The following is a 57,671-nucleotide window of genomic DNA, read 5'->3' as shown; positions in this document are numbered from 1 at the left end:
TCTCCTCCGTGGCCGCCAGGTCGCCCGAGCCCTCGACGAGCAGGGCGAAGCGGGAGATGCCGGTCCGTTCGCGGGTGGCCGCCAGCCGGTCGGCGCACAGCCCGGCGGTGCCCACCGGGTGCAGTCCGCAGAGCAGTTCGGTGTACTCCTGCGGGTCGCGCATGCGGCGGGTCCGGCCGTCGACGGTGACATGGGCGCCGAGCCCCTGCCGCAGCCAGCCCGGCATCGTCTTCACCAGTGTCTCCACGGCGTCGCCGGTGCGGTCCGCGATCTGGCAGACGCCGGCCGAGACGTGCGCGGCGCCCGCGATCTCGTCGCCGTCGCGCCCGGCGGCACGGGCGTGCCGTTCCCACATGCCGATCATGTCGGCCTTCTCGTCGTCCCCCACGTGCATCCCGAGCAGCATCGGCATGCCCCGCTCGGCCGCCAGCCGCACGGTGCCCGGCGAGGTGCACGCGACCACGACCTCCGGTGCCGCGGGGTCCTCCAGCGCCTCCGAGGGGCGCGGCACGACCGGCACCTCGCGGAAGGCGTACCGCTCGCCGGCCGCGGACACCGCCGTCCCCTCCAGCCAGCGGGCCAGCAGATCGAGTGATTCCGGGAACCCCTTCTCGTACGCGGCGAGGCCCCCGCCGAACACCTCCAGGTCGACCCACGGGCCGCCGCGCCCCACGCCCAGGGTGAAGCGCCCGCCGCTGGTGACGTGCAGCAGCGCGGCCTGCTCGCCGAGCGCCACCGGGTGCACGGTCGGCAGCACGCTCACCGCGGTGCCGACGCGGATGCGGCGGGTGCGGCCGAGCAGCAGCGCGGCCAGGGTGATGGCGGACGGGCACGTGCCGTACGGGACGAAGTGGTGCTCGGCGAGCCAGACGGTGTCGAGCCCGGCCTCCTCGGCGACCTCCGCGGAGCGGACCGCCCGGTGCAGGGCCTCCCCCTGTCCCTGGCCCGGGAACTGGGCGGCCAGCACAAAACTTCCTACGCGCATCGAACTTTCCTGCTTCCTCGGCTCCGACAGGGAGCTCCCCCACCCGGCATAACCGGCCGACACGTGCCGAGGACACGGCCTCTCGGAGGATTTGCGGATTGTCTGGAGAATGCGGCGCGGTGGAGGGGGACTTGTGATGGTTGGCGGCCTACGCGTACCCCTGTCCGCGCCGCGTACGCTGGACGCGGACCGTGCTCCCTGTATAGCCCCGTGAGGTGTCCCGTGTCTCCGCGTCGCAACCGCCCCAAGGTCGCCGGCTCCTCCGGCCAGGGCGCCGAGGAGGACCGCTCGGGCCGCTACGGCGGCTGGCAGTCGACGGAGAGCTGGCAGGGGGAGGAGTGGAGCGTGCGGCACGTCGCGGGGGCGAGCGCCGAGGGCAAGACGTACCGCTGCCCCGGCTGCGACCAGATGATCCCCTCCGGCCTGCCGCACGTGGTGGCCTGGCCGGAGTTCTCCGGGGTCGACGAGCGCCGGCACTGGCACAAGGCCTGCTGGAACGCGAAGGACCGCCGCACCACGAGGGTGCAGCGGTCCCGCAACGCGCCGCGCTTCTGATCCGGAGGGCGGCCGCTACACGTCCCGCTTCTCCAGCAGGGCCTGGGCGCCGGCGTACACGACCGCGGTCACCACGACCATGATCCACAGCGGGTCCCAGCCGCTCGGGCCGGTGTCGGTGAGCGAGTTGTCGTACAGCACGCTGAGCTGGTTCGGCACCGAGTACTCGATCAGCGCCTGACGCAGGTCCTCCAGCTGCCGCGCGCCCATGAACAGGGCGACGACGAGCGGTGCGAGGACCACGCCGATCATGGTCGTGATGGCGCCCGCCGAGTGCCGCACCAGGGAGCCCACCAGCAGGGACAGCAGCCCGAGCAGCGCGACGAACAGGCCGACGCCGACGGTCGCCTTCAGCCACTCCGCGGCGTCGGGACTGCGCACGCCGTCGCCCTTGAGCATCGAGACCTGCGCGACGGCGACGAACGTGGCGGCGCCGGCGGAGACCACGAAGGCCAGGCCGAAGAACACGATCGACTTCGCGGCGAGGATGCGGCCGCGGCTCGGGCAGGCCGTCATCGTCGTGCGCACCATGCCGGTGCCGTACTCGGAGGCGGTGGTCAGCACGCCCAGCGTGACGATGCACATCGTGCCGAGCAGGATGCCGAAGAAGCCCAGCGACAGCGCGTTCTGGCCGGACAGGTCGGCACCCGTCAGCAGCGAGCCGGTCAGCAGCCCGATGCCGACGACCAGCAGCAGGAAGACGCCGAGCGTCCACATCGTGGAGCGCACCGACCGGATCTTGGTCCACTCGGAGGCCAGCGCGTGCCCGAGGTGCGTCTGCACCACGGGGATCGGCGAGGTGTACGTGGGGTACGCGGCGCCCGGCGCCCCGTGCCCGGCGGGCGCGGTCTGCGGCAGCGGAGTGGGAGGCGTGGTCATCGGGCGTCCTCGGACTCGGTCGGGGCGACGGGGGCGGCAGGGGCGGTTGGTGCGGCCGGGGCCTGCGGCAGGGCGGCGGGCGCGGCGGGGGCGGGAGCCTGGGGTGCCGCGTACGGGTTGCCCGCGGCGGGCGCGGGCGGCGCCGTGTACGGCCCTGTGGGCGCCGCGTACGGGTTCGCCGGGACCTGGCCGGGCTGCGGCGGCGCGAACCCCGGAGCGCCCGGCTGGGGCGGCGGCGGGGCGTACCAGTCGGGCTGGCCCTGGCCGGGGACGGGCATCGGCGGCTGTCCGGGCATCGGCTGGTGGGCGCCGGGCGGCAGTTGCCGCATGAGCCCCTGCTTGAGGTCGGTCGTGGACCTGAAGTCGACGGCACCCTGCGTCATCCGCATGTACGCCTCCTCCAACGAGGCCTGGTGCGGCGACAGTTCCCACAGCCGGACGTCGCTCTCGTGGGCCACGTCGCTGATCCGCGGCAGCGCCAGCCCGGTCACCCGCAGTGCCCCGTCCGGCTCGGGCAGCACCTGGCCGCCCGCCTCGGTGAGCGCGGACGTCAGCTTCTCGCGCAGGTGGGGTTCGGTGTCCGGCGTCCTGACCCGGGCGAATCCCGCCGAGTTGGCGGCGATGAAGGCACCGACCCCCATGTCGGCGAGGAGCTGTCCGCGGCCGATCACGATGAGGTGGTCGGCGGTCACCGCCATCTCGCTCATCAGGTGCGAGGAGACGAAGACCGTGCGGCCCTCGGCGGCCAGCGCCTTCATCAGGTTGCGCACCCACAGGATGCCCTCGGGGTCGAGCCCGTTGACCGGCTCGTCGAACAGCAGCACCTTCGGGTCGCCCAGCAGGGCGGCCGCGATGCCGAGGCGCTGGCCCATGCCGAGCGAGAACCCCTTGGACCGCCGGCGCGCCACGTCCTGGAGGCCGACGACGCCCAGGACCTCGTCCACCCGGCGGGCCGGGATGCCGGAGAGCTGGGCCAGCGACAGCAGGTGGCTGCGGGCCTGCCGGCCGCCGTGCACCGCCTTCGCGTCGAGCAGCGCCCCGACCTGCCGCGCCGCGTTGGGCAGTTGGCGGAAGGGGCGGCCGCCGATGGTGACGTGCCCGGCGGTGGGGTTGTCCAGGCCGAGGATCATCCGCATCGTCGTGGACTTGCCCGAGCCGTTCGGCCCGAGGAAGCCGGTGACCAGTCCCGGACGCACCTGGAAGGTGAGGTTGTGCACGGCTGTCTTGTCGCCGTATCGCTTGGTCAGGCCAACTGCCTCGATCATGCTCCGCACCCATCGCAAGGTTCAGGACAGCGGGGCGCGCGCCCCCCGTAAGGGTTAGGAGGATAACCGGGTGTGGACGGTTCCCGGCCGGGAAGGCGGGAGAACTCCGCAGGTCCCGTATGCCGCTATGCGTCCCGCTTTCTGAGCAGCAGGTACCCGCCGAGCACGGCCGCCGCCACCCACAGCACCATGATCCCGAGGCCGCCCCAGGGCCCGTAGGGGGTGTCGTCGTCGAGCGGGGTGACCACCTGCATGATGCGGCTGCCCGCCTGGTCGGGCAGGAACTGGCCGATCCGCTTCGTCGCCGAGACGTTGCCGAGGATGTTGGAGATCAGGAAGAAGAACGGCATGAGGATGCCGAGGGACAGCATCGGCGAGCGCAGCATGGTCGCCACGCCCATGGAGAACACCGCGATGAGCGTCATGTAGAGGCCGCCGCCGAAGACCGCGCGCAGCACCCCCGGGTCGCCGATCGAGGCGCGGTGCGAGCCGAGCAGGGCCTGGCCCAGGAAGAACGTGGCGAAGCTGGTCGCGAGCCCCACCACGAGCGCGAGCAGCGCGGCCACCGCGATCTTGCTGAACAGGAAGGTGCCCCGGCGCGGTACCGCCGCGAGCGAGGTGCGGATCATGCCGGTGCTGTACTCGTTCGACACCACGAGCACCCCGAACACGATCATCGCGAGCTGCCCGAGGGTCATGCCGGCGAAACTGACGAACGTCGGGTCGAAGGAGAGCTGGTCCCGCGCGCTCATGTTGTCGAACTCGTTCTTCGACAGCGCCGAGATCAGCGCGCCGAGGGCGAGCGTGACGACCACGGCGAGGGACAGCGTCCACACCGTGGAGGCCACGGACCGGATCTTCGTCCACTCGGAGCGGACGACCTGGGAGACCGCCATGGCTCAGTCGCCCCGCTTCCGGTTGCCGCGCCTCTTCGGGTCGTTCCAGTCGCTGCCCCACTGCGGCACCTGCGGACGCGGGGGAGCGGCGCCCGGGACGGGTGGCGGCGGGGCCGCCGGGACGCCCGCGACACCGGTTCCGGTGCGGGCGGCGTCGTCCGGACGGAAGCCCTCGGGCACCGGCGGGGCGGGGGTGTCGGTGTGCGCGTGGTACTCCACGGACTCCGCGGTCAGCTGCATGAACGCCTCTTCCAGGGACGCCTGTTGCGGACTCAGCTCGTGCAGCACGACCTGGTTCGCCGCGGCCAGTTCACCGATGTCCTCGGGTGAGCCGCGGTCGATCTCCAGGGCGCCGCCGCCCGTCTCCACCACCGTCACACCGGCCCGGTGCAGCAGGTCGAGCAGCCGCTCGCGCTGCGGGGAGCGGACCCGGACGAAGGAGCGGGAGTTCTGCCGGATGAAGTCGGCCATCGAGGTGTCGGCGAGCAGCCGGCCCTGGCCGATGACGACGAGATGGTCCGCGGTGAGCGCCATCTCGCTCATCAGGTGCGAGGAGACGAACACCGTGCGCCCCTGCCCCGCGAGCGTCTTCATGAGGTTGCGGATCCAGTGGATGCCCTCGGGGTCGAGTCCGTTGACCGGCTCGTCGAACATCAGGATCTGCGGATCGCCCAGCAGGGCGCCCGCGATGCCGAGGCGCTGGCCCATGCCGAGCGAGAACCCCTTGGCCTTCTTGCGGGCCACCGCCGTCAGACCGACCACGTCCAGCACCTCGTGCACCCGGGAGCCGGGGATGCCGTTGCTCTGCGCGAGGCACAGCAGGTGGTTGTAGGCGCTGCGCCCGCCGTGCATCGCCTTGGCGTCCAGCAGCGCCCCGATGTACTTCAGGGGCTCGACGAGCTGGTCGTAGCGCTTGCCGTCGATGCGCACGGCACCGGCGGACGGCCGGTCGAGGCCGAGCATCATCCGCATCGTCGTGGACTTGCCGGCGCCGTTGGGGCCGAGGAAGCCGGTGACCATGCCCGGCCGGACGGTGAAGGTGAGGTCGTCGACCGCCGTCTTCTCGCCGTACCGCTTGGTCAGCCCCGAGAGCTCGATCATGCGGCCACGCTAGGACGGGCGCGCGGGGCCTGCCACCGGAGCGGCCCGGGGGCGCCGCAACGACGGAGGCCCGCATCCCTGGGGGATGCGGGCCTCCGTCACGTTCACTGGCTCAGGTCGTCACCGGAACAGGGTCACCGGGACTGCTGGGCCGGCACACCACGGGTGATCGGCTCGTCCTCGGCCGGCGTGGTCGCGGCGGCGACCGCGGCACCGGTGAGGGTGGCGAGCATTTCGCGCACGTTCGTCAGCTGGGCGTTGATCGAGTCGCGACGGTTCGTCAGGGCCGCGAGCTCACGCTCGGACTCCGAACGGATCCGGTCGGCCTTGGCGTTCGCGTCGGCCACGATGTCCTCGGCCTGGCGCTGCGCCGTCTCGACGGTCTGGCGGGCACGGCGCTCGGCGTCGGTGCGCAGCTTCTCCGCCTCCAGACGGAGCTGCTCCGCGCGGTGCTCGATCTCCGCGAGACGCTTCTCCGCCTTGGCCTGACGCGAGGCCAGGTCGCGCTCGGACTGCTCGCGGCGCTTGGCCAGGTTCGTCTCGAAGTCCGCGGCGGCCTGGGCGGCCTTGGCGCGGGTCTCCTCGAAGAGGGCGTCCGCCTCCTCGCGCTTCGACTGCGCGTCCTTCTGGGCCTCGGAACGCAGCTGCGACGCGTCGCTCTTGGCCTTCTCGACGATCCGGACGCCCTCGTCCTCCGCCTTGGCCTTGCGCTCGGACGCGAAGGACTCCGCGTCGTTGCGCACCTGCTGGGCGGCGGACTCGGCGAGCTCGCGGTGCTGCTCGGACGCCCGGCGGGCCTCCTCGCGCAGATCCTTGGCCTCCTCCTCGGCGAGGCGGAGGATCTTCTCGACGCGGGCGCCGAGTCCGGCGTAGGACGGCTCCGCGTCGTTGATCTGGGCCTGGGCGTTCTGCGTTTCGAGGTGGAGTTCCTCGATGCGCTTCTCCAGAGCGGTGATGCGGGCGAGAGCGCTGTCACGGTCGGAGACGAGCTTGGAGATACGTTCGTCCACCTGAGCGCGGTCGTACCCACGCCGCACAAGCTCGAAGCCGTAGGGGGAAGTGTCGCTCATGGGGTTCCTGTCGAATGAGACCGGTGAGGTGATAGGGGAATCCTAGGGGCCAAAGCGGCGTGTCATCGAGCGGATGCGTGTTTGATCTGGAGAATGACACCCCTTTTGAGTGGCTAAGCGGAGGGCGGCTTGCCAAAGACTTGGTCAAAGGCCCCAGAAGACACCCAAGTTGGCGCTCATCCCTAGTTTTCTCCCGATTTGCCACCCGAACGTGTCGGCCCCGCGGCAGCGCCCGCCTTGACGCCCGGATCCTTGTCGGCCGCCGGTGTCTCGAAGCCCAACGCCTCCAACACGTCCTGGACACGGGAGATCTCGGCGTTGATGTCCTGCCGGCGCCGCATCAGGACGTCCAGCTCGCGCTGACCGTCCTCGACCGTGCGGCGCGCCTCCTCGGTGGCCTCGGCCTTCAGCTTCTCGGCCTCCGCGACGAGGCTGGCCTTCTTCTGCTCGGCCTCCTTCAGGAGACCCTCGGCCTTCTTCACCGCGGCGATACGGACCTTGCCCGCCTCGGAGTTGGCGTCCGAGACCAGTTCCTTCGCCTTCGACTGCGCCTTGCCCAACTGCTCCTCGGCCGCCTTGATGAGCGCGTCGCAGCGGTCGCCCGCGGACCTCATCGTCTCGGCCGACTCGCGCCGGGCACGCGCGTGCAGTTCCTCGATCTCGCCGGTGATCCGGTCGCGCAGCTCCTCGGCCCGCTCCCTTATGGCCGTCGCGTCCGTGCGCGCCCCGACGAGGAGTTCGTCGGCGTCCGTACGGGCCTTCTCCACAAGGGAGTTGCCCTCGACGGTGGCCTCGCCCACGATGCGGTCCGCCTCCGAACGGGCCACGCCCACCATGGCGTCGGCCTGCGCCTCGGCGTCCGCCGTCGTCCGGTGGGCCTGCTGGGTCGCCTCGGTGAGGAGCTTGTCCGCCTCGGTCGTCGTCTCCGTGATGAGGGTGTCGACCTGCTCGGCCGCCTCGGAACGCCGCTTGTTGGCGTCGCGCCGCGCCTCGTCGAGGGTGCGCTCCGCCTCCTCGCGCGCCGCCGTGGTGAGCCGCTCCGCCTCCGCCTCCGCGGCGGCCTTGAGCCGGTTCGTGTCGGCGCGCACCTGCTCGGCGTGCCGACGGGCCGAACCCACGGTCTCCGACGCCTCGGCGCGCAGCCGCTCCGCCTCGTTCGTGGCCTCCCCGACGAGCGTGTCCGCCGCGGCGACGGCCTCCGCGCGCACCCGCTCCGCCTCGGCGGCCGTCTCCGACTGGAGCCGCTCCGCCTCCGAACGGGCCTCGTTGACCAGGGTGTCCGCCTGCGTCGCCGCGTCCGAGCGCAGCCGGTTGGCGTCCTCCCGGGCCTCGGCCCGCGCACGGGCCGCGTCGTGGTCCGCCTGCGCGATCGTGTCCGACGCCTGCGTACGGGCACGCTGCGCGTGGTCCGCCGCCTCCGACCGCAGCCGCTCCGCCTCCGCCGCGGCCTCGGCCACGGTGCGCTCGGCCAGCGCGCGGGCGGCCTCCGCCGCCGCGTCCGCCTCGTCCCGCACCCGGGTGGCGTCCTCGCCGGCGCGCTCGCGCTCCGCGTAGGCGTCGGCGCGGACCCGGCCGGCCTCCTCCTCGGCCTCGCGCCGGGTGCGGTCCGCCGCGTGCTCGGCGGCCGACCGCAGACCCTGGATCTCCTCCTGGGCCTGCTCGTGCAGCCCGTTGACGGACTCCCGCACCTGCTGCGCGTGCTGCTCGGCGGCCGACACCATCTCGTTCGCCCGGCGGTCCGCCTCCTCGACCAGCCGGACGGCCTCGGCCTGCGCCTCCTCGACGCGGGTGCGCGCCGAGGCCAGCAGCTCCTCGCCCTGCTCCCGGGACCGCTCGCGCTCCTGGTCGGCCTCCTGGCGCGCCGAACCGAGCAGTTCCTCGGCCTCGCGGCGGCGCCTGGTGGCCTCCTCCTGGGCGGCGGACAGTGTCTCCGACGCCTCGGCGGCCAGCCGCTCGGCCGCGGCCTGCGCCTCCGCGCGGACCCGGTCCGCGCTCTCCTGCGCCTCCGACTTCAGCCGCTCGGCCTCCGCCGACGCCTCCGACCGCAGCCGCACGGCCACCGTCTCGCCCTCGGCGCGGGACGCCGACGCGTCCGCCGCGGCCTCGTCGCGCAGCCGCTGCGCCTCCGCCGACGCCTGGTCCTGCAGCGTGCGGACGCGTTCCGCGGCCTCCGCGCGCAGCCGGTCCGCCTCGTCGGCGGCCTCGCGGCGCACCCGCTCGCCCTCGGCACGGGCGTCGGTGAGCGCCTGCTCGGCGGCGGCCAGCCGCTCCTCGCCCTCGGTGCGCAGCCGCGTCAGCTCGTCGGCGGCCTCGGCCCTGCGGGACTCGACGCCCCGCTCGGTCTCCTCGCGCAGCTCCCGGGCGGCCCGCTCGGCGTCCTCGCGGACACCGTCGGCCTGCTCGGCGGCCTCGGCGCGCAGCCGCTCGGCCTCCTCGCGGGACCGGGCCAGCGTCTCCTCGGCCTGCCGGCGCAGCGCGGTCGCCCGCTCGATGGCCTCGGTGCGGACCTTCTCGCTGTCGGCCGTCGCGGTCTGCCGCAGCTCGTCCGCGTCGGCCCGCGCCTTCGCCAGCAGCTCCTCGGCGCTGTTGGCGGCCTCCTCGATCTGCTGGACGGCCTCGCGGCGGGCCTCCGCCCGGATCTTCTCGCCCTCGGCGACCGCCTCGGAACGCAGCTGCTCGGCCTCGCCGCGCAGCCTGCGCGCCTCCTCCTGGAGCTCGACCGTCTTGGCCCGGTACTCCTTGGTGTCGTCCTTCGCCGTGCCCTTGAGCTGCTCGGCGATGTCGTGCGCCTCGGCGCGCAGCCGGTCGGCCTCGGTCTCCGCGTCCGTGCGGATCCGCTCGGCCTCCTCGGCTGCCGCCTTGGTGGTGTTCTTGGCCTCCTCGGACGCCTTGTTCAGGACGTCCTCGGCGGTACGGGCCGCCTTCGCGAGCTGGGTGGCGGACTCCTCGGCGGTGACGCTGCGGGCCTTCTCGCCGGCCTCCGCGAGGATCTTCTCCGCCTCGGCACGGGCGTCCGCGACGAGCTGCTCGGCGTCGCCGCGGGTGGTCTCGGCCTCCTTGGTGGCCTCGCTGACCAGCCGGGCGACCTGCTCCTTCGCCGTACGGGTGCGCTGCTCGTTGGCCGACTCGGCGCTGGAGATCGCCTTCGCGGCGGCGTCCTTCGCCTCGGTGACCAGCTTCTCGGCCTCGGCACGGGCCTCGCGCAGCGCCGTCTCGGCCGCCGCCATCCGCTGCTCGGCGTCCCGGCCGAGCTCCGCCGACCGGCGCCGGACGGTGTCCGACTCGTTCGCGGTGGACGAGCGCAGCTGCTCCGCGTGCTCGGTGGCCTCCTGGGCCTGCGCGGAGGCCGCGCTCAGCAGCCGCTCGGCGTCCGCACGGGCGCGGCGCAGCAACTGCTCCGCCTCCGCGCGGGCGCTCTCCGCGTCGTTCTGGAGCCGCTGGCGGGCCTCGCCGGTCAGCCGCTCGGCCTCCGCGCGGGCCGCCGCCATCGCCTGGTCGGCCTCGGCGCGCGACTCGTCGAGCAGCCGGCGTGCCTGCTGCTCGGTGCGGGCGCGCAGCTGCTCGGCCCACGCCACGTTCTCGTTGACGTGGGACTCGACGGTCTGACGGCGCTCCGCGAGCTCCTGGTCGAGCTGCTGGCGGCGCGTCACCGCCTCGGAGTGCAGTTCCGCCTGGAGGCGCGCGGTCTGCTCCGCGTGCTCCTGGAGGATGCGCTGCGTCTGCGCGCGGGCCTGGCTCAGCTCCCGTTCGGCGTCCTGCCGCAGCTGGTCGGCCTGCATCTGCGCGTTCCGCAGCATCTGCTCGGCCTGGTAGCCGATGTCGGCGCCGTCGTAGGCGGGCCGGAACATGATGGTGCGCCGCGCCTCGTGCAGCTTGGCGCGCAGCACCTCGACCTGGTAGCCGAGGTCCTCGGCGTGCTGGATCGCCTTTTCCCGCTCGGTCTTCAGCCGATCCATCTCGGCCTCGAACCGAGAGAGGTGGTCGACGTCAGCCGCCGGCTCTCGCTCCTGGCGTTCGTAGCCCCGCACTGCGCGGTCCCATCCGTCCCCTGGTCGCAAGCTTTCCCAACGAGCCCCGTCCATCCGCCGAACGGGTCCCCCGGGGATGGTGTCAGATCAGCGAAGGAACCCGGGCTGCCGCCCCGACGCTCGTCCCCCGAAACACGACCCCGGCAAGCGGTCGCCCTGGATCGGAGCGGCGACCGCCACCAACCCTACCGGCCCACATGTACGAGGGTCAGTGCTCAGGTGACTCAACAGCCGCCGAAGTGACCAGTTCTGTCAGTACTCCGTGGCAATCCTTCGGGTGCAGGAAGGTGATCCGTGACCCCATCGAACCGATGCGGGGCTCGTCGTACAGCACGCGTACGCCCTTGTCGCGGACGGCGGCGGCGTCCCCGTCGACGTCCGCGGTGCCGAAGGCGATGTGATGGACGCCCTCCCCGTTCTTCGCCAGCCACTTGCCCACGGCGGAGTCCTCCCGCACGGATTCGAGCAGTTGCAGATACGAAGACCCGCCGTCCGACGTGTCGTTGATCTTGAGCATGGCCTCACGGACCCCCTGCTCCTCGTTGACCTCGGTGTGGAACACCTCGAATCCGTACGTCGCCCGGTAGAACTCGACGGTGGCGTCGAGGTCGAAGCAGGCGATCCCGATGTGGTCGATTCGCGTCAGCATGGACTCAGTGCAGCGCTCCGGAGGTGGTTACGCAACGTGCGCGCCGTCACACCGACGGCACCGTGACGGGCCGACTACCGGTCAGTACATTCAGGTACACCCTCATCCGGGGGATCCCCGGACCCCCCGAACCGTCCACTCCTCGGCTGTGCAAGCTGGAAGGGGATCGCTCCTCATGTCTGCAAAGAACGGCACGACCTCGGTGATCGTCGCGGGTGCCCGCACCCCCATGGGGCGGCTGCTGGGCTCCCTGAAGTCCTTCTCGGGAGCCGACCTCGGCGGCTTCGCCATCAAGGCCGCCCTCGACCGCGCGGGGATCGGCGGCGACCAGGTGCAGTACGTGATCATGGGCCAGGTGCTCCAGGCCGGCGCGGGCCAGATTCCCGCCCGGCAGGCCGCCGTCAAGGCCGGCATCCCGATGAACGTCCCGGCGCTCACCGTCAACAAGGTGTGCCTGTCCGGCCTCGACGCCATCGCCCTCGCCGACCAGCTCATCCGCGCCGGCGAGTTCGACGTGGTCGTCGCGGGCGGCCAGGAGTCCATGACCAACGCGCCCCACCTGCTGCCCAAGTCCCGCGAGGGCTACAAGTACGGGGCCGTCGAGATGCTCGACGCGATGGCGTACGACGGGCTGACCGACTCCTTCGAGAACATCCCCATGGGCGCCTCCACGGAGAAGCACAACACCCGCCTCGGCATCGCCCGCCCCGAGCAGGACGAGGTCGCCGCGCTGTCCCACCAGCGCGCCGCCGCCGCCCAGAAGAACGGGATCTTCGAGGCCGAGATCACCCCGGTGGAGATCCCGCAGCGCAAGGGCGAGCCGGTCGTGTTCAGCAAGGACGAGGGCATCCGGGCCGACACCACGGCCGAGTCCCTGGGCAAGCTGCGCCCCGCCTTCGCCAAGGACGGCACGATCACCGCCGGTTCGTCGTCGCAGATCTCCGACGGCGCCGCCGCGGTCGTCGTGATGAGCCGGGCCAAGGCCGAGGAGCTGGGCCTGGAGTGGATCGCCGAGATCGGCGCCCACGGCAACGTGGCGGGCCCCGACAACTCGCTCCAGTCGCAGCCCTCCAACGCCATCCTGCACGCCCTGGGCAAGGAGGGCCTGGACGTCTCCGACCTCGACCTCGTCGAGATCAACGAGGCGTTCGCCGCGGTCGCCGTCCAGTCGATGAAGGACCTGGGCCTGTCCACGGACAAGGTGAACGTCAACGGTGGTGCCATCGCTCTCGGCCACCCCATCGGCATGTCCGGCGCCCGCCTCGTCCTGCACCTCGCGCTGGAACTGAAGCGGCGCGGCGGCGGTGTCGGCGCGGCCGCCCTGTGCGGCGGCGGCGGTCAGGGTGACGCCCTGATCGTGCGGGTAGCCAAGGGCTGAACCTTCTTCTCGACCCCTCCGGGCCCCCGCCGGGCCCGACCCGGAACGGAGCTGTGATGCGGGACGTCGCCACGCTGGTCGCCCAGGCCAGGGAGGGCAGGCCGCGGGCCGTGGCCCGCCTGATCTCCCTGGTGGAGGGGGCGTCCCCCCAGCTCCGGGAGGTGATGGCCACGCTCGCGCCGCTCACCGGCAACGCGTACGTGGTCGGCCTGACGGGCTCGCCCGGCGTCGGCAAGTCCACGTCCACGTCGGCGCTGGTGACGGCGTACCGCAAGCAGGGGCGGCGGGTCGGCGTGCTCGCCGTCGACCCGTCGTCGCCGTTCTCCGGGGGCGCGCTGCTGGGCGACCGGGTCCGGATGTCGGAGCACGCCTCCGACCCCGGCGTCTACATCCGCTCGATGGCCACCCGCGGCCACCTCGGCGGACTCGCCTGGGCGGCACCGCAGGCCATCCGCGTCCTCGACGCGGCGGGCGTCGACGTGATCCTCGTCGAGACGGTCGGCGTCGGCCAGTCCGAGGTGGAGATCGCCGCGCAGGCCGACACCTCCGTGGTGCTGCTGGCGCCCGGCATGGGCGACGGCATCCAGGCGGCCAAGGCCGGGATCCTGGAGATCGGCGACGTGTACGTCGTCAACAAGGCGGACCGCGACGGCGCGGACGCGACCGCCCGCGAACTGAACCACATGCTCGGGCTGGGCGAGTCCCGCGGCGCCGGTGACTGGCGGCCGCCGATCGTCAAGACGGTGGCCGCGCGCGGCGAGGGCGTCGACGAGGTCGTCGAGGCGCTGGAGAAGCACCGGGCGTGGATGGAGGAGCGGGGCGTGCTCGCCGAGCGGCGGCGGGCGCGGGCCGCGCGCGAGGTCGAGACGATCGCGGTGACGGCCCTGCGGGAGCGGATCGCGGACCTGCACGGGCACCGGCGGCTGAGCGCGCTGGCGGAGCGGATCGTGGCCGGGGAGCTGGACCCGTACCGGGCCGCCGACGAACTGATCGCGGAGCTGACGGAGGGCTGAGGCCCGGTCTGGCCGCGTCCCCGGACGCCTGCCGGGCCGGGAGCGGGAGCGGGCCGGCAGGCGGGCCCGGGGCCGGGGGCGGGGCGGAAAGGGCAGGCCGCGCCCGAAGGGCCCCTGCTACCGTGACCGCGTGTTCCGTCTCCTTGCGTAGGCCCCGCCCGAGCCCGTGACCCGCAGCCGGTGAAGTGCTGTGTGGGGCACGGCACTTCGGCGACCCTTCCGGCCTTCAGCGAGGAATCCCAGGAACCCCATGTCCAGCTATGCAGCGGTGCTCCGCATCCCGCATGCCTCCCGCACCTTCGCCGCCGCCCTCGTCGCGCGGCTGTCGTACGGGACCGTCTCCCTCGCCATGATCCTCGCCACCGCACGGGCCACCGGCTCGTACGCGGCGGCCGGGGTGGTCATGGCCCTCTTCGGCGCTCTGAGCGTCTTCCTCTCGCCCGCCCGCGCCGCCCTCGTGGACCGGTTCGGGCCGCGCCGCGCCCTGGTGCCCATGGCATCCGTGTACGCGGGCCTGCTCGGGGTGTTCGCGGTGGCCGCCTGGCGCCCCGGGGCGTCCGTCTGGCCGGTCGGCGCGGCGGCCGTCGCCGCGGGTGCCTGCACGCCGCCCATCGGCCCGACCATGCGTGCCGTGTGGGGCGAAGTCGCCCCGGAGCCTGGCCTGTTGCAGCGTGCGTACAGTCTCGACGGCGTCGCCGAGGAGGTGCTGTTCGTCTCCGGGCCGTTGCTGGTCGGCGCCCTCGTGCGGTGGGCGCCGCCGGCCGCCGGGGTCGTGCTAAGCGCGCTGCTGGTCCTCGTGGGGACACTGGCGTTCGTGGCGTCGCCCGTGGTGGCGGCGGTGCGTCCGGCGCCCCGGGCCGCGAAGCCCGCCGGGTCCCAACGGCGGGTCGGGCGCGCCCTGTTGCGGCCGGTCGCCGTCGCCGCCGGTGTCGGGCTGGCGCTGGGCGCGATCGATCTGCTGGTCGTGGCGTTCGCGGGGGAGCACCGGCACGGGGACGCCGTGGTCGCCTGGGTGTTCGCCGCGCTGTCGGCCGGCAGCGCGGTCGGCGGCCTGCTGAACGGGGCGGTCGACTGGCGTGTGCCTGCCGGGGTTCGGCTGCCGCTGGCGGCCTGCGGGCTCGGACTCGCGCTGTTCGGGGCCGGGTTGGCGCCCGGTCTCGGTGTGCTGACGGTGGCCGTCGCGTGCGCCGGGTTCTTCGTCGGTCCCGCGCTGACCACGGCGTATCTGATCGCGGACGAGAGCGCACCGCCCGGCCGTCGCACCCAGGCGGGCGCGTGGGTCAACACCGGTGTGAACGCCGGGAGTTCGGGAGGCGCGGCGGCCATCGGGCTGGTGATCGGGCACGCGCCGCTGGGCCTGTGCTTCGCATTCGCGGGCGCGGCGGCGGTCCTGGCGGCCGCGGTGTCGGCCTGCGGGTCGTCGCCCGCGGCACCCGCCGACCGCCCGGCCGGGGAGCCTGCGGGCGTCTGAGGGCCTGTCGCGGACGTGGAGCCGTCGGACGGGACGTGCCCCGCGCCGGGTGCCGTGTCACGTCGGGCTCCGGGGACCGCCGCCCCCGGTGGCCGTCCCGCCGGGCAGGCGGGCCACCGGGCGCCGGGACGCCGCGCCGTCGTCCGGTGGAGCGGTCACCGGACCGCAGTGTGCCGGCAGGGCCACGGCGAGGCCGGAGGGCCGCACAGCGGCCCGCGGAGCTAGGGACGGCCCCGGTGGCCGCGCAGGTGGTCGGCGACCGGCCGCAGGGCCCTGTCGAGCTCGGCCAGCGCCTCGGGGGACAGCAGGTCCATGAAGTGCCGCCGCACGGAGGCGACATGGTGCGGAGCGACCTTGTTCATGGTCTCGCGGCCGTGCTCGGTGAGGACGGCGAAGAGGCCGCGCCGGTCCGACTCGCAGTTCTCGCGGCGGACGAGGTCGGCCTTCTCCATCCTGGTGATCTGGTGCGAGAGCCGGCTCTTGGACTGGAGGGTGGCCGACGCGAGGTCGCTCATCCGCATCCGGTCGTCCTCGGACTCGGACAGGTTCACCAGGATCTCGTAGTCGTTCATGGTCAGGCCGAACGGCTGGAGGTCGCGCTCCAACTGGTACGTCAGCAGTCTGTTGACCTCCAGGTGGGTGCGCCAGGCGCACTGCTCCGCGTCGGTCAGCCAGCGGGTGGACGTTTCGGTCTCCATGCGGGAAGTCTACCCAAGAAGTTGAATTCTTAACTACTGTCCGCGGTGTGACCTGGCGCGCACGCGTTCGACGTCACCCTGCGCAGCCTACCGCTCACAAACCGAAGCGACGCTGGAGGTCCCCCAACTGCCCGGGGAGCCGCTGCCCGCCGGCCTGCTGCCCGGGTACGGGACCGCCGCCGGGCACCCCGGCCTGCTGCGGCGTCGCCCCCGTGGCCTGTTCGGCCATCAGCACCTCGGTCGACTGGAGCAGTACCGTCCCGGCGCCGACGAACTCGAACTGGTGCTCCTCGCCCGAGGCGCCGCCGATGCCCGTCAGGGCGCGCAGGCCGCCGAGCAGGCCGGTCATGTAGCCGTGGTCGTAGTGGTGGCAGGGGGAGGGGCAGTCGGCCCAGCCGACCAGGGCCTGCGGGTCGACGCGGATCGGCGGTTCCATGAAGACGACCGGCCCGTTGGACGCGGCGACGAACTTGCCGGTGCCGATCAGGGTCAGGAACCCGGGCACGATCGACTGCTTCAGCGCGAGGGACGGCTGGAAGGCGAGCAGGTTGCCGGAGCGGATCGTCAGGTTGCCGTCGTCGAGGTCGTAGGAGTTCACGTCGAACGCCCGGTCGGCGAGGAGCATCTTGCCGGAGCCGTCGGCCACGACCCAGTCGCTCGCGTGCAGCGGGGAGTGGAACGACGTCCGCACCAGCCGGTCCAGCCGGCCGTGCCCGATGCCGTTGAACTCGATCGCGCCGTAGTACGCGATCATCTTGCCCTTCTGCAGGAACCACTGGCTGCCCTTGAGGTCCACGCAGAACGTGTAGTTGTTGACGTTGTCGTCGACGGGCAGCGTCGCCGGGTCGTGGACGACGGGCCCGCCGGGTCCCCCGTGGATGCTCACAGCTTCTCCTCCGACGCCTGGACGTACACCGCACCGCTGCCGCTCAGCTCCAGCTGGAACCCCTCGCCCGAGCCGCGCCCGACCATGTCCCGCCAGCCGAGCGCCGACGACAGCTTGTTGCGGATGTCGCCGTGGTGGGCGACGTAGGCCTGCGGGTCGACGTGCACCGGGCGCTGCGGTGTGACGGGGATCTCCAGCACGCCGCCGTGGGCCATCACCGCGACCGCGCCGTGCCCCTTGAGCGTCGTCGTGAACAGCCCCTGGCCGGTGACCTGGCCGCGGACCATGCCCATCACGCCGCCCTGCGAGCCCATGAACATGGTGCCCTGCTGGAGGGTGCCCTCGAAGGCGAGGAGCCGGTCGGCCTCGACGAACAGGGTGTCGCCGGTGAGAGTGATCACCTGGATGTGGTGGCCGCCGTGCCCGAACAGCACGGTGCCGCTGCCCTCGACGCTCATCAGCGGGGTGGCCTCGCCGGCGACCCGGCGCCCGATCATCGAGCCGAACCCGCCCTGGCCGCCCTGCACGTTGGGGGTGAAGGACACCTCGCCCCGGTAGGCGAGCATCGCGCCGCGCTGGCTGAACAGACGGGCGCCCGGCAGGACGGTCGCCTCGATCATCTTCGAGTTGATCTCGCGGAAGCCCATGTCAGAGATCCCCCGCGATCGTCTTGCGCTCGCTGGGCTGCACGTACACGAGCCCCTCGCCCTCGAACCGGATCTGGAACGCCTCGCCGCCGCCCTCCCCGAGGAAGGTGCGGAAGGTGGCCCCGGACTGGAGGGACTGCCGCAGATCGCCCTGGTGCGCGATGTAGGCGCCGGGGTCGACGGTCAGCGGGTACTGGCGGCTGACGCGCAGCACCACGGCGGGCCCGTCGGACATCACCGCGGCCTGGCCGTGGCCCTCCACGGTCGTGGTGAACAGGCCGTTGCCCTGCGAGGCGCCGCGCAGCCCGGTGAACGTGGTCCCGGTGCGCAGCCCGGCGTCCGTCACGAGCAGGTTGCTCGCCTCGACGAACAGCTTGTCGCCGCGCAGCGCCACCAGGTTGATCTCGGTGGCCCGGTCGGCGAACCAGCAGGTCCCGTGCCCCTTCACCTCCATGACCGTCATCTGCTCACCGGTCAGCCGGCGGGTCACCATCCCGCGCAGGCCGTCCCCGCCGCCGCTGAGTCTCTTGAACGCCATCTGTCCGTCGTACGCGACCATCGAGCCGTTCTTCGCCTTGACGGCGTCCCCGGTCATCTCGACGGCGAGCATCTTGCTGCCCTGAAGCCGAAACATCGCCACGTGGCGAAAATAGCCGCCCGGACCCCCGGCGCACAGGGCGCGGGTCGGTTTGCCACAATGGCCGGACTGTTTGTGCGCACGTTCACAAACCCATCCGAACACCGAAGGTGTCCCGTGGACCTCAAGACCGCCACAGCCGTCCGCCGCCTCCGCCTAGTCTCGGCCCCGGAGGCGGTGTCGTTCCTCCTCCTGCTGGTCTGCTCCGTGCTGAAGCGGACGACGGACTTCAACGCGGTGCCCGTCATGGGCGCGGTTCACGGCATCCTCTTCATCCTGTACGTCCTGTTCTGGGCGGACGCCTGGAACAGGACGAAGTGGCCGCTGCGGACGGCCGCGCTCTACTTCGTCCTCTCCGTGCTGCCCACCGGCGGCTTCTTCGCGGAGCGCAAGCTGAAGCGGGCCGCGGAGAACGAGGTCATCCTGGCCCGCGCCCGCCAGGAAGGTGTGGTGAACGCATGATCGTCGCCTTCTCCGTGACGCCGCTCGGCGTCGGTGAGGACGTGGGGGAGTACGTGGCCGACGCGGTCCGCGTGGTCCGCGAGTCGGGCCTGCCCAACCGTACGGACGCGATGTTCACGTCCGTCGAGGGCGAGTGGGACGAGGTCATGGACGTCGTCAAGCGAGCCGTCGCGGCGGTGGAGGCCAGGGCACCCCGGGTCTCCCTGGTCGTCAAGGCGGACATCCGCCCCGGTGTGACGGACGGCCTGACCTCGAAGGTCGAGACGGTGGAACGCCACCTGTCCTGACCCGCGCACCCGAGAGCCCCGTCACCCCCGCCCGGCGGGAGGGACGGGGCTCTTCGTTTCCGTCCCACCGGCCGCCGCACCGGGAGTCCCGGCCGGGGAAAGCCGAAGACGGCGAGGAGGGGACGTGCCGGGGGTGTGCGCCCGGAGCGGCCGGTGCGTCCGCCCCCGTCAAGATGCAGGGCCCTGCCGAGCCGCACAGGTCCGAGGACGTACGCCCCCGGCGCGGCCCCGCCCCCCGACGCACCGTCACCCGGGCCCCCACGCACGCGCACCGCGCGCAGCGCCCGCACGCGCAGTCCCCGCACGCGGCGCCCCCCGCTCAAGCGCGGCGCCCCGCCCGCGCGCAGCGCCCCCGAGTTACACCCCGCACCCCCGAAGTCCACGCCCCCGGCCCAACCCGCACCCCCCTGCACACCCACCTGGCCCCACCCAGTTCGACACGCCCGGAGAACTCCACTTTTGTGTGGGTATCGGCCTATCGATCTTCGTCGAAGAGCCGGAGCCGTTGGATCACTCCCCACGTTCACTGGAGGGCGCTGTGCGGCCGGAGGGCTACGACTACGACACCCACAGCACGCTGGCGGGACCGCTCACCGAGCCGTCCGGCGCGGGCTACCGGGTGCAGTACACCTCGCTCCTCTCGCGCGAGCCGCACCGAATACGAGCCGTCCTCCTGATGACCCTCGCGCCCCTGCTCACCGGGGTGCTGCTGGTCTACCTGGTGTGGCCGACGCACTGGGTGGAGCGGGAGGGTGGCGACCGCTGGCTGGTCGGCCTGGACGTCACGATGCTCGTGGCGATCGGCCTCATCGAACTGTTCATGGTGGTCAACGTCGCCTCCGTGGCACACGCGACACTCGTCGCACGGGACCCGGTACCGGTCCGCGCGGAGCAGGGCACGCGCGTCGCGTTCCTGACGACGTACGTCCCGGGCAAGGAGCCGCTGTCGATGGTCCGCGCGACCCTGGAGGGCGCGAAGCGGATCACGCACGAAGGGCCCCTGGACGTCTGGCTGTTGGACGAGGGCGACGACGCACGGGCCAGGGCGCTGTGCGAGGAGCTCGGGGTGCGGCACTTCACCCGGCACGGCGTCCCGGAGTGGAACCGCCCGAAGGGTGTGCACAAGTCCCGCACCAAGCACGGCAATTACAACGCGTGGGTCGCGATGCACGGCGACGACTACGAGTTCTTCGCGTCGGTGGACACCGACCACGTGCCGCTGCCCAACTTCCTGGAACGGATGATGGGTTACTTCCGGGACCCGGACGTCGCGTTCGTCGTCGGCCCGCAGGTGTACGGCAACTACGAGAACCCGGTGACCAAGGCGGCCGAGTCGCAGCAGTTCCTGTTCCACGCGCTGATCCAGCGCGCGGGCAACCGCTACCGCGCCCCGATGTTCGTCGGCACCAACAACGTCGTGCGCATCTCGGCGCTGCGGCAGGTCGGCGGCCTGTACGACTCGATCACGGAGGACATGGCCACCGGGTTCGAGATCCACCGGCACCGCAACCCGGCGACGGGCACGCACTGGCGGTCGGTCTACACGCCCGACGTGCTGGCCGTCGGTGAGGGCCCGGCCTCCTGGACGGACTTCTTCACGCAGCAGATGCGCTGGTCGCGGGGAACGTACGAGACGCTGTTCAAGCAGTACTGGAAGGCGCCGTTCAGCATGCCGCCGGGACGGCTGTTCTCGTACACGATGATGCTCGTGTACTACCCGATGACGGCGGTCAACTGGCTGCTGGGCATCCTGAGTTGCGTGCTGTTCCTGTGGTTCGGCGCGTCCGGCACGCAGGTCGCGGCCTCCGTGTGGCTGATGCTCTACAGCGACGCGGCGGCGCTCCAGATCGGGCTGTACCTGTGGAACCGCCGGCACAACGTGTCGCCGCACGAGCCGCAGGGTTCGGGCGGACTGGCGGGGATGGGGATGTCCGCGCTGTCGGCGCCGATCTACCTGAAGTCGTTCGGCGAGGCGCTGGTGCGCCGGCCGAGCAGGTTCGTGGTGACGCCGAAGGGCGGCGACGCGAGCCCGGACCGGCTGCTGACGTTCCGCATCCATCTGTGCTGGGCCGCGCTGCTGGCGGTCTCGCTCGGGGCGTCCGCGGTGCTCGGCCACACGCACGCCGCGATGCGCACGTGGGCGGTCCTGGCGATGGCGATCTCGCTGGCACCGGCCGCCGTCTGGGCGTCCACGCTGCTCAAGGAACGCGGGGTCCGCCGCCGGCGGCACGCACCGCGCACACCCGTACTCGTCCCGGACGGCGCGGAACCCGCGCTCGTCGGCAGCGGCACCGGCGCCTCGGTGTCCGGGGCGACCGGCCCGACGACAGGAGGCAACTAGGCCATGGTCCTGCCCACTTCGCAGAAGACACGGAAGACGGTGCTCGGCGTCGGCGGAGTCGCGATCCTGGCGAGCCTCAACGCGCCCGCGGCACTGGACTTCGCCGGCGAGCAGTACCACGACTACGCGATCTCCCGCCCCGAGTACATGGCCCGGTACGGGTCCTGGGGCAGCGTCGACATCCCCGACAAGTTCCGCACCAACGCGATCCACGCGGCGCTCCTGCACACCGGCAAGGTGCTGATCGTCGCGGGGTCGGGCAACGAGATCAAGAAGTTCGACGCGGGCTCCTTCGACACGATCCTGTGGGACCCGAAGAACAACACCTTCAAGAAGATCCCCACCCCGGACGACTTCTTCTGCTCGGGGCACGCCCAACTCCCGGACGGCAGAATGCTGGTGGCGGGCGGCACCGCACGCTACGAGCGCCTCGGCGACGAGGTCGACCGGGCCGGCGGCGGCATGCGGGTCAAGAACGAGAACCCGGACAAGGCCGTCGTCCTGAAGAAGGGCACCCGGTTCCGCTCGCCGGCGGGCGTCGAGTACGTGTCGAAGTTCGACGTGACGGTGCCGAAGGCCAAGCGCGGCTTCAAGGTGACGTACAACCAGGCCGGCGTGATGCAGCCGTGGCGCACGAGGATCACCGCGAGCGAGAAGCGGGTCTTCGTGGAGGCCGTCGAGAAGGGCCCGCTGTCGGCCACCGACACGCAGGCGCAGTACGAGGTGGTCGGCCTCAAGGGCAAGGACGCCGACAACACCTACGGCCTGTCCGAGAGGATCAACCTGGAGAAGCAGGACTTCCAGGGGATCCGCGCAGCCTACGAGTTCGACCCGACGGCGGAGAAGTACATCCCCGTCGACCCGATGAAGAAGGCGCGCTGGTACCCGACGCTGGTCGGTCTCGACGACGGCCGGGTGCTCGCGGTGTCGGGCCTCGACGACGTCGGCGTGATCGACCCCGGCGACAACGAGATCTACGACCCGAAGACCAAGAAGTGGTCGATGGGGCCCAAGCGCTACTTCCCGACCTACCCCGCGCTGTTCCTGACGAAGGGCGGCAAGCTGTTCTACCCGGCGTCCAACGCGGGCTACGGCCCGGCGGACAAGGGCCGTGAGCCGGGTCTGTGGGACCTGGAGGACAACTCGTTCCAGAAGGTCCCGGGGCTGCGGGACGGCGACGAGACGGAGACGTCCGCGTCGCTGCTGCTGCCCCCCGCGCAGGACCAGAAGGTCATGATCCTGGGCGGCGGCGGGGTCGGGGAGTCGAAGCGGTCGACGCCGCGCACGGCCGTCGTCGACCTGAAGAAGGACAACCCCTCCTTCAAGGACGGCCCGGACCTGCCGCAGGGCACGCGCTACCTGAACAGCGTGATCATGCCCGACGACTCGGTGTTCACGTCGAACGGTTCGCGCGACTACCGGGGCCGCAGCGCCAGCAACGTCTTCAAGGCGCAGTTCTACGACCCGAAGGCGAACGTCTTCCGCAAGGCCGCCGCCCCGGCGGTGGGCCGCAACTACCACTCGGAGGCGCTGCTGCTGCCCGACGGCCGGGTGGCGACGTTCGGTTCGGACCCGCTCTTCGACGACCAGAAGAACACCAAGCTCGGCCACTTCGAGCAGCGCATGGAGATCTTCACGCCTCCCTCGCTGCACGCGAATGCGGACCGGCGGCCCGAACTGGACGACGGGCCACAGGCGTTGGACACCGACCGCCGGGCGACCTACACCACCGACCACCCCGAACGGGTCGTCAAGGCACGCCTGATGCGCCCGAGCGCGGTGACGCACACGACGGACGTCGAGCAGCGTTCCGTGGACCTCGCGCTGACGAAGAACCGCACGTCGGTGACGGTCGAGGTGCCGGACGACCCGGCCCTCGTGCCGCCCGGCTGGTACATGCTGTTCGTGACGGACGCCAAGGGCACACCGTCCGAGGCGAAGTGGATCCAGGTCAAGTAGGCCGCCGGTGAAGGGGGTTCGGGACCTCGGTCCCGGACCCCCTTCGTCATGCCCGGGAGTTGCGGGCCAGTTCCAGGGCGTACTCGGGCCACCACTGCCCGGCGTTCGGGCCGCCCCGGCAGGTCCCGTCCGACTCGCCGGGCCGCTTGACCCACAGGTACGCGTCGAGTCCGGCCCGGCCGGTGTCGGTGGTGGGCGGGGTGCCGAGGGCGCGGCCGGGCGGGTTGCACCAGTCGCCGGAGGCGGGACCGTTGCCGTTGCGGCTGGTGTCGACGACGAAGTGCTTGCCGCCGAGCTGCCGCGAGAGCCGCGAGCCGTACTCGCCGGCCACTTCGTCCGACTGGAAGTTGGACACGTTCAGGGCGAAGCCGTCGGCCCGGTCGATGCCCGACTGCCGCAGCGGGCCGACGAGTTGGGCCGGGTCGCGGATCCACGCGGGGTTGCCCGCGTCCAGGTAGACCTTGGTGTTCGGCTGCCGCTTCAGCCGGGTGATCGCCTCGGCGAGCAACTGCTCGCGCTCCGCGTGGTACTCGTCGGGCGTGCAGCCGTCCACGTTGTGCGCGACGGCGTCGGGCTCCAGCACCACGAGGGCCTTGCCGTCGCCGAGGGCGTCGGCGAACTTCCCGATCCAGGCCCGGTAGGCGTCCGCGTCGGCCGCGCCGCCCGCGGAGTGCTGGCCGCAGTCGCGGTGGGGGATGTCGTAGGCGACGAACAGCGCGGTGCGGCCCGCCTTCCCGGCCGACCCGACCGCCGAGCCGACCGCGGGCCCCGGGTCGGTCTCGCCGGCCGGCCACAGCGCGGCGGGCCGGTCGGCGATGCGACGCAGCAGTTCGGCGTCGGAGTTGCGGCCCTGGTGGCGCCACATCTGGATCTGCCGGGCCGCGGGGCTCTCCGGGTCGACCCAGAACGGGGCCCCGGACGCGGAGCCCGCCTGGTCGGAGGACCGGCCCGCGACGGAGGCCTCCCCGACGTCGGACGCGGACGAACAGCCCGCGGTCAGCCCGAGCACCGCGAGCGCCGCGAGGGCCTGGATCAGCCGGGACATGCTGCTCCCTTGCGTGGAGGTGGGGACGATCACTGAGGTGGCGTCAGCAATCGTTGCACGAGAGGGCGAATCGGTACGTAAAGGACATGGCCCGCCCGTTGCGGGCGCCACCCGCCGGCCCCGGCCGGGGGCCGCGGCCTCACCCGTCCCCGGAGGCCAGCGCGAACCCGAGCGGGGTGCGCTCGTAGAGCATCTGGTGGCCGTAGCGCCGCGCGGTGAGCAGTCCCGCGTCGCGCAGGGTCGTCAGGTGGGCGGAGACCGAGGAGGGCGCGAGTTCCAGGCGATGGGCGAGCGCCGTCGTCGTGGCCGGTTCCTCCAGCGCGGCCAGCACCTGCGCCCGGCCCCGCCCCAGCAGCCGTACCAGCGCCTCCGGGGTCCGCCCGGCCGGCCGTGCCCACAGGCCCGCGATGCCGCGCGCCGGGTACACGAGGGTCGGCTGCCACGGCGGTTCGAAGGAACTGACCACGTCCGGCCAGACGAAGACGCTCGGCATCAGCACCAGCCCCTGCCCGCCGAGGTGCCGTTCGTGCCGGCCCCGCGACTCCACGGTGAGCGTGCCCGCGTGCCAGCCGCAGCGCCGGTTGATCTCCGGCAGCAGGCCCCCGAGGCCGACCTCCGCCAGCCGCCGGGAGTGGAACGCCACGTCCGCCTCCAGCAGGGCCCGCAGCCGCGGCCAGTCCGGCAGGACGATGGTCCGCCACACCGCCGTCAGCAGGTCCGCGATCTCGGCGACCATCCGCTCGGGCTCCTCGTCCCACGCGCGCGCGTACGCCGAGTCGAGCGCCCCGGGGGTGTGGCCCAGCGAGCGCAGCGAGTCGGCGCGGGCCGCGCGCGGGTCGGCGGAGCGGACGACGGCCATCTCCTCCTCGAAGGAGGACACGGGGCCGGGCGACGACGGCAGGAACCAGTCGGGGGAGTGGCCCCGGCGCGGCATCAGCAGCCACAGCGGAGTCAGGTCGAGCGAGGCCGCCGCGTCCCGGATGCGCCGCAGCCAGTGCGGGTGGTACCCGTGCCGGTCGGGCCGCTTGAGCGTGCGCACCGCGTCCTGCGTCTCCCACAGCGGGGACACGGCGAAACGGCAGCGCAGGAAGTCGTCCTCCCCGAAGTGCAGCACCGACGGCACGACGCCTCCTCTCCCGCTCCGGCCCCGCCCGGTCGGCGAAGATTCGGCCTGGGCCGAAACAATACGGCCGGGCCCGCCGCCGCGTGCACCCTGCTCCCCATGCCGGACGACACGGGGACCACCCCGACCGCACCACCCGTGCCCGCACCCCTGCCCGCCCCGGACACGGCGCCCGAGCCGGGCGGCACCCCCACCGGGTACGCCCGCGTCTTCGCCGTCCCCGAGTTCCGGGCGGTGTTCGCCGCCCACGCGCTCTCCCTGCTCGGTCTCGTGGTGAGCGAGATCGCGCTGTCCGTCCTCGTCTACGACCTGACGGGCTCGCCCCTGCTGAGCGCGCTGACGTTCGCCCTCGGTCTGCTGCCCTACCTGATCGGCGGCACCCTGCTGGCCGGCCTCGCCGACCGGTTCCCGGCGCGCCGGGTGCTCGTCGTGTGCGACCTGGTCTGCGCGGGCTGCGTCGCGCTGATGGTCCCGGCGGGCGGCGGCGTCGCGGCGCTGCTCGCCCTGCGGTGCGCGGTCGCGGTGGTGGCCCCCGTGTTCTCCGGGACGCGCATGGCCACGCTCGCCGACATCCTCGGCGACGGCGACCTGTTCGTCCTGGGCCGCTCGCTGCTGCGGATCGTCTCGCAGAGCTCGCTGCTCGTCGGCTACGGCTGCGGCGGCCTGCTGCTGACGGTGCTCTCGCCCCGGCACGCGCTGCTCATCACCGTGGGCACCTTCCTGCTCTCCGCCACCCTGCTGCGCCTCGGCACCCGCCGCCGCCCCGCCCGCGCGGCGCGGGCGGACGGCACCGGTACCGCGAAGGGGGCCGGCACCACCCGCCAGGTCCTCGCCGACCGCCGGGTGCGGGTGTTGCTCCTGCTGTCGTGGGTGCCGTCGATGTTCGCCGTCGCCCCCGAGGCGCTGTCCGCCCCGTACGCCGACGGGCTCGGCGCCGGCTCGGTCGGCCTCGGCCTGCTGATGTGCGCGCTGCCCGTCGGCACCATCGCGGGCGAGGTCTTCGCGGGCTCCCGGCTGCGCCCGGCCGTGCGCGAACGCGTCGCGCTGCCCCTGGTGTGCCTGACCCTGCTGCCCTACCTCGGCTACGCGCTGCACCCGCCGCTGGCGGTGTCCCTGCTGCTCCTGGTGGTCTCGGGCACCGGGTCCGCGTACTCGCTGGGCCTGGACCAGTGGTTCGTCGACGCCGTGCCCGACCGGCTGCGCGGCCGCGCGATGACGCTGCTGAGCGCCGGCCTGATGACGATCCAGGGTCTCGGCATGGCGCTGGCGGGCCTGGTCGCCCAGTTCGCCGGGGTGCCGGCCACCGTCGCGGGGGCGGGCGCGCTGGGCGCGGCGTGCTGCGCCCTGCTCGCGCTGGAGGCCCGGCGCACCGCGGGCGGACGCGGGGGACGCCGCCCGGGACCGGGAACCGAGACGGTGGAGACCACCATATGAACGGCCGGTAAGGTCTGGTGCCGTGCCGAAGCCCCTCAGTCTCCCGTTCGACCCCATCGCCCGCGCAGACGACCTGTGGAAGCAGCGCTGGGGCGCCGTACCCTCGATGGCCGCGATCACGTCGATCATGCGGGCGCAGCAGATCCTGCTCGCCGAGGTCGACGCGGTGGTCAAGCCGTACGGACTGACCTTCGCCCGCTACGAGGCGCTGGTGCTGCTCACCTTCTCGCGGGCCGGCGAGCTGCCGATGTCCAAGATCGGCGAGCGGCTGATGGTGCACCCGACGTCGGTGACGAACACCGTCGACCGGCTCGTGCGGTCGGGTCTCGTCGCCAAGCGCCCCAACCCGAACGACGGGCGCGGCACGCTGGCCACCATCACCGACAAGGGCCGCGAGGTCGTCGAGTCCGCGAGCCGGGACCTGATGGCGATGGACTTCGGGCTGGGCGCGTACGACGCGGAGGAGTGCGGCGAGATCTTCGCGATGCTGCGCCCGCTGCGGGTCGCGGCGCACGACTTCGACGAGGACTAGGGCGCGCTCCCGGCGCCTCCCGGGGGCCCGGGTCCGGCCGCCGGGGGCCCCGCAAGATCGCCCGAAAGCGGCGGTTACGCTCGCTCCATGAAGAAAAGCGTGCTGACCCGCTACCGCGTCATGGCCTACGTCACCGGTGTCCTGCTGGTCCTGCTGTGCCTCAGCATGATCGCCAAGTACGCCCTGGACATCGACGGCGCCGGAAGCCTGACCCGGGTCGTGGCGATCGCCCACGGCTGGCTGTACGTGGTCTACCTGGTCGTGGCGTTCGACCTGGGCGCCAAGGCGAAGTGGCCGGTGGGCAAGCAGCTCTGGGTGCTGCTGGCGGGCACGATCCCGACCGCCGCGTTCTTCGTGGAGCGCCGGATCAGCGCGGAGCTGGAGTCGAAGGTCACGGACGGCACGCCCGCCGTGGCGAAGACCTCCAAGGCGTAGTCCACCCGGTCGCGGCCCGTGCGGTCACCCGTACGGGCGCACGGGCGTTCTCCGGGCGGCGTGGCTCCGCGCCCCCGCCGGGGCCCGCGCGGGCGGGGCGGGGCCTCGTGCTCCGCTCGAAAGGTGATGTCGGCCGTCGACATTTACTAGGACGTCCTAGTAACTTCGTAGGCATGGACGATGTCGATGTCGAGGACGGCCGCCGTCGGTGGCAGGCCCGGTACGACGCCGCGCGCAAGCGCGACGCCGACTTCAGCACGCTCTCCGGAGACCCGGTGGATCCCGTGTACGGGCCCCGGCCGGGCGACCGGTACGAGGGCTTCGAACGGATCGGCTGGCCGGGCGAGTACCCCTTCACCCGCGGGCTGTACCCGACGGGCTACCGAGGGCGCACCTGGACGATCCGGCAGTTCGCCGGGTTCGGGAACGCGGAGCAGACGAACGAGCGCTACCGGATGATCCTCGCGGCGGGCGGCGGCGGTCTGTCCGTCGCCTTCGACATGCCGACGCTGATGGGCCGCGACTCCGACGACCCCCGTGCGCTCGGCGAGGTCGGCCACTGCGGGGTCGCGATCGACTCGGCGGCGGACATGGAGGTGCTGTTCCGGGACATCCCGCTGGGCGAGGTGACCACCTCGATGACCATCAGCGGCCCGGCGGTGCCCGTCTTCTGCATGTACCTGGTCGCCGCGGAGCGGCAGGGCGTCGACCCGGCGGTGCTCAACGGCACGCTCCAGACGGACATCTTCAAGGAGTACATCGCCCAGAAGGAGTGGCTGTTCGAGCCCGAGCCGCACCTGCGGCTGATCGGCGACCTCATGGAGTACTGCGCGGCCGGCATCCCCGCCTACAAGCCGCTGTCGGTCTCCGGGTACCACATCCGCGAGGCCGGATCGACGGCCGCGCAGGAGCTCGCGTACACGCTCGCCGACGGCTTCGGCTACGTCGAACTCGGCCTGAGCCGCGGCCTGGACGTGGACGTCTTCGCCCCGGGTCTGAGCTTCTTCTTCGACGCGCACGTCGACTTCTTCGAGGAGATCGCCAAGTTCCGCGCCGCGCGCCGGATCTGGGCCCGCTGGCTGCGGGACGTGTACGGCGCGCGGACCGAGAAGGCGCAGTGGCTGCGCTTCCACACGCAGACCGCGGGTGTCTCGCTGACCGCCCAGCAGCCGTACAACAACGTGGTGCGCACGGCGGTCGAGGCGCTGGCCGCGGTGCTCGGCGGCACCAACTCGCTGCACACCAACGCCCTCGACGAGACCCTGGCCCTGCCGAGCGAGCAGGCGGCGGAGATCGCGCTGCGCACGCAGCAGGTGCTGATGGAGGAGACGGGTGTCGCCGGGGTCGCGGACCCGCTGGGCGGTTCCTGGTACGTCGAGCAGCTGACGGACCGGATCGAGGCGGACGCCGAGAAGATCTTCGAGCAGATCAGGGAGCGGGGGCTGCGCGCGCACCCCGACGGGCGGCACCCGGTGGGCCCGATGACCTCGGGCATCCTGCGCGGCATCGAGGACGGCTGGTTCACCGGGGAGATCGCGGAGGCGGCCTTCCGCTACCAGCGCTCCCTGGAGAAGGGCGAGAAGCGGGTGGTCGGCGTCAACGTGGCCACCGGTTCGGTCACCGGGGACCTGGAGATCCTGCGGGTCAGCCACGAGGTGGAGCGCGAGCAGGTGCGGGCCCTCGGGGAACGCCGGGCCGCCCGGGACGACGCGGCGGTGCGCGCGGCGCTGGACGACATGCTGGCGGCGGCGCGCGACGGCGCGAACATGATCGAACCGATGCTGCGGGCGGTGCGCGCGGAGGCGACGCTCGGCGAGATCTGCGGCGTCCTGCGCGACGAGTGGGGCGTGTACACGGAACCGCCGGGCTTCTGAGGCCCCCGGACCGCGCGGCGCGGAAGCGCCGGGGTCCGTCAACCACCGTGCGCCGTCCGGGAGTTACGTGCTCCCGGACGGCGCGGTCGTGCCCGTTCCGCCGCCGCCCCCGGCGGCGCCCGTGCCCAGCCCCGCCCCGGTGAGCCCCAGTAGCAGGACGCGGGTGAAGTCGCGGACCCAGGCGGTGTCCGCCGGTTCGGCGCTGACGAGGGTGCGGTGCACCACCGCGCCGGCCACCACGTCGAAGATCAGGTCGACCGCGCGCGCGGACTCCGACGGCCCGGCCGACGCCGGGAGTTCGCCGCGCTGCTGGGCGCGGGTGCGGCCGAGCAGCACCAGCCGCTTCTGGCGTTCGACGATCGAGGTGCGGATGCGTTCGCGCAGCGCGTCGTCCCGGGTGGATTCGGCCACGACCGCCATCAGTCCGTTGCGGGCCTCGGGTCGGTCCAGGATCGCGGCGAACTGGAGCACCACGCCCTCCACGTCCGCGGCGAGGCTGCCGCGGTCCGGCAGGACGAGTTCGTCGAAGAGTTCGGCGACGGCGTCGACGACGAGTTCGTTCTTGCCCGCCCAGCGCCGGTAGAGGGTCGTCTTGGCCACCCCCGCGCGGGTCGCCACGTCCCCCAACGTCAGCTTGGACCAGCCGAGTTCGACCAGGGCGGCCCTGGTCGCGGCGAGGATCGCGGTGTCCGCCGCGGCGCTGCGCGGGCGGCCCGCTCGTCCTGCGGGGGTGCGGCTGTGCATTCCCCGACCATAACGGGGTGTCCCGGGCGGCCGTGGCGGAGATCACCGGGAACGGGTCCCGCGGGACGCCCCGATGCCATTACGCTACGACTCGTAGCGAAAGCGGGTGGGCGATCCCCCGCGCGAGCGACGACCACGCACAGCAGTACCCGGCGTCCGGTGGGGACCGGACGCCAACGGTTCGAAACCGGTCCGTCTGTCGGGCCGCTTTTCCCTGCGCGCCGGGAACGGGGGAGGATGGACGCATGCAGCCACGGAACATGTCCATGAGCGGAGTCGTCGACCTCGCCGCGGTGAAGGCGGCCCAGGAGGCCAAGGCCAAGGCGGAGCAGGCTCGCGCCGAAGCGGCCCGCCACGGAGGGGGAGGTGCCGTCTCGCCGGCGGACCTCGTGATCGACGTCGACGAGGCGGGGTTCGAGCAGGAGGTCCTCCAGCGCTCGACCGAGGTCCCGGTCGTCCTCGACTTCTGGGCCGAGTGGTGCCAGCCCTGCAAGCAGCTCAGCCCGCTCCTGGAGCGGCTCGCCGTCGAGTACAACGGACGCTTCGTTCTGGCCAAGATCGACGTCGACGCCAATCAGATGCTGATGCAGCAGTTCCAGATCCAGGGCATCCCGGCGGTCTTCGCCGTGGTCGCCGGTCAGGCGCTGCCGCTCTTCCAGGGCGTCGTGCCCGAGGCCCAGGCGCGCGAGACCCTCGACCAGTTGATCCAGGTCGCCGAGCAGCGCTTCGGGCTGACCGGCCTGACCGTCGACCCGGACGCCGAGCCCGGCGCCGCCCCCGAGGCCGGCGCGGAACTGCCCGCCGGTCCCTACGACGCCCTGCTCGAAGCCGCCGTACGTGCCCTGGACGCGGGCGACTTCGGCGGCGCGGTGCAGGCGTACCGCAACGTCCTGAGCGACGACCCGGGCAACACCGAGGCCAAACTCGGCCTCGCACAGGCCGAGTTGCTCCAGCGGGTGGCGGACGCCGACCCCCAGCGGGTGCGTACGGAGGCGGCCGAGCGGCCCGGCGACGCCGCGGCCCAGATCGCCGCCGCCGACCTGGACCTGGTGGGCGGTCACGTGGAGGACGCCTTCGGCCGGCTCGTCGACACGGTGCGCCGTACGGCCGGTGACGACCGGGATGCCGTGCGCGTGCGGCTGCTGGAACTGTTCGAGGTCGTCGGACCGGACGACCCGCGGGTCGCGGCGGCCCGGCGCGCGCTGGCGCGCGCCCTGTTCTGAGCAGCGGCGGGGCCTCCGCGGGGACCGTTCCGCGGGCCCCGCGGGGGCGCTCCGGCGCGCGATGCCGGAGTGAGAGATCTGTCGACAAGACGTCAGAGCGGTCGCGCTTTGCCAAAACTTGGTAATCGCGACCGCTGTTACTGCGAGTAAGTCGAGGGCGTCCTTCTGCCCGGCCTGATCCGCCTTTCGCCCGCTTTGCGGGGGCCCTTGCTGCCACCGAGTGTGCCCGGTGGTGGCCAATGCGTCGTTCCTCGGTTATCCGGCCGTTACTAGTGAGTAACGAACCCCTTGTGCCTGCGGCGAGAATGCACCACGATCGGCGACGCTCGGTCCATTCCCCTGCCCCCGACAGCCGGTCGGGCGACGGGCTTCATGGGTCCCCACCGGGCAGGGCCGACGTCAGTGGCGACGGCCCTGGGACAGGGGGGTCTTCGCCACCCGGTGAAGCCTGTCCAAGCAGGTTGTGCGTGATGCGAGTCAGGCGCGGCCAGTGGTTGTCGCTCGGGGGTGATCGCCGGTGGTTCGGGCGCGGTACGTGCCGACGGACCCGGGCGCTCTCCTTACCGAGGACGTAGCACTTCTCCCATCCCTGCCCGGCTGAGCCGCCGTCTGGGGGCAGCCAGGGTCAGGAGATGTACGTCCGAGAAGGAGGACATATGCAGTCCCAGGTGCGTGGCGGGACCAGATGGAAGCGCTTCGCTGTGGTCATGGTGCCCAGCGTCGCCGCAACGGCAGCGATAGGCGTCGCCCTCGCGCAGGGTGCGCTCGCGGCCTCGTTCAGCGTTTCCGGTCAGTCGTTCAAGGTGACGGCCGACGAGCTCAACGGCACGGGCTTCGTCCAGTACGGGGCGATCGACTCCGGCTACACGATGTCGGGCGCCAAGACGGCGCACCCGGTCGCGGTGTCGGCGTTCAAGAGCGCGACGATCAAGAGCCTGTGCCAGTCCGTGGTCACCCCGGACATCCCGCTGCTCGGTTCCGTCAGCCTGATCCTCAAGGCGGGCGGCGGCAGCACGCCGGTCGAGGCCGAGAACCTCTACATCGACGTTCAGGACCTGAACGCCGACGCGACGTTCCACAACATCGACATCGGTGTCGCGGCCAAGGACGCCACGAAGGGTCCCGGGATCCAGTCGGGCGACTCCGCCAACCCCTACGGCTTCGCGCAGCAGGCCGACTCGGCCACGCTGGAGAACGTGAAGCAGACGGCGTGGGCGACCACCGCCGGAACGTTCAAGCTCAGTGGCCTGAACATGTCGGTGTCGACGGGCGTCAAGGAGTGCTACTAAGCACTCTCTGACGGGCGGGGGGCTCATCGGGCACCCCGCCCGTCCACTCCCCGCCCGGGGCGTCACCCGTAGAACCCATCACCACTACAGCAAAGCCTGTCCAGGGAGCTGTTTTCCATGAGCGCCGAGACTCCTGCCGCACCCGGAGAGTTCACCCACCGGAGGCTGCAGTTCCGCGCCTGGCGGGGTGCCCGGCCGTTCTGGGCCGGCCTGTTCGTCATACTCGGCGGACTCCCCATCGCCTACTTCCCGTACGCGCACCTCCAGATCGGTCACCTGACGCTCGCCATGGCGACCACCGCGGGCGCCGGATCACTGATCATCGGTGTGCTGCTCGTCGTCCTCGGCCTCAGCCTCTGGTTCCAGAAGCACGTGCGCGTCTTCGCGGGCGTCGCGGCGATCCTGCTGGCGCTGGTGTCGATCCCGGTCTCCAACCTCGGCGGCTTCTTCATCGGGTTCCTGCTCGCCATGGTCGGCGGCGCCCTGGCCGTCTCGTGGGCGCCCGGGGACGCGGACGAGCCGCCCCTGGCGACGGTGATCGAGCCGTCCGCCGAGGCCCCCTCGGGCGACCCGGCACCGGCCCCGTACGAGCCGGCCGCCGACGCCCCGGACGCCGGTCACGCACAGCACGCCGGACCCGACGCGCCGGCGAAGCACATCGAGCCGCCCGTCGAGACCGCGGACGAGGTGAGCGAGCCGAACGATCTGTCAGGAACGAGCCCCGCCAACGGGGCGAACGGGAGGCACAGTGCCGGCTGACGAGGTGGCGCGCGGGACGCACGTGGACGAGTCCCGGGCGAGAACCGGGCCCCGCCACGCGGCGCCCAGGAAGCCACTGTTCACCAGGTTCCACGTGCCGGCCGGCAAGGCGATAGCCATGGCGGCGATGCCCACCGCGGTACTGATGGGCATGGGATTCACGCCGACCCTCGCGCTCGCCGACGACCACCCGTCGTCCAAGAGCCTGTCGGTCGACGAGTACAAGGACTGCGTCACCGCGCTGGAGGACGCCTCGGCCTCGCCGTCGGCCTCCGCGAGCGACGACGCCTCCGCCTCGGCCACCCCGTCCCCGTCGGCGTCCGCGAGCGACGACGCCTCCTCGGACGGCAAGGACGCGTCGGGCTCCGGGAAGTCCTCCGGGAGCAAGGACGCCGCGGGCGGTTCCGCCTCGGACTCCGGTTCCGGTTCCGGCGCGGCCGACCCCGCGCCCTCCGCCTCCGCGACCCCCGACGCCGCCGAGGACACGCCGTCCGACGACGCCACCGCCGCTCCGTCCGCCTCCGCGTCGCCCTCCAAGAGCGCCGGCAACGTGCTGGAGAACCTCGGCGACGCGATCACCGACCTGTTCACCGGCGGCAAGGGCACCGCGACCGAGAGCGCCACCCCGACTCCCGAGCCGTCCGCCTCCGCGTCGGCCTCCGCCGACAAGGGCGCCGAGTCCTCCTCGGACAAGGGCACGGACAAGGCCGCGGACACGGCGGGCGACGCGGCGAAGGACAGCGCCGCCGCGGCCACCAAGGCGGCGGGCGACGCGGCGAAGGACACCACCGACGCGGCGACGAAGGCGGCCGGCGAGGCCACCGAGGCCGCCAAGGACGCGACGGAGTCGGCCACCCCGACGCCGAGCGCCTCCGCGAGCGCCTCCACGGACCCGGACGACTGCCCGGCGGCCACCGACGCCGACGACAGCGGGATCGACAACAAGGTCACGCTGCCCGACGACCCCTGGTACCTGAACGCGAGTTCGCTGCTGCTGACCGGCGCCGACTACCAGGGCGTGGTCTCGGTGAGGACGGCCGACGGGAGCGTCAAGAAGGTCCTCAAGTACGTCATCTCCGACGGCACCGACATCGGCGACCTGAAGCAGACGGTCCTCGACAAGCAGCAGGACAAGACGTACCACGTCGAGGGCGCCAAGGGCTCGACGTCGACCATCCGCGACGGCCAGACCGTGATGTACACCCAGAGCATCTCCGGGAACCTGTTCGGTCTGATCCCGGTGACGTTCGACGTGGACAGCCCGCCGCCGCTGAACATCCCGCTGATCTACTTCACCAACGTGAAGGTGGTGCAGGCCGGCCAGTTCGGCGGCACCCTGCACATCCCCGGGCTGAACCAGTACGTCACCGACGGCACCGCCGGCTGACGGAGCCGCCCGAGACCCGTCCGGGAGCCGCAACACGCCGAGGGGCGCCCCCTGTTCGACAGGGGGCGCCCCTCGGTGCTGTGCCGTTCGTCCGGTCAACTCCCGTACAGGGTCGGCCTGTTGGCCAACTCCCGTACGGAGGGCGCCCGGTGGGCGTCAGGCGTGCTGCTCGCCGCCCAGGTGCAGGATGCGCACCATGTTGGTGGTGCCGGTCACGCCGGGAGGCGAACCGGCGGTGATGACCACGGTGTCGCCGGTGCTGAACCGGCCGAGCTTGACCAGCTCCTGGTCCACCAGGTCGACCATCTCGTCGGTGCTGTTCACGAACGGCACGACGTGCGACTCGACGCCCCAGCTCAGCGCGAGCTGGTTGCGGGTGCCCTCGTCCGTGGTGAACGCGAGGATCGGCTGCGAGGCGCGGTAGCGGGACAGCCGGCGGGCCGTGTCACCGGACTTGGTGAAGGCGACCAGGCCCTCGCCGCCGATGAAGTCGGCGATCTCGCAGGCCGCACGGGCCACCGAACCGCCCTGCGTGCGCGGCTTCTTGCCCGCCACCAGCGGCTGGAGGCCCTTGGAGAGCAGCTCCTCCTCGGCCGCCGTGACGATCTTCGACATCGTCTTGACGGTCTCGATCGGGTAAGCGCCCACACTGGACTCGGCGGACAGCATGACCGCGTCGGCGCCGTCGAGGATCGCGTTGGCGACGTCGGAGGCCTCGGCGCGGGTGGGGCGCGAGTTGGTGATCATCGACTCCATCATCTGGGTCGCCACGATCACCGGCTTGGCGTTGCGCCGGCACAGGTCGATCAGGCGCTTCTGCACCATCGGGACCTTCTCCAGCGGGTACTCCACGGCGAGGTCGCCGCGGGCCACCATGACGCCGTCGAAGGCCATCACGACGGCCTCCATGTTCTCGACGGCCTGCGGCTTCTCGACCTTGGCGATGACGGGGACCCGGCGGCCCACCTCGTCCATCACCTTGTGCACGTCCTGCACGTCGCCCGCGTCGCGCACGAAGGACAGCGCGACCATGTCGCAGCCCATGCGCAGCGCGAACCGGAGGTCCTCGACGTCCTTGTCGGACAGGGCGGGCACGTTCACGGCCGCGCCGGGCAGGTTGATGCCCTTGTGGTCGGAGACGACGCCGCCCTCGATGACGATCGTCTTGACCCGGGGGCCCTCGACGTCCAGCACCTTGAGCTCGACGTTGCCGTCGTTGATCAGGATCTGGTCGCCGCGCGACACGTCGCCCGGCAGGCCCTTGTAGGTGGTGCCGCAGATCGACTTGTCGCCGGGCACGTCCTCGGTGGTGATGGTGAACTCGTCACCGCGCACCAGCTCGACGGGGCCCTCGGCGAAGGTCTCCAGGCGGATCTTCGGGCCCTGGAGGTCGGCGAGCACGCCGATGGCGCGGCCCGTCTCCTCGGCGGCGGCCCGGACACGGTCGTACCGCCCCTGGTGCTCGGCGTGGGAGCCGTGGCTGAAGTTGAAGCGGGCCACGCTCATGCCGGCTTCGATCAGCGACACCAGCTGCTCGTGGGAGTCGACCGCGGGGCCGAGAGTGCAGACGATTTTCGAACGGCGCATGGGGCGATCCTATCGGTTTGTTTCGCTGCGGAATATTCCGTCTGGCGGAAGGTACACATGGGCGGGACGGCGCTCAGGCGAGGTGCCGGGAGGGGCGGATCAGCCGCTCTTCCCGACCAGGGCGTAGGTCTGCGTGGCGATCTCCAACTCCTCGTCGGTGGGCACCACGGCGACCGCCACCCGCGCGTCCGCGGACGAGATCAGCCGCGCCCCGTCGCCGCGCTCCGCGTTCAGCGCGGGGTCGACCGCGAGGCCCAGCCCCTCCAGGCCGGCCACGGCCGCCTCCCGCACCGGTGCCGCGTTCTCGCCGACGCCGGCGGTGAACACGACGGCGTCCACGCGGCCGAGCACCGCGTAGTAGGCGCCGATGTACTTCTTCAGGCGGTGGATGTAGATGTCGAAAGCGAGGCGGGCCTGTTCGTCGCCGTCGTCGACCCGGCGGCGGATCTCCCGCATGTCGTTGTCGCCGCACAGCCCCACCAGACCGCTCCTCTTGTTGAGGAGAGTGTCGATCTCGTCCATGGACAGCCCGCCGACGCGCGCCAAATGGAAGATGACGGCCGGGTCCAGGTCCCCGGAACGGGTGCCCATCACCAGCCCCTCCAGCGGGGTCAGCCCCATGGACGTGTCCACGCACTTCCCGCCCCGCACGGCCGAGGCCGACGCCCCGTTGCCGAGGTGCAGGACGATCACGTTGACGTCCTCCGGTGCCCGGCCCAGCAGCTTCGCGGCGGCCCGCGAGACGAAGGCGTGCGAGGTGCCGTGGAAGCCGTACCGGCGCACCCGGTGCTCGTCGGCCGTCTTCACGTCGATCGCGTAGCGGGCCGCGGACTCCGGCATCGTGGTGTGGAACGCCGTGTCGAACACGGCGACCTGCGGCAGGTCCGGCCGCAGCGACATCGCGGTGCGGATGCCGGTCAGGTTGGCCGGGTTGTGCAGCGGGGCGACCGGGATCAGCCGTTTGATCTCCGCGAGCACCGCGTCGTCGACCACGGTCGGCTCGGTGAAGAACTGCCCGCCGTGCACCACCCGGTGCCCGATCGCGACGAGTTCGGGGGAGTCCAGCCCCAGCCCGTCCCGGTCCAGCTCCTCCGCCACGGCCTTCAGCGCGCTCTCGTGGTCGGGGATCCTGCCGGTGCGCTCGCGCGTCCCGCCGCCGAGCAGCGGCGTGTGCTTCAGCCGTGAGGTCTCCTCGCCGATCCGCTCGACCAGCCCGACGGCGAGCCGGCTGCGGTCGCGCATGTCCAGCAGCTGGTACTTCACCGACGAGGAGCCGGAGTTGAGGACGAGGACTCGGGTCGCGGTCACGGGGAGGAACACCTTCTGCTCGGGAACGGGGGAGGGGCGTGCCGCCGGGTGCGGGTGCGCCCCGGCGGCGTCGCGCGGTGCCTACTCGGCGGCCGTCTGCGCCTGGATGGCGGTGATGGCCACGGTGTTGACGATGTCCTGGACCAGAGCGCCCCGGGACAGGTCGTTGACCGGCTTGCGCAGGCCCTGGAGAACCGGCCCGACGGCTATCGCGTTCGCCGACCGCTGCACGGCCTTGTACGTGTTGTTGCCGGTGTTCAGGTCGGGGAAGATCAGCACGGTCGCCTGCCCGGCCACGTCCGAGCCCGGCAGCTTGGTCGCGGCCACGCTCGGTTCCACGGCCGCGTCGTACTGGATCGGACCCTCGATCTTCAGGTCGGGCCGCCGCTCCCGCACGAGCCGCGTCGCCTCGCGCACCTTGTCGACGTCCGCGCCCGAGCCGGAGGTGCCGGTCGAGTACGACAGCATGGCGATGCGGGGCTCGACGCCGAACCGCTCGGCGGTCGCGGCCGACTGGATCGCGATGTCGGCGAGCTGCTCGGCGTCCGGGTCCGGGTTGACCGCGCAGTCGCCGTAGACGAGCACCTTGTCGGCCAGGCACATGAAGAAGACCGACGAGACGATCGACGCCTCGGGCCGCGTCTTGATGATCTCGAAGCCGGGCCGGATCGTGGCGGCCGTGGAGTGCACGGAACCCGACACCATGCCGTCGGCGAGGCCCTCCTGCACCATCAGCGTGCCGAAGTAGTTGACGTCGGCCACCACGTCGTACGCCAGTTCCGTCGTGACGCCCTTGTGCGCGCGCAGTTCCGCGTAGCGGGCCGCGAACCGCTCGCGCAGCTCGGAGACGGCCGGGTCGACGAGCCGGCTGGAGCCGAGGTCGATGCCGAGGTCGGCCGCCTTCTTGCGGATCTGGTCGACCGGCCCGAGCAGCGTCAGGTCGCACACCCCGCGCCGCAGCAGCACCTCCGCCGCGTGCAGCACCCGCTCCTCGGTGCCCTCGGGGAGCACCACGCGCCGCTTGTCGGAGCGGGCCTGCTCCAGCAGCTTGTGCTCGAACATCATCGGCGTGACCCGGTCGCTGCTGGGCGCCGAGACCCGGCTCAGCAGGCCGCTGGTGTCGACGTACCGCTCGAACAGGCCGAGCGCGGTCTCCGCCTTGCGCGGGGTGGCCGCGTTGAGCTTGCCCTCCAGGGAGAACAGCTGCTCGGCGGTGGGGAAGCTGTTGCCGGACACCGACAGCACGGGCGTGCCGGGGGCGAGCCGCGCGGAGAGGGTGAGGACCTCCCTGCTCGGCACCTCGCCGAGGGTGAGGAGCACACCCGCTATCGGCGGCGTGCCCGCGCTGTGCGCCGCGAGCGAGCCGACGACGAGGTCGGCGCGGTCGCCGGGCGTCACGACGAGGCAGCCCGGGGTCAGCGCGTTCAGGAAGTTGGGCAGCATCGCGCCGCCGAAGACGAACCCGAGGGCGTCCCGGGCGAGCCCCGAGTCGTCGCCCAGCAGCACCTTCGCGCCGAGCGCCTGCGCGACCTGCGCGACGGTCGGCGCGGACAGCGCCGGCTCGTCCGGGATCACGTAACAGGGCACCGGCAGACGGGACTCCAGCAGCGAGTCGATCTTCTCGCGGTCCTCCCGGGCGACCCGGTTGGTGACCACCGCGAGCACGTCGCAGCCGAGCCCGTCGTAGGCCCGGTAGGCGTTGCGGGTCTCCGCGAACACCGACTCGGGGGTCTGCCCGCCGCCGCCCACCACCGGGATCACGGCCGCGCCGAACTCGTTGGCGAGGCGGGCGTTGAGGGCGAGTTCGTCCGGGAGCTGGGTGTCGGCGAAGTCGGTGCCGAGGACGAGGACCACGTCGTAGGCGCGGGCCACGCGGTGGAAGCGGTCGACGAGCGTGGAGACCAGTTCGTCGGTGCCCTGTTCGGCCTGGAACGCGGACGCCTCGTGGTAGTCCATGCCGTACACGGTGGCCTCGTCCTGTGCCAGCCGGTAGCGGGAGCGCAGCAGTTCGAAGAGCCGGTCGGGACCGTCGTGCACGAGCGGGCGGAAGACGCCCACCCGGTCGACCTGCCGCGTCAGGAGCTCCATGACGCCCAGCTCGACGACCTGGCGGCCGTCGCCCCGGTCGATTCCGGTCACGTACACGCTGCGGGTCACGCGCGCTCTCCGTTCCGTCCGTACGTCGTGTGGCCGGGTGCGCGGAGGACGGCGCAGCGCCTCGCTGCCTCGGTCGGCCCCGGCACCCGCGTCAAGGGTGGCAAAGGTCGCCCACCGAGGTGGGCAGAACCCTCTTGACAGTACCTCCGACGGTGGATAAGGCGCCCGTCAGGAGGGGGGCCCGGGACGGGTGCGTCGCGGCGGGCCCCCGGGGCGGGCGGTGCGGGCGCGGCACCCGTGCGGGAGACGTGAAACAATCGGCTCCGGCTCACCGGTGTCAACAGCGAGCAGGAGACACAGCACGATGCGTATCGGAGTCCTCACCGCAGGCGGCGACTGTCCCGGTCTGAACGCCGTGATCCGGTCGGTCGTGCACCGCGCGGTCACCACCTACGGCGACGAGGTCATCGGCTTCGAGGACGGTTACGCGGGTCTGCTCGACGGCCGCTACCGCACCCTCGACCTCAACGCCGTCAGCGGCATCCTCGCCCGCGGCGGCACCATCCTCGGCTCCTCCCGCCTGGAGCGCGACCGGCTGCGGCAGGCCTGCGAGAACGCCGCCGACATGGCGCGCGACTTCGGCATCGACGCGCTGATCCCGATCGGCGGCGAGGGCACGCTGACCGCGGCCCAGATGCTGTGGGAGGCGGGGCTGCCCGTGGTCGGCGTCCCCAAGACGATCGACAACGACATCTCCTCCACCGACCGCACCTTCGGCTTCGACACGGCGGTCGGCGTCGCGACCGAGGCGATGGACCGTCTGAAGACCACGGCCGAGTCGCACCAGCGGGTCATGGTCGTCGAGGTCATGGGCCGGCACGCGGGCTGGATCGCGCTGGAGTCCGGCATGGCGGCCGGCGCCCACGGCATCTGCCTGCCCGAGCGGCCCTTCGACCCGGCGGACCTGGTCAAGATGGTCGAGGAGCGCTTCGCCCGCGGCAAGAAGTTCGCGGTCGTCTGCGTCGCCGAGGGCGCGCACCCCGCCGAGGGCTCCATGAACTACGGCCACGGCGAGATCGACCAGTTCGGCCACGAGCGCTTCCAGGGCATCGGCACGGCCCTCGCGTACGAGCTGGAGCGCCGCCTCGGCAAGGAGGCCCGGCCGGTCATCCTCGGCCACATCCAGCGCGGCGGCACCCCCACCGCGTACGACCGCGTGCTCGCGACCCGCTTCGGCTGGCACGCCGTCGAGGCCGCGCACAACGGCGAGTTCGGCCGGATGACGTCGCTGCGCGGCACGGACATCGTGATGGTGCCCCTCGCGGAGGCGGTGACCGAGCTGAAGACGGTCCCCAAGAGCCGCATGGACGAGGCCGAGTCGGTCTTCTAGTCCCCGGTCCGACGTGAACAGGGGCGGGCCGCCCGGGAGTTCGACCCCGGCGGCCGCCCCCTGCTCACGCGTTGCCCGCCACCAGCGACCAGAAGTGGTCCACGATCCCGTCGAGGAACTCGTCGTCGGCGGAGCCGCCGGGGCCGGTCCCCGCGTCCGGGCCGGCGGCCGTGCGGCGCTGGTAGTCCTGGTGGAGGTCCTGGAGCACGTCCTCCAGCAGGCCGCGGTCCAGCGGCACCACCTTGGCGATCTGCCGCACGTACGACTGGCGGCGGTTGGTCACCGAGCCGCGCAGCAGCGAGGCGAGCCGCCCGTCGCGGCCGGTCACGCTCACCAGGTCGGGCAGGGTCAGGTCGAGCACGTCCGCGAGCGCGGACGCCTGGCGCTCGGTGCCGCGCCACGTGTCGTTCTCCTCCATGCTGAGATACGCGAGGAGTTCGAGTCCGACGGCCCGCGCCACGTCCTCGGGGGCGAGCCCGCGGGCCAGCCGGTGCTCGCGCAACGTCCGCGGCCGGCCGATGAGTTCACCGGGGGAACACCACAGCATTCCGGCCAGCGCGGTCAGTTCGGGGGTGCTGGGCGCGCTCGCGCCGCGCTCCCAGGCGACGACGAGGTCCGGGGTGACGTAGCGCAGCCCGTAGGAGACCCGCATGCCGTGGGCGACGTGCTCGGGCCCCATGCCGAGGGCCGCCCGGAGCCTGCGTGCGGCGAGCGAGTCGAAGGGCTGCGGTGGCGGAAGGGACGGGTTCGGCTGTGCCGAGGATCTGCGCACGCCCCTCAAAATAGGGCCTCGGAGGTGCGGTGACTACGATCTGTCCGGCCATGATGACGGATTGTAGGAACATACGGTTTCGGCCTGCGGGGGTGTTTGGGGTGGGTTACGACATCAACTCGGCCTATGCGTAGGACAGTTGACGTAAGAATGTGCGGCCCGTCCCGCACCGGACCCCCGTCGGTCCGGACCTATCGGGGCTCCCGCACCCATCGGTACTGCAACTCCGGCCGCCCCACCGTCCCGTAGCGCGGACTGCGGGCCGCGCGGCCGGTGTCCACCAGGTGCTCCAGGTAGCGGCGCGCGGTGATCCGGGACAGTCCCGTCGCCTCGGCGGCCCGCGCGGCGGTCAGGCCGGCCGGGCAGTCCCGCAGGGTCACCGTCACGCGCTCCAGGGTCGGCGCGCTGAGCCCCTTCGGCAGCGCCGCGGGGCCGGGCGCGCGCAGTGCGGCCAGCGCCCGGTCCACCTCGGCCTGCCCGCTCGCCTCGCCCGCCGCCGCCCTGAACTCCGCGTAGCGCACGAGGCGTTCACGCAGGGTGCCGAACGTGAACGGCTTCAGCACGTACTGCACCACGCCCAGCGAGACGCCCTCGCGCACCACCGCCAGGTCCCGCGCCGAGGTGACCGCGATGACGTCCGCCGGGTGGCCCGCGGCGCGCAGCGTGCGCGCCAGGTGCAGGCCGTGCATGTCCGGCAGGTGCAGGTCGAGCAGGAGCAGGTCGACCGGGCCGCGCTCCAGCGCCCTGCGGGCCTCCGCGCCGGTGTGCGCGGTGCCCGCCACCGTGAAACCGGGAACCCGCCCCACGTACAGGACGTGCGCGTCGGCCGCGACGGGGTCGTCCTCCACCACCAGGACCCGCAGCGGCGCCGCACCGCCCCCGCCCGTCACGGCGCACCCCCGCCGCTGAGCACCGAAGTGCCGTGCGCACGGGCCGAGTCGCCCCGCCCGCCGGCGTCGAGCGGCAGCCGTACCTCGAACTCCGCGCCGCCCTGCGGCGTCCGGGACACGGCGAGCGTCCCGTCGTGCCGGGCCACGGCCTGCCGGACCAGGGTGAGCCCCAGGCCCCGCCCGGCGGGCCCCGCGGGCTTCGTCGACCACCCGTGCCGGAACACCGCCCCGGTGTCCGCCGGGTCCACCCCGGCCCCGGTGTCCGCGACCCGCAGCGACAGCGCGCCGCCGTCGGCGCTCACGGCCACGGTCACCGTCACCCGGGCCGCCGTGCTGCCCGCCGCCGCGTCCACCGCGTTGTCGATCAGGTTGCCGAGGATCGTCACCAGGTCGCGGGCCGGCAGCGTGCCCGGCAGCAGTCCGTCGTCCACGCCGCCGTCGGTGCGCACGACGAGCTCCACCCCCCGCTCGTTGGCACGGGCCGTGCGGCCCAGCAGCAGTGCGGCCAGGACGGGTTCGCCCACCGCGGCCACCACCTGGTCCGTCAGGGCCTGCGCCAGCTCCAGTTCGGCCGTCGCGAACGCCACCGCCTCCTCGGGGCGCCCCAGTTCGATCAGCGACACCACCGTGTGCAGCCGGTTCGCCGCCTCGTGCGCCTGCGCGCGCAGCGCCTGCACGAAGCCGCGTTCGGAGTCCAACTCACCGGTCAGCTCCTGGAGTTCGGTGACGTCGCGCAGGGTCACCATGGTGCCGCGCCGCTCGCCCCCCGACACCGGCGAGGTGTTGACCACCAGCACCCGGTCCGCGGTCACGTGCACCTCGTCCACCCGCGGCCGCGACGACAGCAGCGCGCCGGTCAGCGGCGGCGGCAGCCCGAGGTCGGCGACCGGCCGGCCCACCACCTCGCCGGCCAGGCCCAGCAGTTCGCGCCCCCCGTCGTTGGCGAGCGCCACCCTGTGCTGCCCGTCGAGCATCAGCAGGCCCTCGCGCACGGCGTGCAGGGCCGCCTGGTGGTAGTCGTGCATCCGGCTCAGCTCGGCGGCGTTCATGCCGTGCGTGTGGCGGCGCAGCCGCGCGTTGACCACGTACGTGCCGACCGCGCCCAGCGCGAGGGCGCCGGCCGCGACGGTGACCAGCGTGCTCACCTGCCCCCTGAGCCGCGCGCTGATCGCCTCGACCTTGATGCCCGCGCTCACCAGGCCCACGATCCGCGCGCCGTCCCGGATCGGGGTGACCGCGCGCACCGAGGGGCCCAGCGTGCCGGTGTACGTCTCGGTGAACGACTCCCCGGCCAGCGCGCGCGACCGGTTGCCGAGGAACCGCTCGCCGATCCGGTCCGCGTCCGGGTGGGTCCAGCGGATGCCCCGCGGGTCCATGATCGTGACGAAGTCGACGCCGGTGTCGCGCTGCACCTTCAGGGCGTACGGCTGGAGCTCGGCCGTCGGGTCCGGGGTGAGCGCGGCGGACCGCACCGACGGGGTGTCCGCAAGTGAGCGGGCCACCGCCATCGCCTGCCGACCCGCCGCGTCCTCGGCCTGCCCGCGGTCGCTGACGTACGTGAACAGCGCGTATCCGGCCACGACGACCGCTATCAGGACGGCCTGCATGGCGAAGAGCTGCCCCGCGAGGCTGCGGGGCCGGGGAACGGTCGGGCGCATTCCGCCAGTGTGCCGGTCCGCCGCCCGCGGGCCGAGTGCGTGAACGAAATGAACGCAAGGGTGACCCCGGTCACAGCGCGGGAGACAGTCGTGCCAACCCCCGGACGTGAGCCGCACGCCGGTGTGCCGACGACGACGTCGAGGAGGCAGCCGTGTCCACCCCACCCCCAACGGCCCCTGACAGCAGCCGGACCGCGACCCCGGCAAGGCGGGACCGCACGCACTACCTCTATCTGGCGGTGATCGTGGCGGTGCTGCTCGGCATCGCCGTCGGGTTCGCGGCCCCCGACTTCGCGGTCGAACTCAAGCCGCTGGGCACGGGGTTCGTGAACCTGATCAAGATGATGATCTCGCCCGTCATCTTCTGCACCATCGTGCTCGGGGTCGGATCCGTGCGCAGCGCGGCGAAGGTCGGCAGGGTCGGCGGCCTCGCGCTCGGCTACTTCTTCGTCATGTCGTTCGTGGCGCTCGCCATCGGCCTCGTTGTCGGCAACCTCGTGCACCCCGGCAGCGGCATGCACCTCACCGACGCCGTGCGCGGCGCGGGCCACGACCAGGCCGCCGCCGCGAGCGAGGGCCCCGTCGACTTCCTGCTCGGCATCATCCCCACCACGTTCGTGTCGGCGTTCACCGAGGGCCAGGTGCTCCAGACGCTGCTGATCGCGCTGCTCGTCGGCTTCGCGCTCCAGGCGATGGGCCGGGCCGGACAGCCGGTGCTGCGCGGCGTCGAGCACATCCAGCGGCTGGTCTTCCGGGTCCTCGCGATGGTCATGTGGGCCGCCCCGATCGGCGCGTTCGGCGCGATGGCGGCCGTCGTCGGCGAGACGGGCACGGACGCCCTGAAGGCGCTCGCCGCCGTGATGTTCGGCTTCTACGTCACCTGTGTGCTGTTCGTGATCGTGGTGCTGGGCGCGCTGTGCCGGCTCGTCGCCGGGGTGAACCTGCTGCGGCTGCTGCGCTACCTGGCGCGGGAGTTCCTGCTGATCCTGTCCACGTCGTCGTCGGAGTCCGCGTTCCCGCGCCTGATCGCGAAGATGGAGCACCTCGGGGTGAGCCGGTCCGTCGTCGGCATCACCGTGCCGACGGGCTACTCCTTCAACCTCGACGGCACCATGATCTACCTGACGATGGCCTCGCTGTTCATCGCCGACGCCATGGACCAGCCCCTCGCGCTCGGCCAGCAGATCACGCTGCTGCTGTTCATGATGATCGCCTCGAAGGGCGCGGCGGGCGTCACCGGAGCCGGCCTCGCCACCCTCGCGGGCGCCCTCCAGACCCACAAGCCCGCCCTGGTCGACGGCGTCGGCCTGATCGTCGGCATCGACCGCTTCATGAGCGAGGCCCGCGCCCTCACCAACTTCGCCGGCAACGCGGTCGCGACCCTGCTGATCGGCACGTGGACCGGGGAGGTCGACAAGGAACGGGTGGACCGGGTGCTGGCCGGCGAGATCCCCTTCGACGAGCGGACGCTGCTCGACGACGCGACGGACGACGGTGCCGCGTCCTCGGACGTCCCCGACCAACGCGAGGGCGGCGACAAGGAGTTGGCGAAGGCGTGAGCCGCCGGGCGGATCCGGGGTGCCCGGGGCGGGCGGGCCCCGCCGTCCGCCCGTGCCGCCCGGTGCACTAGCGTGCCGTGCCTGCCGGACGATCCGGTGGGCACGGCACGACGGTTTCGCGGGGGAGAGCACCATGAAGATCGACTGGGACCGGCGCACCTGCGCACGGCGCGGGCACGTCACGTACGCGCCCGACGATCCCAGGCTGCGGGTGCGGCTGCACGCGCAGACCGGTCTCGGCGACGCCTGGCGCTGCCTGCGCTGCGGCGACTTCGCGCTCGGCGAGCCGCACGGCTCGGGACCCGCCGCCGACGCCCCGCTCGTGCCGCGCGGCAAGGTGCTGCGCGACCTGTTCGTCCTGCGCTTCCTGGCCCTGGAGCGGGCCGTGCGCGGCGTCTTCATCGTGCTGGTGGCGGCGGCCGTCTGGAAGTTCAGCAACAGCCAGGACGCGGTGCGCCGGCTCTTCGACGAGTACCTGGACCAACTGCGCCCGGTCTTCCGGCACTTCCACTACGACCTGGACCACTCGCCCGTCGTCGGCTCGATACAGAAGGCGTTCGGCTACAAGCACTCCACGCTGGTCGTCGTGGCCGCCCTGCTGCTGGCCTACGCGCTGGTCGAACTCGTGGAGGCGGTGGGCCTCTGGTACGCGAAGCGCTGGGCGGAGTACCTGACGGTCGTCGCCACGGCGGCGTTCCTCCCCCTCGAAGTGTGGGAGCTCACCGAGCACGTGAGCTGGCTGAAGATCGCGACCCTCGCCCTCAACGTCGCGGCCGTCCTCTACATCGCCCTCGCCAAGCGCCTGTTCGGGCTGCGCGGCGGCCGGCGCGCCTTCGACGAGGAACGGCGCGGCGCCTCGCTCCTGGAGGTCGAGGAGTCGGCGGGCGTCACCGTCTGAGCACCGCCCCGCCCGGGACCGCCCCCGCTCCCTTGCCCTGACGCCCACGTCAAGGATTACGGTCGCCGTATGCGCATCGGAGAGCTGGCCGAGCGGGCGGGGACCACCACGCGGACGCTGCGGTACTACGAGACGCGGGGGCTGCTGCCCGCGCGCCGCACCCACAACGGGTACCGCACGTACGACGAGCGGGACCTGGTGCTGCTGCGGCAGATCAGGACACTGCAGGACTTCGGGTTCGACCTGGAGGAGACGCGGCCCTTCGTGGAGTGCCTGCGCGCGGGCCACTCCGACGGGGACGCCTGTCCCGCCTCGCTCGCCGTCTACCGGCGCAAGCTCGACGAGCTGGACGCCGTCATCGGCGAGCTGCGGGCGGTGCGCGCCACCGTCGCGGCCCAGCTCGCCCGCGCCGAGCGGGCCCGGGACGAGCTGGCCGCCGACGCGCCGGGTCCGGAGGGTCCGGACCCCCTGTGCGAACTGGGAGGACCCATTCCATGACCGGAACGACGACGGAGACGGCGGGCCCGACGAACGCGGGGCACGTCGGCGAGGTGACCGACGCGGACTTCGATTCCGAGGTACTCGCGTCCGGGCTCCCCGTGCTGGTGGAATTCACCGCCGAGTGGTGCGGCCCCTGCCGGCAGCTCGCACCGGTGCTCGACGCGCTCGCGCGGGAGGAGGCGGGACGGCTGCGGATCGTGACACTCGACGTCGACCGCAATCCCGCCACGACGGTCGCGCACGGAGTTCTCTCGATGCCGACCCTGATGGTGTTCCGCGACGGTGAACCGGTGTGGTCGTCGGTGGGCGCCCGCTCCAAGCGGCGTCTCCAGGAGAACCTGGCCGACGTCCTCTGACCTCGCGGACGGCCGAAAAAATCCCCCGGGCAATTGCGCCCGGGGGATTTCTCTGCGTATATTCAATGATTCGCGACTTTCACTGCAACCGTCGCGGGGAATGCATTGAACAGGCTTAATGAGCAGAGTATATCCGGCCGGGAGCGGAATTGTCAAACAGGCGCTCGCACACAGAGGGCAACGCAGAATTTCACGATGCTGAATTGCGGAGTGAACAGGAATTCATCGACGGGTTGTACGCGCGCGTGGACGCCCTGCGCGGCCGCACCGAGGACTCCGTCGCCGACGCGCTGGCGCAGGGCGACACCCCGCGCCAGGCCCGGCTGGAACGGGACATCCTCGTCGCCGAACGCTCGGGCCTGCTCGCCGCGCTGAACGCCGTCGACGGCTCGCTCTGCTTCGGCCGCGTCGACCTCGCCGACGGCACCGTCCACCACATCGGCCGCATCGGCCTGCGCACCGAGGACGCCGAACGCACCCCGGTCCTCATCGACTGGCGCGCCGACGTCGCCCGCCCCTTCTACCTCGCCACCGGCCACACCCCGATGGGACTGCGCCGCCGCCGGCACATCGCCACCGACGGCCGCCTGGTCACCTCCCTGCACGACGAGATCCTCGACCTCGGCGACGCGGAGCGCACCGGGCACGAGGACCCCACCGGCGACGCCGTGCTGCTCGCCGCGCTCAACTCGGCCCGCACCGGCCGCATGGGCGACATCGTGCAGACCATCCAGGCCGACCAGGACCGCATCATCCGCGCCCCGCACCGCGGCGTGCTCGTCGTGGAGGGCGGCCCCGGCACCGGCAAGACCGCCGTCGCGCTGCACCGGGCCGCCTACCTGCTCTACGAGCACCGGGAACTGCTCGCCAAGCGGGCCGTCCTCATCGTCGGGCCCAACCCGGCGTTCCTCGGCTACATCGGCGAGGTGCTGCCCGCCCTCGGCGAGACCGGCGTGCTGCTCGCCACCGTCGGCGAACTCTTCCCCGGGGTCCGGGCCACCGCCGCCGACAGCCCCGAGGCCGCCGCCGTCAAGGGCCGCGCCGACATGGCCGACGTGCTCGCCGCCGTCGTACGGGACCGGCAGGCGCTGCCCGACCCGGTCATCGCGATCGAGCACGACCGGGACGTCCTCATGCTCGACGACGGCCTGGTGAACGTCGCCCGGCAGCGCACCCGTGCCACCGGACTGCCGCACAACGAGGCCCGCGAGCACTTCGAGGGGCACATCCTCAACACGCTCACCGACATGGTCGCCGAGCGCATCGGCACCGACCCCTACGACGGCTCCAACCTGCTCGACCCCAGCGACATCACGCAGATCCGCGACGACCTCGCCGAGAACCCCGAGGTCTGGTCCGCCATCGACCGGCTGTGGCCCCGCATCACCCCGCGCCGGCTCGTCGCGGACTTCCTCGCCGCGCCCGAGGACCACCTCGACGCCGGGGACGCGGCGGCCGTGCGGCGCCGGGTGACCCGCGCGTGGACCGTGTCCGACGTGCCGCTGCTCGACGAGGCCGCCGAACTCCTCGGCGAGGACGACCGGTTGGCCCGCGCCCTGGCCGACCGCGAGCGCGAGACGCAGATCGCGTACGCGCAGGGCGTGCTGGACGTCTCCTACGCCTCGCGCACCTACGAGTTCGAGGACAAGGAGGACAGCGACCCCGAGGGCTCCGAGGTGCTGTCCGCGCACGACGTCATCGACGCCGAACGCTTCGCCGAGCGGCACGAGGAGGAGGACCTGCGCAGCGCCGCCGAGCGCGCGGCGGCCGACCGCACCTGGGCGTTCGGGCACATCATCGTGGACGAGGCCCAGGAACTCTCGCCCATGGCCTGGCGGTTGCTGATGCGGCGCAGCCCCACCCGGTCGATGACCCTGGTGGGCGACCCGGCGCAGACCGCCGAGGCGGCCGGCGTCGGCTCGTGGTCCGGCATCCTCGAACCGTACGTGCGGGACCGCTGGGAGCACACCCGCCTCGGCGTCAACTACCGCACCCCCGCCGAGATCATGGACCTCGCGGCGGCCGTGGTACGGGCGCAGGACCCCGCCTTCGAGCCGCCGAGTTCGGTGCGCTCCACGGGCGTCGTGCCCTGGGTGCGCCGGACGGACGACCTGCGCGCGGCGGTCGCCGACGCCGTCGCCGAACTCGCGCCCACGGACGGGCGGTTGGCCGTCGTCGCCCCGCGCGACCTGCACCGCGGCCTCGCCGCCCGGCTCGACGGGGTGACGGCCGGCACCGAGCCCGACCTCACCCGCCCGGTCGTCCTGCTCGACCCCCGGCAGTCCAAGGGGCTGGAGTTCGACGCCGTGCTGGTGGTCGAACCCGCGCGGTACGGCACCAGCGACCTGTACGTCGCCCTGACCCGGGCGACGCAGCGGCTGGGCGTCCTGCACACGGGCACGCTGCCCGCGGGGATGACCGACCAGGGGTGAACGCACCGGGGCGGCACGGGAGTCGCTCCCGTGCCGCCCCGGCGGGCGGTCCCGCGGATCAGGCCGGGCGCAGCCAGACGGTGGCCAGCGGCGGCAGCGTCAGCCGCACGCTCGCCGGACGTCCGTGCCACCCCTGCGCGTCGGGCTTCACCGGGTGCGGGGTGACGACGTCGCCGCCGCCGTAGCGCCCGGCGTCCGTGTTCAGCACCTCGGCCCACGCGGACACGGTGTCCGGGACGCCGAGCCGGTACTCGTGCCGCACGACGGGGGAGAAGTTGCTGACGGCGAGCAGCGGGCCGCCGTCCTTGTCGAGCCGCAGGAACGCGAGGACGTTGTCGGCGGCGGCGTCCCCCACCACCCACTGGAACCCGGCCGGGTCGGTGTCCGTGCGCCACATGCCCGGGGTGTCGCGGTACACGACGTTGAGATCACGCACCAGGTCGCGCACCCCCCGGTGGTCCGCCTCCGCCCCGTATCCCGGGTCGAGCAGCCACCAGTCCGGGCCGTGCGCCTCCGACCACTCGGTGCCCTGGGCGAACTCCGAGCCCATGAAGAGGAGTTGCTTGCCGGGGTGCGCCCACATGAAGGCGAGGTAGGCGCGCAGGTTGGCACGCTGCTGCCACCAGTCGCCCGGCATCTTGGAGACCAGGGACTTCTTGCCGTGCACGACCTCGTCGTGCGAGATCGGCAGCACGTAGTTCTCGCTGTACGCGTACACCATGGAGAAGGTCATCTCCCCGTGGTGGTAGCTGCGGTGCACCGGGTCGTGGCTCATGTACTCCAGCGAGTCGTGCATCCAGCCCATGTTCCACTTCAGCCCGAACCCGAGGCCGCCGAAGCCGCTGGGGCCGCGCTGGTGGGTGGCGCGGGTGACGCCGTCCCACGCCGTCGACTCCTCCGCGATCGTCACCACGCCCGGCACCCGCCGGTAGAGCGTGGCGTTCATCTCCTGGAGGAACGCCACCGCGTCGAGGTTCTCCCGGCCGCCGTGCTCGTTCGGCACCCACTGGCCCGGCTCGCGCGAGTAGTCGAGGTAGAGCATGGAGGCCACGGCGTCGACGCGCAGGCCGTCGATGTGGAACTCCTCGGCCCAGTAAACGGCGTTCGCGACAAGGAAGTTGCGCACTTCGCGGCGCCCGAAGTCGAACTCCAGGGTGCCCCAGTCGGGGTGCGCCGAACGCAGCGGGTCCTCGTGCTCGTACAGCGGACGGCCGTCGAACTCCGCCAACGCCCACTCGTCGCGCGGGAAGTGGGCCGGCACCCAGTCCATGATGACGCCGATCCCGGCCCGGTGCAGCGCGTCCACCAGGTACTTGAAGTCGTCCGGGGTGCCCATGCGGGCGGTCGGCGCGTAGAACCCGGTGACCTGGTAGCCCCACGAACCGCCGAACGGATGCTCGGCGACGGGCATCAGCTCCACGTGCGTGAAGCCCAGGTCACCGACGTACGCGGGGAGTTGCTCGGCGAGCTGGCGGTAGGTCAGCCCCGGGCGCCACGACGCGAGATGAACCTCGTACACGGACATCGGCGCCTCGTGCCAGGGCAGTTCGCCACGCCGGGACAGCCATTCCCCGTCCTGCCAGGTGTGGTGCGACGCCTGCACGATCGACGACGTGGCCGGCGGAACCTCGGTGCGGCGCGCCATCGGGTCGGCGCGCAGGGTGGTGGACCCGTCGGGCTTCGTGATGCGGAACTTGTACAGCTCGCCCTCGCCGACGCCGGGCACGAACAGCTCCCACACCCCGGACGAACCGAGCGAGCGCATCGGATGCCCTGCGCTGTTCCAGTAGTTGAAGGTGCCGGCGACCTGCACGCCGCGTGCGTTCGGCGCCCACACCGTGAACCGGGTGCCGGTCACTCCGTGGTGCTCCATCGGCTCCGCGCCGAGCACCTTCCAGAGCTGCTCGTGCCGGCCCTCGCCGATCAGGTGCAGGTCGAGGTCGCCGAGCGTGGGCAGCAGCGCGTACGCGTCGGCGGTCTCGTGCTCGGTTCCCTCGTACGACACGGCCAACCGGTACGCGGGCACGTCGGACAGCGGCAGCAGCCCCGAGAAGAACCCGTCCCCGTCGTCGTGCAGCCGGGTCCGCGTCCCGTCGACGACGACGGCGACCCCGAGCGCGTACGGGCGGTACGCCCGGAAGGCGACACCCCCGGCGACCGGGTGGGCGCCGAGCACGGAGTGCGGATCATGGTGCTCGCCGCGCAGCAGCCGGTCACGGTCGAGGGCGTCGAGGGCGGGGGAGACGGCGGTTTCGGCGGGTTCCCGACGCTCAACCGGCTTGTCGGAAACGGATGTTGCCGTGGGTTCGGCGGCCACCGGGGCGGGGGGCTCGGCCGGGAGGGGCGGCAGGGGCACCTCACCGGCGGGCGAGTCCAGCGGTTCCGGCTCGCGAACGTGCTCCTCGGCCGCGAACGGGGCCGGGGGCTCCGTGGGCAGGGGCGGTATCGGCGGGACGTGCCCGGCGGGGGGCGCGGGGGTGTCCACCGGTTCCTGAGCGGCCTCGACCGGAACGGCGGGAGACGTCGGTCCGGGCTCGGCGGACGGTGCGAACGGGGCGTGCGTGGAGGCAGAGCGCCCGGAACCGGCCGACACGTCGGCGCGGTGGTCGTCGTCGAGGCCGGTGCGGGCTTCCTCGGCCGCCGGGTACGCGGGTTCCTGTTCGGCGGCGGCGGCGGCTTCGGCCTCGGCCCGGTCGTTGGCGTCTTGTTCGGCGCGGGCTTCGGCTTCGGCCTGGTCGTTGGCGTCTTGTTCGGCGCGGGCTTCGGCTTCGGCCTGGTCGTTGGCGTCCTGCTCGGCGCGGGCTTCGGCTTCGGTCCGGTCGTCGTCGAGGTCGGTGCGGGTTTCCTCGTCCGCCCAGTACGCGGCGTCCGCGTCCTGTTCGGCGCGGGTTTCCGCTTCCCGCCCGGTGTCGTCCCCGGTCCGGTCCGCGGCCTCGGGCTCGGGTTCGGCCTCGGTGTCCGGCTCGCCTTCGGTTTCCGTCCCGCGGCTCTCCGTGCTCGGGCCGGGCTCGGCACCGGCGAGGGGCGCCGTCCCGGTCGGTTCTGCGTGTCCGTCCGTGTCCGGCGTGGCCGACGGCCCCCGTTCCGGTGCGGGCCGGGCCTCCTCCGGGGGCGGTGTCGTCGCGCTGACGATCCTTCTGGGGTCGTCGTTCTCCGCCGCCACCACCCTGGCCGTCCCCTTCTTCGCGGTTTCCGTTCCCGTCCTGCGGACCTTCCCCCGCGTTCCGGCGGCCGGGTCGGTGATGCGTGCGGTCACCGTCCTGCGCCGGGCCGCCTTCTTGCGCGCGGCCATCGCCGCCGCCTTGCCCGTTCGCTTCGGAGTGGCCTTCTTGCCGTTCGGGCCCGGTGCCGCTTCCGGTTGCCCGGTGCTCTGCTCCTCGGTCGTCTTCTTGGGGTGCGGGGGACGGGGGGTCACGGGGGAGCCTCCTAGGCGAGGGTGGGTCGAGCGAGGAGTGGGACGAGGGCGGTCCGGGTCACCCGGCCCGCCCGGTGGTGCCCGCACCCGCGGCCGCGTCGGTCTCCGCCTCGGCCTCCGCCTGCGCGGCGGCGGCCAGACGCTGCACCGCCGCCATCGGGACCGGCAGCCAGTCGGGGCGGTGCCGTGCCTCGTAGACGACCTCGTAGACCGCCTTGTCCGTCTCGTACGCCCGCAGCAGCACCGGGTCCGCGCGCGGGTCGAGGCCGGTGACCTCGGCGTAGCCGGCGCAGTACGCGGCGCGGCAGGCCGTGGCCCAGTCGGGGTCGGGCACGGAGGCGGAGTTGGCGGCGTAGTCGAAGGAGCGGAGCATGCCGGCCACGTCCCGGACCGGGGGCTGCGGCAGGCGCCGTTCGGCCAGCGGTTTCGCCGGTTCGCCCTCGAAGTCGATGAGGGACCACTGGCCGTCCGCCGAGCGCAGGCACTGGCCGAGGTGCAGGTCGCCGTGGACCCGCTGGGCGGTCAACGGGCGGTCCTGCGTAGCCCGTTCGGCGAGCTTCGCGAACGTGGCGCGCAGCCCGGGGAGATGGGGGCGCAGCGCGGGAACCACGCGCGCGGCGGCCTCCAGCCGCTCCGTCATGCCGTCCGCGAGCGCGCGGAGCTGGGCGTGGCCGAGGGTGACCGTCGGCAGGCCGGCGGCCAGGGCGAGGTGGACCTCGGCGGTGGCCCGGCCGAGCGCGCGGGCCTCCTCGTCGAAGCTCTCGCCCTTGGCGAGTTCGCGCAGCGCCAGTTCCCAGCCGTCGGCCGCGCCCTGCACGAACGGCTGGAGCACGCCGAGCACGGACGTCTGTCCGGACAGTTCGGCGAGCATCCAGCCGGTGGGCGGGGGAACGCGGGGGCAGCCCTCGCGGGCCAGCGCCAGGGGGAGTTCGAGGTCGGGGTTGACGCCCGGCACCACGCGGCGCAGCAGCTTGAGGATGAACGTATCGCCGTATATGACCGAGGAGTTGGACTGCTCGGTGGTGACCAGGCGGGGCACGAGGTGCGGGCGGATCTCCTGGCGCGGGTCGCGGTCGAAGCGCAGGGCGCCGATCCGGGCCCGGCTGCGGACCGCCTCCAGCAGTACCTCGGCGGGGCGGGTGTCGTACAGGGCGTCGTAGACGGTCTGGTTGGCGAGCGGTCCTTCGCTCACGTGGCCGATCAGCGCGGGGGCCAGCCTGGGCGGCAGGGCCTCGCGCGATCCTATGAGGAGCTGGTAGCAGTCACCGGCCCGCGCGGGACCGCTCTGGTCAGGGGCGGGCGGCTGGTGGACGCGCACGAGCAGATGATAGAGCCCCAACTGCCCGCCGGAGGGCAGGAGTTCGGTTGCCGACACCAGGGAGAGTCCGGTGACCTGGCGGCCCTTGCCCGCGAACCAGCGCTGCCGGGGCAGCCAGTCCCGCAACAGCGGGTCCAGGGAGGCCAGCAGGGCCGGGCTCGTCGTGGCGGAGTGGGTGACGGCTTCCGACATTGCGCAGCGTCCTTTCCCCGGGGGGTGGCGGGGGTTCACTGTTTGCGGTGCCCCCGGCGGGGCGGTGAAAACCGACCCGCCGGGGAACCGGTCGTGCACGGGACAGGCCCTACGCCGCTTCCTTGCGGAGCCGGAACCAGTAGAAGCCGTGGCCCGCGAGGGTGAGCAGGTACGGCAGTTCGCCGATGGCGGGGAAGCGCACCCCGCCGAACAGCTCCACCGGATGACGTCCGATGAAGGCCCGCAGGTCCAGCTCGGTGGGCTGGGCGAAGCGGGAGAAGTTGTTCACGCAGAGCACGAGGTCGTCCTCGTGCTCGCGCAGGAACGCGATCACCGCCGGGTTCGACGAGGGCAGTTCGGTGTAGGTGCCGAGGCCGAAGGCGGGGTTCTGCTTGCGGATCTCGATCATGCGGCGGGTCCAGTGCAGCAGCGAGGAGGGCGACGACATCGACGCCTCGACGTTGGTGACCTGGTAGCCGTGGACGGGGTCCATGATCGTGGGCAGGAAGAGCCGGCCGGGGTCGCAGGAGGAGAATCCGGCGTTGCGGTCGGGTGTCCACTGCATCGGGGTGCGGACCCCGTCGCGGTCGCCGAGCCAGATGTTGTCGCCCATGCCGATCTCGTCGCCGTAGTAGAGGATCGGCGAGCCGGGCAGGGCGAGCAGCAGGGCGGTGAACAGTTCGATCTGGTTGCGGTCGTTGTCGAGGAGGGGGGCCAGGCGGCGGCGGATGCCGATGTTGGCGCGCATCCGCGGATCCTTGGCGTACTCCGCGTACATGTAGTCGCGTTCCTCGTCGGTGACCATTTCGAGGGTCAGCTCGTCGTGGTTGCGCAGGAAGATGCCCCACTGGCAGCCCGAGGGGATGGCGGGCGTCTTGGCGAGGACTTCCGAGACGGGGTAGCGCGACTCACGCCGTACCGCCATGAAGATGCGGGGCATGACGGGGAAGTGGAACGCCATGTGGCATTCGTCGCCGCCCTGTTGGTAGTCGCCGAAGTAGTCGACGACGTCCTCCGGCCACTGGTTCGCCTCCGCGAGGATGACCACGTCCGAGTACTGGGCGTCGATCTCCTTGCGCACCCGCTTCAGGAACTCGTGGGTTGCCGGAAGGTTTTCGCAGTTGGTTCCCTCCTGCTGGTACAGGTAGGGAACCGCGTCCAGGCGGAAGCCGTCGATGCCGAGGTCCAGCCAGAACTTGAGGGCGGAGATCATCTCCTCCTGGACCGCCGGGTTCTCGTAGTTGAGGTCCGGCTGGTGGGAGAAGAAGCGGTGCCAGAAGTACTGCTTGCGGACCGGGTCGTAGGTCCAGTTGGACGCCTCGGTGTCGACGAAGATGATCCGGGCGTCCTGGAACTGCTTGTCGTCGTCGGCCCAGACGTAGTAGTCGCCGTAGGGGCCGTCGGGGTCCTTGCGGGACTCCTGGAACCACGGGTGCTGGTCGCTGGTGTGGTTCATGACGAAGTCGATGATGACGCGCATGCCGCGCTGGTGGGCGGCGTCGACGAACTCGACGAAGTCGGCGAGGTCGCCGAACTCGGGGAGGACGGCGGTGTAGTCCGAGACGTCGTAACCGCCGTCTCGCAGCGGGGACTTGAAGAACGGCGGCAGCCACAGGCAGTCCACACCGAGCCACTGGAGGTAGTCCAGTTTGGCGGTGAGGCCCTTGAGGTCGCCGATGCCGTCGCCGTTGCTGTCCTGGAAGGAGCGGACCAGCACCTCGTAGAACACGGCGCGCTTGAACCACTCGGGGTCACGGTCCTTGGCCGGGGTGTCCTCGAAGGTGTCCGGCACGGGCTCGTTGACGATCATATGGTGGGTGACCCTCCGATCTGCGGGTTGGACGGTCGCAGGACGGTGAAGACGTGCGCGGCCCGGATGCCCGGTTCCAGGCGCACGTAGTTGGCCCTGCCCCAGTAGTAGGTCTCGCCGGTGAGCTCGTCGCGCACCGGCACCGACTCGTGCCAGTGGAGGCCGAGTTGCGGCATGTCCAACGAGACCGTGGCTTCCTGGGTGTGGTGCGGATCCAGGTTGGCGACCACCAGAACAGTGTTCGAACCTTGCCGTTTGGAGTACGCGATCACCGCGTCCTGGTCGGCATGGTGGAAGTGGATGTCGCGCAACTGCCGCAGGGCCGGGCTGTCTCGGCGGATCGTGTTGAGGCGGGTGACGAGGGGGGCGATGGTGCGGCCCTCGCGGGCGGCGGCGTCCCAGTCGCGGGTCTTGATCTGGTACTTCTCGGAGTCGA

Annotated in this window: 47 protein-coding genes (1 of these 47 running past the window's edge); 22 read left to right on the top strand and 25 right to left on the bottom strand. The window is 72.4% G+C overall.

Annotated elements, in window-relative coordinates; translation table 11 throughout:
* Positions 1-985 carry the 5' portion of an LLM class flavin-dependent oxidoreductase gene (locus tag ACFZA0_RS29100; protein ID WP_391022440.1) on the bottom strand. Its footprint begins 44 nt before the window's first position, so 985 of the gene's 1,029 nt are visible here — the first part of the coding sequence; the start codon lies at positions 983-985; its stop codon lies off the left edge, out of view.
* Positions 986-1,207: 222 nt separating this feature from the next.
* Here ACFZA0_RS29100 and ACFZA0_RS29095 point away from each other — a divergent pair, with 222 nt between their 5' ends.
* Complete coding sequence (locus ACFZA0_RS29095; RefSeq protein WP_391022438.1) at positions 1,208-1,540, top strand: ATP/GTP-binding protein; 333 nt, start codon at positions 1,208-1,210, stop codon at positions 1,538-1,540.
* Positions 1,541-1,555: 15 nt separating this feature from the next.
* On the opposite strand, the gene ACFZA0_RS29090 is transcribed toward ACFZA0_RS29095, so the two are convergent.
* The 7 genes from ACFZA0_RS29090 to mce all read right to left on the bottom strand — a co-directional run bounded on the left by ACFZA0_RS29090 (position 1,556) and on the right by mce (position 11,428).
* Complete coding sequence (locus tag ACFZA0_RS29090; protein ID WP_391022436.1) at positions 1,556-2,419, bottom strand: ABC transporter permease; 864 nt, start codon at positions 2,417-2,419, stop codon at positions 1,556-1,558.
* Positions 2,416-3,684 (bottom strand): ATP-binding cassette domain-containing protein, encoded by a 1,269-nt coding sequence (locus ACFZA0_RS29085; protein ID WP_391022434.1) that lies wholly within the window; start codon positions 3,682-3,684, stop codon positions 2,416-2,418. The genes ACFZA0_RS29090 and ACFZA0_RS29085 overlap by 4 nt, the downstream gene beginning before the upstream one ends.
* 125 nt (positions 3,685-3,809) lie before the next feature.
* On the bottom strand, positions 3,810-4,580 hold the full coding sequence (locus ACFZA0_RS29080) for an ABC transporter permease (protein ID WP_391022432.1): 771 nt from the start codon (positions 4,578-4,580) through the stop codon (positions 3,810-3,812).
* 3 nt (positions 4,581-4,583) lie between these two features.
* Positions 4,584-5,681, bottom strand: coding sequence for an ATP-binding cassette domain-containing protein (locus tag ACFZA0_RS29075; protein ID WP_391022430.1), 1,098 nt, complete (start codon positions 5,679-5,681; stop codon positions 4,584-4,586).
* Between the two features lie 134 nt (positions 5,682-5,815).
* Positions 5,816-6,751, bottom strand: a complete 936-nt coding sequence (locus tag ACFZA0_RS29070; RefSeq protein WP_391022428.1) for a cellulose-binding protein — start codon at positions 6,749-6,751, stop codon at positions 5,816-5,818.
* A 182-nt stretch (positions 6,752-6,933) separates the two neighbouring features.
* Positions 6,934-10,779: a polarized growth protein Scy gene (scy, locus tag ACFZA0_RS29065; RefSeq protein WP_391022426.1), complete on the bottom strand. Its 3,846-nt coding sequence runs from the start codon at positions 10,777-10,779 to the stop codon at positions 6,934-6,936.
* Positions 10,780-10,987: 208 nt separating this feature from the next.
* Positions 10,988-11,428: a methylmalonyl-CoA epimerase gene (mce, locus tag ACFZA0_RS29060; protein ID WP_391022424.1), complete on the bottom strand. Its 441-nt coding sequence runs from the start codon at positions 11,426-11,428 to the stop codon at positions 10,988-10,990.
* A 175-nt stretch (positions 11,429-11,603) separates the two neighbouring features.
* On the opposite strand from mce, the gene ACFZA0_RS29055 reads away from it, so the two are divergent.
* The 3 genes from ACFZA0_RS29055 (at position 11,604) to ACFZA0_RS29045 (ending at position 15,290) form a co-directional block, all read left to right on the top strand.
* Positions 11,604-12,806: an acetyl-CoA C-acyltransferase gene (locus tag ACFZA0_RS29055; protein WP_391022421.1), complete on the top strand. Its 1,203-nt coding sequence runs from the start codon at positions 11,604-11,606 to the stop codon at positions 12,804-12,806.
* Between the two features lie 56 nt (positions 12,807-12,862).
* Positions 12,863-13,819: a methylmalonyl Co-A mutase-associated GTPase MeaB gene (meaB, locus tag ACFZA0_RS29050; RefSeq protein WP_391022419.1), complete on the top strand. Its 957-nt coding sequence runs from the start codon at positions 12,863-12,865 to the stop codon at positions 13,817-13,819.
* A gap of 250 nt (positions 13,820-14,069) precedes the next feature.
* Positions 14,070-15,290, top strand: coding sequence for an MFS transporter (locus ACFZA0_RS29045; RefSeq protein WP_391022417.1), 1,221 nt, complete (start codon positions 14,070-14,072; stop codon positions 15,288-15,290).
* A gap of 221 nt (positions 15,291-15,511) precedes the next feature.
* On the opposite strand, the gene ACFZA0_RS29040 is transcribed toward ACFZA0_RS29045, so the two are convergent.
* The 4 genes from ACFZA0_RS29040 to ACFZA0_RS29025 form a co-directional block, all read right to left on the bottom strand.
* On the bottom strand, positions 15,512-15,988 hold the full coding sequence (locus tag ACFZA0_RS29040; RefSeq protein ID WP_391022415.1) for a MarR family transcriptional regulator: 477 nt from the start codon (positions 15,986-15,988) through the stop codon (positions 15,512-15,514).
* 94 nt (positions 15,989-16,082) lie between these two features.
* Positions 16,083-16,874: an AIM24 family protein gene (locus ACFZA0_RS29035; RefSeq protein ID WP_391022413.1), complete on the bottom strand. Its 792-nt coding sequence runs from the start codon at positions 16,872-16,874 to the stop codon at positions 16,083-16,085.
* Positions 16,871-17,521: an AIM24 family protein gene (locus tag ACFZA0_RS29030; RefSeq protein ID WP_391022411.1), complete on the bottom strand. Its 651-nt coding sequence runs from the start codon at positions 17,519-17,521 to the stop codon at positions 16,871-16,873. Before ACFZA0_RS29030 ends, ACFZA0_RS29035 begins: the two co-directional genes overlap by 4 nt.
* Position 17,522: 1 nt before the next feature.
* On the bottom strand, positions 17,523-18,155 hold the full coding sequence (locus ACFZA0_RS29025; RefSeq protein WP_391022775.1) for an AIM24 family protein: 633 nt from the start codon (positions 18,153-18,155) through the stop codon (positions 17,523-17,525).
* 120 nt (positions 18,156-18,275) lie between these two features.
* Here ACFZA0_RS29025 and ACFZA0_RS29020 point away from each other — a divergent pair, with 120 nt between their 5' ends.
* From ACFZA0_RS29020 to ACFZA0_RS29005, 4 genes are all read left to right on the top strand, one after another.
* A complete protein-coding gene (locus tag ACFZA0_RS29020; RefSeq protein ID WP_391022409.1) occupies positions 18,276-18,620 on the top strand; it encodes a DUF3817 domain-containing protein in 345 nt (114 codons plus the stop codon).
* Complete coding sequence (locus ACFZA0_RS29015; protein ID WP_391022407.1) at positions 18,617-18,907, top strand: MTH1187 family thiamine-binding protein; 291 nt, start codon at positions 18,617-18,619, stop codon at positions 18,905-18,907. The genes ACFZA0_RS29020 and ACFZA0_RS29015 overlap by 4 nt, the downstream gene beginning before the upstream one ends.
* Positions 18,908-19,445: 538 nt before the next feature.
* Positions 19,446-21,248 (top strand): glycosyltransferase family 2 protein, encoded by a 1,803-nt coding sequence (locus ACFZA0_RS29010; RefSeq protein ID WP_391022774.1) that lies wholly within the window; start codon positions 19,446-19,448, stop codon positions 21,246-21,248.
* Between the two features lie 3 nt (positions 21,249-21,251).
* A complete protein-coding gene (locus ACFZA0_RS29005; RefSeq protein WP_391022405.1) occupies positions 21,252-23,207 on the top strand; it encodes a galactose oxidase-like domain-containing protein in 1,956 nt (651 codons plus the stop codon).
* A gap of 46 nt (positions 23,208-23,253) precedes the next feature.
* Here ACFZA0_RS29005 and ACFZA0_RS29000 read toward each other — a convergent pair whose 3' ends face one another.
* Both ACFZA0_RS29000 and ACFZA0_RS28995 read right to left on the bottom strand, forming a co-directional pair.
* On the bottom strand, positions 23,254-24,252 hold the full coding sequence (locus tag ACFZA0_RS29000; protein ID WP_391022403.1) for a glycoside hydrolase family 6 protein: 999 nt from the start codon (positions 24,250-24,252) through the stop codon (positions 23,254-23,256).
* A gap of 139 nt (positions 24,253-24,391) precedes the next feature.
* Entirely contained in the window at positions 24,392-25,375 is a 984-nt protein-coding gene (locus ACFZA0_RS28995) for a DUF5937 family protein (protein ID WP_391022401.1), read from the bottom strand.
* A gap of 99 nt (positions 25,376-25,474) precedes the next feature.
* On the opposite strand from ACFZA0_RS28995, the gene ACFZA0_RS28990 reads away from it, so the two are divergent.
* The 4 genes from ACFZA0_RS28990 (at position 25,475) to ACFZA0_RS28975 (ending at position 29,650) form a co-directional block, all read left to right on the top strand.
* Positions 25,475-26,809, top strand: coding sequence for an MFS transporter (locus ACFZA0_RS28990; RefSeq protein WP_391022399.1), 1,335 nt, complete (start codon positions 25,475-25,477; stop codon positions 26,807-26,809).
* 22 nt (positions 26,810-26,831) lie between these two features.
* Positions 26,832-27,341 (top strand): MarR family transcriptional regulator, encoded by a 510-nt coding sequence (locus tag ACFZA0_RS28985; RefSeq protein WP_391022396.1) that lies wholly within the window; start codon positions 26,832-26,834, stop codon positions 27,339-27,341.
* 87 nt (positions 27,342-27,428) lie between these two features.
* Complete coding sequence (locus tag ACFZA0_RS28980) at positions 27,429-27,776, top strand: DUF3817 domain-containing protein (protein ID WP_391022394.1); 348 nt, start codon at positions 27,429-27,431, stop codon at positions 27,774-27,776.
* Positions 27,777-27,949: 173 nt separating this feature from the next.
* Complete coding sequence (locus ACFZA0_RS28975) at positions 27,950-29,650, top strand: methylmalonyl-CoA mutase family protein (protein WP_391022392.1); 1,701 nt, start codon at positions 27,950-27,952, stop codon at positions 29,648-29,650.
* A gap of 63 nt (positions 29,651-29,713) precedes the next feature.
* Here ACFZA0_RS28975 and ACFZA0_RS28970 read toward each other — a convergent pair whose 3' ends face one another.
* Positions 29,714-30,394: a TetR/AcrR family transcriptional regulator C-terminal ligand-binding domain-containing protein gene (locus ACFZA0_RS28970; RefSeq protein WP_391022390.1), complete on the bottom strand. Its 681-nt coding sequence runs from the start codon at positions 30,392-30,394 to the stop codon at positions 29,714-29,716.
* A 245-nt stretch (positions 30,395-30,639) separates the two neighbouring features.
* Between ACFZA0_RS28970 and ACFZA0_RS28965 the strand changes: the two genes are divergently transcribed.
* The 4 genes from ACFZA0_RS28965 to ACFZA0_RS28950 all read left to right on the top strand — a co-directional run bounded on the left by ACFZA0_RS28965 (position 30,640) and on the right by ACFZA0_RS28950 (position 35,052).
* A complete protein-coding gene (locus tag ACFZA0_RS28965; protein WP_391022388.1) occupies positions 30,640-31,617 on the top strand; it encodes a tetratricopeptide repeat protein in 978 nt (325 codons plus the stop codon).
* Positions 31,618-32,273: 656 nt separating this feature from the next.
* Positions 32,274-32,906, top strand: a complete 633-nt coding sequence (locus ACFZA0_RS28960) for a DUF6230 family protein (RefSeq protein WP_391022386.1) — start codon at positions 32,274-32,276, stop codon at positions 32,904-32,906.
* Positions 32,907-33,023: 117 nt separating this feature from the next.
* The gene (locus ACFZA0_RS28955; RefSeq protein ID WP_391022384.1) at positions 33,024-33,665 is read left to right on the top strand and encodes a DUF6114 domain-containing protein; all 642 of its coding nucleotides are present in this window, start codon (positions 33,024-33,026) and stop codon (positions 33,663-33,665) included.
* A complete protein-coding gene (locus ACFZA0_RS28950; protein ID WP_391022382.1) occupies positions 33,655-35,052 on the top strand; it encodes a hypothetical protein in 1,398 nt (465 codons plus the stop codon). Before ACFZA0_RS28955 ends, ACFZA0_RS28950 begins: the two co-directional genes overlap by 11 nt.
* Positions 35,053-35,208: 156 nt before the next feature.
* Here ACFZA0_RS28950 and pyk read toward each other — a convergent pair whose 3' ends face one another.
* From pyk to pta, 3 genes are all read right to left on the bottom strand, one after another.
* Positions 35,209-36,639: a pyruvate kinase gene (gene pyk / locus ACFZA0_RS28945; protein ID WP_391022380.1), complete on the bottom strand. Its 1,431-nt coding sequence runs from the start codon at positions 36,637-36,639 to the stop codon at positions 35,209-35,211.
* Between the two features lie 99 nt (positions 36,640-36,738).
* Positions 36,739-37,947, bottom strand: coding sequence for an acetate/propionate family kinase (locus tag ACFZA0_RS28940; protein ID WP_391022378.1), 1,209 nt, complete (start codon positions 37,945-37,947; stop codon positions 36,739-36,741).
* Positions 37,948-38,028: 81 nt separating this feature from the next.
* Entirely contained in the window at positions 38,029-40,104 is a 2,076-nt protein-coding gene (pta, locus tag ACFZA0_RS28935) for a phosphate acetyltransferase (RefSeq protein WP_391022376.1), read from the bottom strand.
* Positions 40,105-40,408: 304 nt separating this feature from the next.
* Between pta and ACFZA0_RS28930 the strand changes: the two genes are divergently transcribed.
* Positions 40,409-41,434, top strand: a complete 1,026-nt coding sequence (locus ACFZA0_RS28930) for an ATP-dependent 6-phosphofructokinase (RefSeq protein WP_391022374.1) — start codon at positions 40,409-40,411, stop codon at positions 41,432-41,434.
* Between the two features lie 64 nt (positions 41,435-41,498).
* On the opposite strand, the gene ACFZA0_RS28925 is transcribed toward ACFZA0_RS28930, so the two are convergent.
* The 3 genes from ACFZA0_RS28925 to ACFZA0_RS28915 all read right to left on the bottom strand — a co-directional run bounded on the left by ACFZA0_RS28925 (position 41,499) and on the right by ACFZA0_RS28915 (position 44,754).
* A complete protein-coding gene (locus ACFZA0_RS28925; protein WP_391022372.1) occupies positions 41,499-42,206 on the bottom strand; it encodes a helix-turn-helix domain-containing protein in 708 nt (235 codons plus the stop codon).
* 191 nt (positions 42,207-42,397) lie between these two features.
* Positions 42,398-43,096: a response regulator gene (locus tag ACFZA0_RS28920; protein ID WP_391022370.1), complete on the bottom strand. Its 699-nt coding sequence runs from the start codon at positions 43,094-43,096 to the stop codon at positions 42,398-42,400.
* Positions 43,093-44,754, bottom strand: coding sequence for an ATP-binding protein (locus ACFZA0_RS28915; protein ID WP_391022368.1), 1,662 nt, complete (start codon positions 44,752-44,754; stop codon positions 43,093-43,095). Before ACFZA0_RS28915 ends, ACFZA0_RS28920 begins: the two co-directional genes overlap by 4 nt.
* Positions 44,755-44,993: 239 nt before the next feature.
* On the opposite strand from ACFZA0_RS28915, the gene ACFZA0_RS28910 reads away from it, so the two are divergent.
* The 5 genes from ACFZA0_RS28910 to ACFZA0_RS28890 all read left to right on the top strand — a co-directional run bounded on the left by ACFZA0_RS28910 (position 44,994) and on the right by ACFZA0_RS28890 (position 50,500).
* Entirely contained in the window at positions 44,994-46,313 is a 1,320-nt protein-coding gene (locus ACFZA0_RS28910) for a cation:dicarboxylate symporter family transporter (protein ID WP_391022772.1), read from the top strand.
* A gap of 133 nt (positions 46,314-46,446) precedes the next feature.
* Complete coding sequence (locus ACFZA0_RS28905; RefSeq protein ID WP_391022366.1) at positions 46,447-47,211, top strand: DUF2127 domain-containing protein; 765 nt, start codon at positions 46,447-46,449, stop codon at positions 47,209-47,211.
* Between the two features lie 69 nt (positions 47,212-47,280).
* A complete protein-coding gene (locus ACFZA0_RS28900) occupies positions 47,281-47,709 on the top strand; it encodes a MerR family transcriptional regulator (RefSeq protein ID WP_391022364.1) in 429 nt (142 codons plus the stop codon).
* Positions 47,706-48,068, top strand: coding sequence for a thioredoxin (gene trxA, locus ACFZA0_RS28895; RefSeq protein WP_391022362.1), 363 nt, complete (start codon positions 47,706-47,708; stop codon positions 48,066-48,068). Before ACFZA0_RS28900 ends, trxA begins: the two co-directional genes overlap by 4 nt.
* A gap of 203 nt (positions 48,069-48,271) precedes the next feature.
* A complete protein-coding gene (locus ACFZA0_RS28890; RefSeq protein ID WP_391022360.1) occupies positions 48,272-50,500 on the top strand; it encodes a HelD family protein in 2,229 nt (742 codons plus the stop codon).
* A 58-nt stretch (positions 50,501-50,558) separates the two neighbouring features.
* On the opposite strand, the gene glgB is transcribed toward ACFZA0_RS28890, so the two are convergent.
* From glgB to ACFZA0_RS28870, 4 genes are all read right to left on the bottom strand, one after another.
* Positions 50,559-53,915, bottom strand: coding sequence for a 1,4-alpha-glucan branching enzyme (glgB, locus tag ACFZA0_RS28885; RefSeq protein ID WP_391022358.1), 3,357 nt, complete (start codon positions 53,913-53,915; stop codon positions 50,559-50,561).
* A 58-nt stretch (positions 53,916-53,973) separates the two neighbouring features.
* The gene (locus ACFZA0_RS28880; protein WP_391022356.1) at positions 53,974-55,425 is read right to left on the bottom strand and encodes a phosphotransferase; all 1,452 of its coding nucleotides are present in this window, start codon (positions 55,423-55,425) and stop codon (positions 53,974-53,976) included.
* Between the two features lie 109 nt (positions 55,426-55,534).
* Positions 55,535-57,235, bottom strand: a complete 1,701-nt coding sequence (gene treS / locus ACFZA0_RS28875; RefSeq protein WP_391022354.1) for a maltose alpha-D-glucosyltransferase — start codon at positions 57,233-57,235, stop codon at positions 55,535-55,537.
* On the bottom strand, positions 57,232-57,671 hold a 440-nt coding region (locus ACFZA0_RS28870), incomplete at its 5' end, for a DUF3459 domain-containing protein (RefSeq protein ID WP_391022352.1). The genes ACFZA0_RS28870 and treS, both read right to left, overlap by 4 nt.

Origin of the sequence: Streptomyces sp. NPDC008150 (assembly GCF_042956945.1) — a bacterium.
Taxonomy (GTDB): Bacteria; Actinomycetota; Actinomycetes; order Streptomycetales; family Streptomycetaceae; genus Streptomyces.
This window is presented reverse-complemented; position numbering and strand designations above follow the sequence as displayed.

Bases quoted from the DNA above. Each gene is read 5' to 3' on its own strand.
- ACFZA0_RS29090 (WP_391022436.1), bottom strand. From the start codon at position 2,419: ATGACCACGCCTCCCACTCCGCTGCCGCAGACCGCGCCCGCCGGGCAC.
- ACFZA0_RS29085 (WP_391022434.1), bottom strand. From the start codon at position 3,684: ATGATCGAGGCAGTTGGCCTGACCAAGCGATACGGCGACAAGACAGCC.
- ACFZA0_RS29080 (WP_391022432.1), bottom strand. From the start codon at position 4,580: ATGGCGGTCTCCCAGGTCGTCCGCTCCGAGTGGACGAAGATCCGGTCC.
- ACFZA0_RS29075 (WP_391022430.1), bottom strand. From the start codon at position 5,681: ATGATCGAGCTCTCGGGGCTGACCAAGCGGTACGGCGAGAAGACGGCG.
- ACFZA0_RS29070 (WP_391022428.1), bottom strand. From the start codon at position 6,751: ATGAGCGACACTTCCCCCTACGGCTTCGAGCTTGTGCGGCGTGGGTAC.
- mce (WP_391022424.1), bottom strand. From the start codon at position 11,428: ATGCTGACGCGAATCGACCACATCGGGATCGCCTGCTTCGACCTCGAC.
- ACFZA0_RS29055 (WP_391022421.1), top strand. From the start codon at position 11,604: ATGTCTGCAAAGAACGGCACGACCTCGGTGATCGTCGCGGGTGCCCGC.
- meaB (WP_391022419.1), top strand. From the start codon at position 12,863: ATGCGGGACGTCGCCACGCTGGTCGCCCAGGCCAGGGAGGGCAGGCCG.
- ACFZA0_RS29045 (WP_391022417.1), top strand. From the start codon at position 14,070: ATGTCCAGCTATGCAGCGGTGCTCCGCATCCCGCATGCCTCCCGCACC.
- ACFZA0_RS29040 (WP_391022415.1), bottom strand. From the start codon at position 15,988: ATGGAGACCGAAACGTCCACCCGCTGGCTGACCGACGCGGAGCAGTGC.
- ACFZA0_RS29030 (WP_391022411.1), bottom strand. From the start codon at position 17,521: ATGGGCTTCCGCGAGATCAACTCGAAGATGATCGAGGCGACCGTCCTG.
- ACFZA0_RS29025 (WP_391022775.1), bottom strand. From the start codon at position 18,155: ATGTTTCGGCTTCAGGGCAGCAAGATGCTCGCCGTCGAGATGACCGGG.
- ACFZA0_RS29015 (WP_391022407.1), top strand. From the start codon at position 18,617: ATGATCGTCGCCTTCTCCGTGACGCCGCTCGGCGTCGGTGAGGACGTG.
- ACFZA0_RS29005 (WP_391022405.1), top strand. From the start codon at position 21,252: ATGGTCCTGCCCACTTCGCAGAAGACACGGAAGACGGTGCTCGGCGTC.
- ACFZA0_RS29000 (WP_391022403.1), bottom strand. From the start codon at position 24,252: ATGTCCCGGCTGATCCAGGCCCTCGCGGCGCTCGCGGTGCTCGGGCTG.
- ACFZA0_RS28990 (WP_391022399.1), top strand. From the start codon at position 25,475: ATGCCGGACGACACGGGGACCACCCCGACCGCACCACCCGTGCCCGCA.
- ACFZA0_RS28980 (WP_391022394.1), top strand. From the start codon at position 27,429: ATGAAGAAAAGCGTGCTGACCCGCTACCGCGTCATGGCCTACGTCACC.
- ACFZA0_RS28975 (WP_391022392.1), top strand. From the start codon at position 27,950: ATGGACGATGTCGATGTCGAGGACGGCCGCCGTCGGTGGCAGGCCCGG.
- ACFZA0_RS28970 (WP_391022390.1), bottom strand. From the start codon at position 30,394: ATGCACAGCCGCACCCCCGCAGGACGAGCGGGCCGCCCGCGCAGCGCC.
- ACFZA0_RS28965 (WP_391022388.1), top strand. From the start codon at position 30,640: ATGCAGCCACGGAACATGTCCATGAGCGGAGTCGTCGACCTCGCCGCG.
- ACFZA0_RS28960 (WP_391022386.1), top strand. From the start codon at position 32,274: ATGCAGTCCCAGGTGCGTGGCGGGACCAGATGGAAGCGCTTCGCTGTG.
- ACFZA0_RS28955 (WP_391022384.1), top strand. From the start codon at position 33,024: ATGAGCGCCGAGACTCCTGCCGCACCCGGAGAGTTCACCCACCGGAGG.
- pyk (WP_391022380.1), bottom strand. From the start codon at position 36,639: ATGCGCCGTTCGAAAATCGTCTGCACTCTCGGCCCCGCGGTCGACTCC.
- ACFZA0_RS28930 (WP_391022374.1), top strand. From the start codon at position 40,409: ATGCGTATCGGAGTCCTCACCGCAGGCGGCGACTGTCCCGGTCTGAAC.
- ACFZA0_RS28915 (WP_391022368.1), bottom strand. From the start codon at position 44,754: ATGCGCCCGACCGTTCCCCGGCCCCGCAGCCTCGCGGGGCAGCTCTTC.
- ACFZA0_RS28905 (WP_391022366.1), top strand. From the start codon at position 46,447: ATGAAGATCGACTGGGACCGGCGCACCTGCGCACGGCGCGGGCACGTC.
- ACFZA0_RS28900 (WP_391022364.1), top strand. From the start codon at position 47,281: ATGCGCATCGGAGAGCTGGCCGAGCGGGCGGGGACCACCACGCGGACG.
- trxA (WP_391022362.1), top strand. From the start codon at position 47,706: ATGACCGGAACGACGACGGAGACGGCGGGCCCGACGAACGCGGGGCAC.
- ACFZA0_RS28880 (WP_391022356.1), bottom strand. From the start codon at position 55,425: ATGTCGGAAGCCGTCACCCACTCCGCCACGACGAGCCCGGCCCTGCTG.
- treS (WP_391022354.1), bottom strand. From the start codon at position 57,235: ATGATCGTCAACGAGCCCGTGCCGGACACCTTCGAGGACACCCCGGCC.